Annotated in this window: 50 protein-coding genes and 2 pseudogenes (2 of these 52 only partly in view); 28 read left to right on the plus strand and 24 right to left on the minus strand. The window is 71.9% G+C overall.

Annotated features, from left to right (window positions below; translation table 11 throughout):
- Positions 1–492, plus strand: the 3' portion of a protein-coding gene (locus NQO67_RS05125) for a DNA polymerase ligase N-terminal domain-containing protein (protein ID WP_255947122.1). The gene continues 189 nt to the left of window position 1, outside the view; the window shows 492 of its 681 coding nt (coding positions 190–681); the start codon falls outside the window, past its left edge; the stop codon is at positions 490–492.
- Positions 489–1,565 carry a non-homologous end-joining DNA ligase gene (gene ligD, locus NQO67_RS05130; protein ID WP_255947134.1) on the plus strand — a complete coding sequence of 359 codons (1,077 nt, stop codon included), beginning with the start codon at positions 489–491 and terminating at the stop codon, positions 1,563–1,565. Before NQO67_RS05125 ends, ligD begins: the two co-directional genes overlap by 4 nt.
- A gap of 49 nt (positions 1,566–1,614) precedes the next feature.
- On the opposite strand, the gene NQO67_RS05135 is transcribed toward ligD, so the two are convergent.
- From NQO67_RS05135 to fdh, 4 genes are all read right to left on the minus strand, one after another.
- Positions 1,615–2,010, minus strand: a complete 396-nt coding sequence (locus NQO67_RS05135; RefSeq protein WP_255947136.1) for a hypothetical protein — start codon at positions 2,008–2,010, stop codon at positions 1,615–1,617.
- A 206-nt stretch (positions 2,011–2,216) separates the two neighbouring features.
- A complete protein-coding gene (gene nrfD / locus NQO67_RS05140; protein ID WP_255947141.1) occupies positions 2,217–3,329 on the minus strand; it encodes an NrfD/PsrC family molybdoenzyme membrane anchor subunit in 1,113 nt (370 codons plus the stop codon).
- Positions 3,326–4,255, minus strand: coding sequence for a 4Fe-4S dicluster domain-containing protein (locus NQO67_RS05145; protein ID WP_255948417.1), 930 nt, complete (start codon positions 4,253–4,255; stop codon positions 3,326–3,328). The genes nrfD and NQO67_RS05145 overlap by 4 nt, the downstream gene beginning before the upstream one ends.
- A gap of 50 nt (positions 4,256–4,305) precedes the next feature.
- Positions 4,306–7,629 (minus strand): formate dehydrogenase, encoded by a 3,324-nt coding sequence (fdh, locus tag NQO67_RS05150; protein WP_255947153.1) that lies wholly within the window; start codon positions 7,627–7,629, stop codon positions 4,306–4,308.
- A gap of 439 nt (positions 7,630–8,068) precedes the next feature.
- Here fdh and NQO67_RS05155 point away from each other — a divergent pair, with 439 nt between their 5' ends.
- Positions 8,069–9,304 (plus strand): FUSC family protein, encoded by a 1,236-nt coding sequence (locus NQO67_RS05155; protein WP_255947155.1) that lies wholly within the window; start codon positions 8,069–8,071, stop codon positions 9,302–9,304.
- Positions 9,305–9,388: 84 nt separating this feature from the next.
- On the opposite strand, the gene NQO67_RS05160 is transcribed toward NQO67_RS05155, so the two are convergent.
- The 4 genes from NQO67_RS05160 to NQO67_RS05175 form a co-directional block, all read right to left on the minus strand.
- A complete protein-coding gene (locus tag NQO67_RS05160) occupies positions 9,389–10,582 on the minus strand; it encodes an alcohol dehydrogenase catalytic domain-containing protein (protein WP_255947169.1) in 1,194 nt (397 codons plus the stop codon).
- Positions 10,583–10,797: 215 nt separating this feature from the next.
- Entirely contained in the window at positions 10,798–11,001 is a 204-nt protein-coding gene (locus NQO67_RS05165) for a hypothetical protein (RefSeq protein ID WP_255947171.1), read from the minus strand.
- 297 nt (positions 11,002–11,298) lie between these two features.
- Positions 11,299–11,667 carry a VOC family protein gene (locus NQO67_RS05170; RefSeq protein WP_255947173.1) on the minus strand — a complete coding sequence of 123 codons (369 nt, stop codon included), beginning with the start codon at positions 11,665–11,667 and terminating at the stop codon, positions 11,299–11,301.
- Positions 11,668–11,758: 91 nt separating this feature from the next.
- Entirely contained in the window at positions 11,759–12,724 is a 966-nt protein-coding gene (locus tag NQO67_RS05175) for an LLM class F420-dependent oxidoreductase (protein ID WP_255947175.1), read from the minus strand.
- A gap of 158 nt (positions 12,725–12,882) precedes the next feature.
- Here NQO67_RS05175 and NQO67_RS05180 point away from each other — a divergent pair, with 158 nt between their 5' ends.
- Together NQO67_RS05180 and NQO67_RS05185 are read left to right on the plus strand one after the other, a co-directional pair.
- Positions 12,883–13,053 (plus strand): hydrophobic protein, encoded by a 171-nt coding sequence (locus NQO67_RS05180; RefSeq protein WP_255948421.1) that lies wholly within the window; start codon positions 12,883–12,885, stop codon positions 13,051–13,053.
- 351 nt (positions 13,054–13,404) lie between these two features.
- The gene (locus tag NQO67_RS05185) at positions 13,405–14,901 is read left to right on the plus strand and encodes a protein kinase domain-containing protein (RefSeq protein WP_255947177.1); all 1,497 of its coding nucleotides are present in this window, start codon (positions 13,405–13,407) and stop codon (positions 14,899–14,901) included.
- Positions 14,902–14,949: 48 nt separating this feature from the next.
- Here the strand turns inward: NQO67_RS05185 and NQO67_RS05190 are convergent, their stop codons facing one another.
- Positions 14,950–15,342: a DUF6479 family protein gene (locus NQO67_RS05190; protein ID WP_255947179.1), complete on the minus strand. Its 393-nt coding sequence runs from the start codon at positions 15,340–15,342 to the stop codon at positions 14,950–14,952.
- A 217-nt stretch (positions 15,343–15,559) separates the two neighbouring features.
- Here NQO67_RS05190 and NQO67_RS05195 point away from each other — a divergent pair, with 217 nt between their 5' ends.
- Positions 15,560–16,654, plus strand: a complete 1,095-nt coding sequence (locus tag NQO67_RS05195) for a glutathione S-transferase family protein (RefSeq protein WP_255947181.1) — start codon at positions 15,560–15,562, stop codon at positions 16,652–16,654.
- Between the two features lie 4 nt (positions 16,655–16,658).
- On the opposite strand, the gene NQO67_RS05200 is transcribed toward NQO67_RS05195, so the two are convergent.
- Positions 16,659–17,813 (minus strand): MFS transporter, encoded by a 1,155-nt coding sequence (locus tag NQO67_RS05200; protein WP_255948423.1) that lies wholly within the window; start codon positions 17,811–17,813, stop codon positions 16,659–16,661.
- A gap of 275 nt (positions 17,814–18,088) precedes the next feature.
- Between NQO67_RS05200 and NQO67_RS05205 the strand changes: the two genes are divergently transcribed.
- The 4 genes from NQO67_RS05205 (at position 18,089) to NQO67_RS05220 (ending at position 22,606) form a co-directional block, all read left to right on the plus strand.
- Positions 18,089–19,057, plus strand: coding sequence for a cation diffusion facilitator family transporter (locus tag NQO67_RS05205; protein WP_255947183.1), 969 nt, complete (start codon positions 18,089–18,091; stop codon positions 19,055–19,057).
- Between the two features lie 426 nt (positions 19,058–19,483).
- Complete coding sequence (locus NQO67_RS05210; RefSeq protein ID WP_255947185.1) at positions 19,484–20,854, plus strand: hypothetical protein; 1,371 nt, start codon at positions 19,484–19,486, stop codon at positions 20,852–20,854.
- A gap of 90 nt (positions 20,855–20,944) precedes the next feature.
- Positions 20,945–21,979, plus strand: coding sequence for a PHP domain-containing protein (locus tag NQO67_RS05215; protein WP_255947187.1), 1,035 nt, complete (start codon positions 20,945–20,947; stop codon positions 21,977–21,979).
- A gap of 180 nt (positions 21,980–22,159) precedes the next feature.
- The gene (locus NQO67_RS05220; protein ID WP_255947189.1) at positions 22,160–22,606 is read left to right on the plus strand and encodes a nitroreductase family deazaflavin-dependent oxidoreductase; all 447 of its coding nucleotides are present in this window, start codon (positions 22,160–22,162) and stop codon (positions 22,604–22,606) included.
- 72 nt (positions 22,607–22,678) lie between these two features.
- On the opposite strand, the gene NQO67_RS05225 is transcribed toward NQO67_RS05220, so the two are convergent.
- The 4 genes from NQO67_RS05225 to NQO67_RS05240 all read right to left on the minus strand — a co-directional run bounded on the left by NQO67_RS05225 (position 22,679) and on the right by NQO67_RS05240 (position 27,122).
- Positions 22,679–24,847 carry a xanthine dehydrogenase family protein molybdopterin-binding subunit gene (locus NQO67_RS05225; RefSeq protein WP_255947191.1) on the minus strand — a complete coding sequence of 723 codons (2,169 nt, stop codon included), beginning with the start codon at positions 24,845–24,847 and terminating at the stop codon, positions 22,679–22,681.
- Positions 24,848–24,918: 71 nt separating this feature from the next.
- Complete coding sequence (locus NQO67_RS05230; protein ID WP_255947193.1) at positions 24,919–25,935, minus strand: FAD binding domain-containing protein; 1,017 nt, start codon at positions 25,933–25,935, stop codon at positions 24,919–24,921.
- Complete coding sequence (locus NQO67_RS05235; protein ID WP_255948425.1) at positions 25,932–26,432, minus strand: (2Fe-2S)-binding protein; 501 nt, start codon at positions 26,430–26,432, stop codon at positions 25,932–25,934. The genes NQO67_RS05230 and NQO67_RS05235 overlap by 4 nt, the downstream gene beginning before the upstream one ends.
- A 135-nt stretch (positions 26,433–26,567) precedes the next feature.
- Complete coding sequence (locus NQO67_RS05240) at positions 26,568–27,122, minus strand: DUF5709 domain-containing protein (RefSeq protein ID WP_255947195.1); 555 nt, start codon at positions 27,120–27,122, stop codon at positions 26,568–26,570.
- Between the two features lie 484 nt (positions 27,123–27,606).
- Between NQO67_RS05240 and NQO67_RS05245 the strand changes: the two genes are divergently transcribed.
- The 4 genes from NQO67_RS05245 (at position 27,607) to NQO67_RS05260 (ending at position 30,693) form a co-directional block, all read left to right on the plus strand.
- Entirely contained in the window at positions 27,607–28,026 is a 420-nt protein-coding gene (locus NQO67_RS05245) for a hypothetical protein (RefSeq protein WP_255947197.1), read from the plus strand.
- Positions 28,027–28,311: 285 nt separating this feature from the next.
- Complete coding sequence (htpX, locus tag NQO67_RS05250) at positions 28,312–29,220, plus strand: zinc metalloprotease HtpX (protein WP_255948428.1); 909 nt, start codon at positions 28,312–28,314, stop codon at positions 29,218–29,220.
- A 5-nt stretch (positions 29,221–29,225) separates the two neighbouring features.
- On the plus strand, positions 29,226–29,804 hold the full coding sequence (gene pspAB / locus NQO67_RS05255) for a PspA-associated protein PspAB (protein ID WP_255947199.1): 579 nt from the start codon (positions 29,226–29,228) through the stop codon (positions 29,802–29,804).
- Positions 29,805–29,907: 103 nt separating this feature from the next.
- Positions 29,908–30,693: a PIG-L deacetylase family protein gene (locus NQO67_RS05260; protein WP_255947201.1), complete on the plus strand. Its 786-nt coding sequence runs from the start codon at positions 29,908–29,910 to the stop codon at positions 30,691–30,693.
- 35 nt (positions 30,694–30,728) lie between these two features.
- Here the strand turns inward: NQO67_RS05260 and NQO67_RS05265 are convergent, their stop codons facing one another.
- Both NQO67_RS05265 and NQO67_RS05270 read right to left on the minus strand, forming a co-directional pair.
- Positions 30,729–31,103: a toxin Doc gene (locus NQO67_RS05265; protein WP_255947202.1), complete on the minus strand. Its 375-nt coding sequence runs from the start codon at positions 31,101–31,103 to the stop codon at positions 30,729–30,731.
- Positions 31,100–31,351, minus strand: a complete 252-nt coding sequence (locus NQO67_RS05270) for a hypothetical protein (RefSeq protein WP_255947204.1) — start codon at positions 31,349–31,351, stop codon at positions 31,100–31,102. The genes NQO67_RS05265 and NQO67_RS05270 overlap by 4 nt, the downstream gene beginning before the upstream one ends.
- 149 nt (positions 31,352–31,500) lie before the next feature.
- Between NQO67_RS05270 and NQO67_RS05275 the strand changes: the two genes are divergently transcribed.
- From NQO67_RS05275 to NQO67_RS05310, 8 genes are all read left to right on the plus strand, one after another.
- On the plus strand, positions 31,501–32,004 hold the full coding sequence (locus tag NQO67_RS05275) for a MarR family winged helix-turn-helix transcriptional regulator (RefSeq protein ID WP_255947206.1): 504 nt from the start codon (positions 31,501–31,503) through the stop codon (positions 32,002–32,004).
- Entirely contained in the window at positions 32,001–33,032 is a 1,032-nt protein-coding gene (locus tag NQO67_RS05280) for an ATP-binding cassette domain-containing protein (protein WP_255947227.1), read from the plus strand. The genes NQO67_RS05275 and NQO67_RS05280 overlap by 4 nt, the downstream gene beginning before the upstream one ends.
- Positions 32,992–33,876 (plus strand): ABC transporter permease, encoded by an 885-nt coding sequence (locus NQO67_RS05285; RefSeq protein ID WP_255947229.1) that lies wholly within the window; start codon positions 32,992–32,994, stop codon positions 33,874–33,876. Before NQO67_RS05280 ends, NQO67_RS05285 begins: the two co-directional genes overlap by 41 nt.
- Positions 33,877–34,201: 325 nt before the next feature.
- Positions 34,202–34,660 (plus strand): SPW repeat protein, encoded by a 459-nt coding sequence (locus NQO67_RS05290; protein WP_255948430.1) that lies wholly within the window; start codon positions 34,202–34,204, stop codon positions 34,658–34,660.
- A 260-nt stretch (positions 34,661–34,920) separates the two neighbouring features.
- A complete protein-coding gene (locus NQO67_RS05295) occupies positions 34,921–35,454 on the plus strand; it encodes a DinB family protein (protein WP_255947231.1) in 534 nt (177 codons plus the stop codon).
- A gap of 328 nt (positions 35,455–35,782) precedes the next feature.
- Complete coding sequence (locus tag NQO67_RS05300; RefSeq protein WP_255947233.1) at positions 35,783–36,298, plus strand: lytic polysaccharide monooxygenase auxiliary activity family 9 protein; 516 nt, start codon at positions 35,783–35,785, stop codon at positions 36,296–36,298.
- 132 nt (positions 36,299–36,430) lie between these two features.
- Positions 36,431–37,153 (plus strand): chitinase, encoded by a 723-nt coding sequence (locus NQO67_RS05305; protein ID WP_255947235.1) that lies wholly within the window; start codon positions 36,431–36,433, stop codon positions 37,151–37,153.
- Between the two features lie 415 nt (positions 37,154–37,568).
- Entirely contained in the window at positions 37,569–38,258 is a 690-nt protein-coding gene (locus tag NQO67_RS05310) for a helix-turn-helix domain-containing protein (RefSeq protein ID WP_255947237.1), read from the plus strand.
- Positions 38,259–38,372: 114 nt separating this feature from the next.
- Here the strand turns inward: NQO67_RS05310 and NQO67_RS05315 are convergent, their stop codons facing one another.
- Together NQO67_RS05315 and NQO67_RS05320 are read right to left on the minus strand one after the other, a co-directional pair.
- Entirely contained in the window at positions 38,373–39,452 is a 1,080-nt protein-coding gene (locus tag NQO67_RS05315; protein ID WP_374118905.1) for a polysaccharide deacetylase family protein, read from the minus strand.
- A gap of 486 nt (positions 39,453–39,938) precedes the next feature.
- Complete coding sequence (locus NQO67_RS05320) at positions 39,939–41,750, minus strand: pectate lyase-like domain-containing protein (protein ID WP_255947241.1); 1,812 nt, start codon at positions 41,748–41,750, stop codon at positions 39,939–39,941.
- A gap of 612 nt (positions 41,751–42,362) precedes the next feature.
- On the opposite strand from NQO67_RS05320, the pseudogene NQO67_RS05325 reads away from it, so the two are divergent.
- A pseudogene (locus tag NQO67_RS05325) lies at positions 42,363–43,244 on the plus strand (glycoside hydrolase family 16 protein); the annotation flags it as partial.
- Positions 43,245–43,628: 384 nt separating this feature from the next.
- The gene (gene trpS, locus NQO67_RS05330; RefSeq protein WP_255947251.1) at positions 43,629–44,804 is read left to right on the plus strand and encodes a tryptophan--tRNA ligase; all 1,176 of its coding nucleotides are present in this window, start codon (positions 43,629–43,631) and stop codon (positions 44,802–44,804) included.
- Between the two features lie 48 nt (positions 44,805–44,852).
- On the opposite strand, the gene NQO67_RS05335 is transcribed toward trpS, so the two are convergent.
- From NQO67_RS05335 to NQO67_RS05360, 6 genes are all read right to left on the minus strand, one after another.
- Positions 44,853–45,440, minus strand: coding sequence for a universal stress protein (locus tag NQO67_RS05335; protein ID WP_255947253.1), 588 nt, complete (start codon positions 45,438–45,440; stop codon positions 44,853–44,855).
- 67 nt (positions 45,441–45,507) lie between these two features.
- On the minus strand, positions 45,508–46,770 hold the full coding sequence (locus NQO67_RS05340) for an SLC13 family permease (RefSeq protein ID WP_255947263.1): 1,263 nt from the start codon (positions 46,768–46,770) through the stop codon (positions 45,508–45,510).
- Positions 46,771–47,058: 288 nt separating this feature from the next.
- On the minus strand, positions 47,059–48,519 hold the full coding sequence (locus NQO67_RS05345) for a GH1 family beta-glucosidase (protein ID WP_255947269.1): 1,461 nt from the start codon (positions 48,517–48,519) through the stop codon (positions 47,059–47,061).
- 81 nt (positions 48,520–48,600) lie between these two features.
- Positions 48,601–49,512, minus strand: coding sequence for a carbohydrate ABC transporter permease (locus tag NQO67_RS05350; RefSeq protein WP_255947270.1), 912 nt, complete (start codon positions 49,510–49,512; stop codon positions 48,601–48,603).
- The gene (locus tag NQO67_RS05355) at positions 49,509–50,522 is read right to left on the minus strand and encodes a carbohydrate ABC transporter permease (protein ID WP_374118906.1); all 1,014 of its coding nucleotides are present in this window, start codon (positions 50,520–50,522) and stop codon (positions 49,509–49,511) included. The genes NQO67_RS05350 and NQO67_RS05355 overlap by 4 nt, the downstream gene beginning before the upstream one ends.
- A gap of 273 nt (positions 50,523–50,795) precedes the next feature.
- Positions 50,796–52,064, minus strand: coding sequence for an ABC transporter substrate-binding protein (locus NQO67_RS05360; protein ID WP_374118928.1), 1,269 nt, complete (start codon positions 52,062–52,064; stop codon positions 50,796–50,798).
- 340 nt (positions 52,065–52,404) lie between these two features.
- On the opposite strand from NQO67_RS05360, the gene NQO67_RS05365 reads away from it, so the two are divergent.
- The 4 genes and pseudogenes from NQO67_RS05365 to NQO67_RS05380 form a co-directional block, all read left to right on the plus strand.
- On the plus strand, positions 52,405–53,421 hold the full coding sequence (locus NQO67_RS05365; protein ID WP_255947272.1) for a LacI family DNA-binding transcriptional regulator: 1,017 nt from the start codon (positions 52,405–52,407) through the stop codon (positions 53,419–53,421).
- 163 nt (positions 53,422–53,584) lie between these two features.
- A pseudogene (locus NQO67_RS05370) lies at positions 53,585–54,778 on the plus strand (substrate-binding domain-containing protein); the annotation flags it as partial.
- A 442-nt stretch (positions 54,779–55,220) separates the two neighbouring features.
- Complete coding sequence (locus NQO67_RS05375) at positions 55,221–56,522, plus strand: ABC transporter substrate-binding protein (protein WP_255947281.1); 1,302 nt, start codon at positions 55,221–55,223, stop codon at positions 56,520–56,522.
- 70 nt (positions 56,523–56,592) lie between these two features.
- Positions 56,593–56,746, plus strand: the 5' end (the start) of a protein-coding gene (locus tag NQO67_RS05380; RefSeq protein ID WP_255947283.1) for a carbohydrate ABC transporter permease. 827 nt of this gene lie beyond the right edge of the window; 154 of the gene's 981 nt are visible here — the first part of the coding sequence; it begins with the start codon at positions 56,593–56,595; its stop codon lies off the right edge, out of view.

The following is a 56,746-nucleotide window of genomic DNA, read 5'->3' on the forward strand; positions in this document are numbered from 1 at the left end:
CGGCTGGAGGTGGACGGCGTCCTGAAGTCCTGGTCGGTGCCGAAGGGCCCGTCGGCCGACCCGCACGACAAGCGTCTGGCGATGCCCACGGAGGACCACCCGCTGGAGTACCGGGAGTTCGAGGGCGTGATCCCCCGGGGCGAGTACGGCGGCGGCACCGTCATCGTCTGGGACGAGGGCACCTACCGCCCCGCCGCACACGACCGACGCGGCAGGTCCGTACCGTTCGACGAGGCTCTGGAGCGGGGGCACGCCAGCTTCCGGCTCGACGGCAGGAAACTGCACGGCGAGTACGCACTCACCCGGTTCCGCGGCGGCGACGGCTCCGAACGCGAGGCCTGGCTGCTGGTGAAGGCCGATGACGCGCAGGCCCGGCAGGGCGCCACCGGCACCCCGGATCCGCACCGGGCCCGCTCGGCGCTGAGCGGGCGCACCCTGCGGCAGGTGGCGGAGGATCCCGATGCCGCCACCTGGCAGAGCAACCGGTCATGAGCACGTCCCCGGACCGGGCCGGTCCGGACGGCAGCGGGTCGGGCGGCGACAGCCTGCTGGAGCGGCTGCCCGCGGACCAGCGCGCGCTGCTGCGCCGCGCACGGCCCGGCGCGGTACTGGCCGCGTCCCCCATGCTCGCCACGCTCAGCGACCGGCGGGACTTCCCGTCCGGCTGGCTCCTCGAGCGCAAGCTGGACGGCATCCGGGTGCTCGCGGTCCGCGAGGCGGGCCGCGTGCGGCTCTTCTCCCGCTCCGGCCGCCGGCTGAACGCCACGTACCCGGAGGTGGTGGCGGCGTACGAGGCACAGGAGTGCACGGACTTCACCGTCGACGGCGAGATCGTCGCCTTCTCCGACGGCCGTACCGACTTCGCCCGGCTCCAGCAGCGCATGGGCCTCACCAAACCCCGGGAGGTCCAGGCCAGCCCGGTGCAGGTCTTCCACTACCTGTTCGACCTGCTGCGCCTGGACGGCATGGACACCGGGCAGCTGCCGCTGCGGACCCGTAAGTCACTGCTGCGTGACGCGCTCGACTACGCGCCGCCCCTGCGCTACACCACCCACCGCAACGCCGCCCCCGACCGCGACGCCCCCGCCGCCGATCTGCTCGACGACGCCTGCGCCCGAGGCTGGGAGGGGCTGATCGCGAAGCGGGCGGACGGCCGCTACCGGCCGCGCCGCACCCCGGACTGGCTCAAGCTCAAGTGCGCCCGTAGCCAGGAGTTCGTGATCGGCGGATTCACGGAGCCGTCCGGCAGCCGGGTCGGCTTCGGGGCGCTGTTGCTCGGCTACTACGACCAGGGGAGGCTGCGCTACGCGGGCAAGGTCGGCACCGGCTACGACCACCGCACGCTGGTGGACATCCGCCGCCGCCTCGACGACCTGGCCCGGGCCACGTCGCCCTTCCACGACCAGGTGCGCGAGCGCCGGCCGCACTGGGCCGAGCCCCGCCTCGTCGGCCAGATCGCGTTCACCGAGTGGACCCGTGACGGCCTACTGCGCCATCCGCGCTTCCTGGGCCTGCGCGACGACAAGGCGCCGACGGACGTGGTCAGGGAGGAGCCGGAGCGTTAGCCCGGCGGAGCGTTGGCCGGAGGAGCCGGCGCCGCGGGCGCGGCACGGATCACCCGTGGTCCGGCCGGTTCTCCAGGCGCAGTTGCATCTCGTTCTCCTGGTCTCCGGAGGCGGTGCCGACGACGCGGACCCGGAAGGTCGAGGCCAAGGTGGTGCGCAGCCGGTCCACCGCGTGGTAGCCGCCCTGGACGTCCAGGGTGACCGGTGCGGTCAGCCGGGGTGGGCGTGCCGTGCCGGAGATCGCTCCGACGTCGAAGGTGGCCGCCCACACGGTGGGATGGTCGGGGGCGGCCTCGTGGGGCACGTCTCCGGGCCGCCGATCGGAGGCGAACGAGGCGCGCAGGGCCTCGAAGACCGCCTGTGCGTCCCTCTCGTCGGTGCCGCTCACCTCGACCAGGACCTGCGTGCCCGGTTGCTGTGCGTCGTTCGTGGGGGTCTCCGTCACCGTTGCCACTCCCGCCATGTGCTGGTGCGCGGCGTGCGCGTGCCGGCGCCGCCGCCACCGTCTCGTCGCTTCGTGCTGGTGTCCTGTCGCCGTGGTGCACGGCCGCCGGTGCACGGTCCGTAGGCCGCGCCGAGCGGCGTGCGCGGGGCGCGGGGCGCGGCCTACGACCGCCGTCTGATGTCACTGTCCCCGCTGTCGCCGTCGTCTCACGGCTGTCCCTCCTCCTTGGGCGTGTCGTGCCGGGTCGGTCCTTCGGCGCCGGACGGGTGGCCGGTCTCGTGCCGTGCCGAGCCCAGCCGGGCGCGCTGCGGTCCCACCGTGTAGCGCGGGTCTTCGGCGGAGGCCATCCCGGCGGCGAAGACGCCGAAGCGGGTGCAGGCCGAGCCGGCCAGCAGGGCCAGGCCACCGAGCGCGGCAGCGCTCCGGCTGCGGCCGCCGAACAGCACGGACGTCGCGGCGCCGGCCGCGGTGAGCGCACCCGCACAGCGCATCAGGGTGCCGGCGCGGCCGGTCCGGTAGGTCTCGGCGACCATGCCGAGCCGTCGCTCCATGGCCCGGGTGAGGGCCTGCTCGGCGCCGGCCGCGAGGGCGGCGGCGCACCGTGCGGGACCGTTCTGGGCCGTGGGGGCGAGGACCAGGGCCATGCCGGACGCGGCGGCCGTGGCGGACGCGGTGAACAGGTAGGGAAGTTCGCGGTGGGCGTCGTGCCAGGCGGGCACGGCGGTGTCGGCGGCCAGCACCCCGGTGTAGGCGGCGACGGCCGGGCCGAGGGTGGCGGCGGCCGCGGTCGCCGTCGCACCGGTACGCGGCAGCCGCCCCGTGACGGCGCTCAGCGCGGCGGCTCCGGCTGCCGGCCCGTAGCCGCCGAGCAGCCAGGAACCCACGCTCATCGGCGAGGTGGGCTTGAAGACGCGCAGCATGTTCGCGAACCGTTCGGGCCGGCCCAGGTCGTGGACGAGTGCGGCGGCCGACAACGAGACGGAGACCAGGGAGGAGACCTTCAGACCGGTGGCCATCGTGCGCCGCCCCGTCAGCTGCGCCCCGGCGGCGAATACGGAGCCGGCCCCGGCGAGCCCGCCGAGGAAGAAGTAGCCGGCGATGTCCCTGGCCTGCCAGGCGGGCGCCTTGATCACGGGGCGCCCGTAGTACGAGTCGAACTCGGCGCGCGGCACCATGAGGTCCTCCCCGCGCCGCCCGCGGCCCCGGCGCCGGGCACCGTCCTGCCGCGCCCCGCCTCCGCCGCGCAGTGCGCCGGGGGAAGCCTCGCGTCCGGGGCGCTCGCCTCGGATGCCGCGCCGGGTCACGTCGGACTCGCTCATGACCGGCCTCCCCTGCGGTGTGCCCGGCCGGTGAGTGCGTCGAGCGCGAAGGACACCGCGACGCCGCCGAGCAGGGTCAGCGCCGCGCCCGCCGCGTGCCGCCACATGGCGGGCAGGTCCCTGGTGGTGACCACCGGGTCGGGCGGCAGGCCGTAGACCTCGGGCTCGTCCAGCAGCAGGAAGAACGCGCCGTCGCCGCCGACGCCGTCCTCGGGGTCGTGTCCGTAGAGCCGGGCGTCGCCGACGCCGGCCGCGTGCAGCTGCCCGACCCGCTGCTCGGCGCGTGCCCGCAACTCGTCGAGGGGCCCGAACTGGATCGAGTCGGTCGGGCAGGCCTTCGCGCAGGCCGGCTCCTGCCCGGCGGAGAGCCGGTCGTAGCAGAGCGTGCACTTGAAGGCGCGCCCGTCGGCGGGGCGCTGCTCGATGACGCCGTAGGGGCAGGCGGGCACGCAGTACCCGCAGCCGTTGCAGATGTCCTCCTGGACGACGACCGTGCCGAACTCGGTACGGAACAGCGAGCCGGTGGGGCAGACGTCCAGGCAGGCCGCGTGCGTGCAGTGCTTGCACACGTCGGACGACATCAGCCAGCGCATCCCGCCGTCGGCCTCGGCTGCACCGGCGCCATCGGAGTCGCCCGCCGTGCCGGCGCCGGCGAGCGGCAGCTCGGTGCGCCCCTCGGGGGCGGGTGGGCCCTGCTCGATGAAGGCGACATGACGCCATGTCGATGCACCGAGGCCACCGGTGTTGTCGTACGACATGCCGGTCAGGGAGAGCCCGTCCTCGGGGACGGCGTTCCACTCCTTGCAGGCCACCTCGCACGCCTTGCAGCCGATGCAGACGGACGTGTCGGTGAAGAAGCCGACGCGCTCGGGCGGATCGGGGTGGCCGGCGTCACGGGCCGGATCGGGCTCGGGGCCGCTGAACAGCTGGCGCGCAGCGCGCAGGGCGTCCACCGCCTGCGGTGTGGGGGTGTCGGTCACGGGTGATCTCCTTGGGCCGTGGACGTCCCCGTGGTCTCCGTGATGCCGGCGCGGCGCCGGTAGTCGGCCACCAGCGCGGGCAGGCCCGGGCCGCGGGGGCGCCGGCCGGGGCGTATGTCGGCGGAGAGCGCCTTGTCCTCCTGGATGTGCGCGTTGGGGTCGAGGGTGATCGCCACCAGCTCGTTGGCGGCGTCACCGGTCACCGTGCCGTTGGGCCCCCAGTGGAAGGGCAGCCCGATCTGGTGGACGGTGCGGCCGTGCACCGTCAGCGGTGGGATGCGCTCGGTCACCAGCACCCGTGCCTCGACGGCGTTGCGGGCGGTGACGACGGTGGCCCAGTCACCGTGCGTCAGACCGCGTTCCGCGGCCAGCTGTGGCGAGACCTCGCAGAAGAACTCGGGCTGGAGTTCCGAGAGGTACGACGACCAGCGGCTCATGCCGCCCGCGGTGAAGTGCTCGGTGAGCCGGTAGGTGGTGACGACGTACGGGAAGACGCCGGCGCCCGGCTCGTCGTCGCTCGGGTGGTAGCGGTTGCCCTCACGGGGCATCAGCTGACGCACCGGGTTGCGCGGCCGGTCGGGGTAGAGGGCGTTGGGGAACGGCGAGTCCTGCGGCTCGTAGTGCGTGGGAAGCGGGCCGTCCTCGAGACCGGCCGGCGTGTAGAGCCAGCCCTTGCCGTCGGCCTGCATGATGAACGGGTCGTCACCGCGCAGCGCGTCGGGGCCTCTCGCACCGGCCTCCGGTACGAAGTCGGGGGCGCGGTCGGGTAGGAAGTCCGGAGTGTCGTGCCCGGTCCACCGCCCGGCGTCGGCGTCCCACCAGACCAGGGCCTTGCGTTCGCTCCACGGGGTGCCGTCGGGGGCGGCGGAGGCGCGGTTGTAGAGGATGCGCCGGTTGGCAGGCCACGCCCAGGCCCAGTCGGCGGCGATCCAGTCCTGTTCGGTGTGCGGCGTGCGGCGGTTGGCGTGGTTGACGCCGTCGGCGAAGACACCGCAGTAGATCCAGCAGCCGCAGCGGGTCGAGCCGTCGTCCTTGAGTTCGGTGTACGAGGAGAGCGGGGCGCCGGTGGGGCCGTGCCCGTTGATCTCGGCGAGCACATAGGCGGCAACGGGTTCCTCGAGCTCGCCGTCGACCGGGTAGTCCCAGGTCAGGTCCTGGATGGGGCGGTCCATGGGGTCGGTGGAGGCGGCGAGCCGGTCCTTGATGCGTCGGCCGAGGTGGTACATGAACCACAGGTCGCTGCGGGCGTCACCGTCGGGTTCGACGGCGGCCTCGCGCCACTGGAGCCAGCGGTTGGTGTTGGTGAAGGAGCCGGACTTCTCGGTGTGCGCGGCGGCCGGGAAGAAGAACACCTCGGTCCCGATGTCCTCGGTGCGCAGCTCGCCCGTCTCGATCTCGGGGCCGTCCTGCCACCAGGTCGCGGACTCGATCAGGGAGAAGTCGCGGACCACCAGCCATTCGAGGTTGGCCATGCCGAGCCGCTGGAGCCGGGTGTTGGCGGAGCCGACGGCCGGGTTCTCGCCCATCAGGAAGTAGCCCTTGCAGACCCCGTCGAGCTGTGCCATGACCGTGTCGTACGTGGAGTGGGAGCCGGTCAGGCGCGGCAGGTGGTCGAAGCAGTAGTCGTTGTCCGCGGTGGCGGCGTCCCCGTAGTAGGACTTGAGCAGGCTGACGAAATAGGCCCGCATGTCGCCCCAGAAGCCCTTGTCGGTCCGGCTGGCCTCGATGAACCGGTCCAGCGTCTCGTGCGCGTGTGCGTGCGGCATCGGCAGGTAGCCGGGCAGCAGGTTGAACAGGGTGGGGATGTCGCTGGAGCCCTGGATGGACGCGTGCCCGCGCAGCGCCTGGATGCCGCCGCCGGGGCGGCCGATGTTGCCCAGCAGCAGCTGGAGCACGCTGGCGGCGCGGATGTACTGGGAGCCGACGGTGTGTTGCGTCCAGCCCACCGCGTAGGCGAACGCGCTGGTGCGTTCGGGACCGGAGTTGGCGGTGAGCGCGTCGCACACCCGGCGGAAGGCGGTGCGCGGGATGCCGCACACCTCCTCGACCATCTCGGGGGTGTAGCGGGCGTAGTGCCGCTTGAGGATCTGGAAGACGCAGCGGGGGTGGGCGAGGGTGGGGTCGGTCGGTGCCTCGGCTGCGGCGCGTGCCCCGCCGGAGCCGTGCGTCTCGGAGCCGCCGGCCTCGGCGATCAGGGCGTGCCGGCCGTTGCGCACCTTCTCGTCCTGCTCCCGCTCGCGCCGTCGGAGCTGCGCGTCGTGCTGCTCGTCGACCTCCCCGGTCGGCTGCTGGACCTGACTGCCCGCGTACTGCCAGCTGCGCGGGTCGTAGTGGTGGCGGTCCTCGTCCAGACCGGAGAAGACGCCGACGCCGCCCTCGGGGTCCTCGGTGTCGCGGAAGTCCTCGCTGACCAGGGTGGCGGCGTTGGTGTAGGCGAGGACGTAGTCGCGGAAGTACTTCTCCTCGGTGAGGACGTGGTTGATGAGGCCGCCCAGGAAGGCGATGTCGGTGCCGGCGCGGATCGGCACGTGCAGGTCGGCCAGGGCGCTGGTACGGGTGTAGCGCGGGTCGACGTGGATGATGGTGGCGCCGCGCGCCTTGGCCTCCATCACCCACTGGAAGCCGACGGGGTGCGCCTCGGCGAAGTTGGAGCCCTCGATGACGATGCAGTCGCTGTTCTGGAGGTCCTGCATGAACGTGGTGGCGCCGCCGCGGCCGAAGGAGGTGCCGAGGCCGGCGACGGTGGCGCTGTGGCAGACCCGGGCCTGGTTCTCCACCTGGACCACGCCGAGGCCGGTCAACAGCTTCTTGATGAGGTAGTTCTCCTCGTTGTCGAGGGTCGCGCCGCCGAGGCTGGCGATGCCGAGGGTACGAGCGGTGCGCACGCCGTCGCGTTCCCACTCCCAGGTCTCGCGGCGGGTGGCGACGACCCGGTCGGCGACCATGTCCATCGCCGTCTGAAGATCGAGCGGCTCCCAGTCGGTGCCGCCCGGGCGGCGGTAGAGCACCTGGTGGCCGCGGGCCGGTCCGGTGGTGAGCTCCAGGGTGGCCGAGCCCTTGGGGCAGAGCCGGCCGCGGCTGACCGGCGAGTCGGGGTCGCCCTCGATCTGCACCACCTTGTCGTCCTTGACGTACACCTGCTGGCCACAGCCCACCGCGCAGTACGGGCAGACCGACTTCACCACCCGGTCCGCGGTGTCGGTGCGCGGGCGCAGGCCGCGGGTGTGCGCGGACATCGCCGCACGCCCCCGGCCGAGCGGGTCCGCGCCGGTGAGCTGACGGACCAGGGGCCAGTCACGGACCCGCCTGTGGACACCCATCGCGTACCTCCCGCCCGTGGGCTGGTTGTGGCTCGGTCGCGGCACCACCCGGTGACGCAGGACAGTGCGGCGGCGAGTACCACGAAGCGCGTGCCGGAAACCGGTCGGGTGGCGGTGCGGCAGCGGGCCGTCCGTGCGCCGCCTCGCCGGCGTTCGTCACTCTCCGTGATCGGGGTCTCGTGCCGCGTCGACCTGCCGATGCGGCCCGCCGGCACCCCGCGGCGGCGCACCGGCCGGTGTGCCGCGTATGGCTGGCGCCCCTGTGCCGGTCAGAATTGGTGCGCCGGGTCGCGCCGGCGTCCGCCGGGTCCCCGGGTGCCCTTCGAACGGCGACGACGGCCGGCCGGCCGCGGGTGGCCGGTGCGCCGCTGTTGACCGGCCGTCACCACATGGTCGGCGCAGAGGTGTCCGGGTGACGGCGAAAGGGAAGTGACCGAGGATGCGTGTGGTACCGGATCGCTTCGTCGTCGCCTGGAAATGGATCAACAAGCGGACTCTCCACGACCCCGAGGTCGCCCAGGCGCTGCGGTCGACCGCGGCGGCGACGATCGCGTACGTCATCGCCCGGTACCTCACCCGCCAGCCGGCCCCGCTCACCGCACCGTTGACGGCGCTGCTGGTGGTACAGGTCACCTTGTACGCCACCATCAAGACCGGGGTGCGCCGGGTGAACTCGGTGGTGTCCGGCGTCGTCATCGCCATCGGTTTCAGCGCCATCGTCGGCCTGAGCTGGTGGAGCCTGGCGCTCATCATCATCGCCTCGCTGTACGCGGGCCGTTTTGTGGGCGCCCATGAGTTCGTTCCCGAGGTGGCGATCAGCGCCATGCTGGTCCTGGGGGTCACCCAGGTCGGGCCGAACGCCTGGGAGCGGGTGCTGGAGACCCTCATCGGCGCGGTGACCGGGCTCTTCTTCAACCTCGTCTTCGCGCCGCCGGTCTGGGTGGAGACGGCCGGCGACTCGGTCAGGGAACTGGCCCGCCGCATGCGCCGGTTGCTGCTGCGCCTCGCCGACCAGCTGGAGGAGCCCACACCGGTGGCTGACGCCGCGGCCCGGCTGGCGGAGGCACGCCAGCTCGACCACGACATCTCCGAGGTGGACATCTCGCTGCGGCAGGCCGAGGACAGCCTGCGGCTGAACCCCAGGGTCCGGGAGGGGCGGCTGCACCGTGTGGTGCTGCGCACCGGCCTGGACACGCTGGAGATCTGCACGGTGGTGCTGCGGGTCATCGCCCGCACCCTCACCGACCTGGCACGGCAGCGCCCGCAGCAGTGGCTGATGGAGCCACGCGTGTCACTGGCCGTGCGGGAGCTGCTCGGGTACGTCGCCGACGCCGTCGTCAGCTTCGCGGTGCTGGTCACCTCGCGCACCAGCGAGGAGTCGGAAACCGCGGAAGAACGGCTGCGGCACGAGCTGGAGGCGGCGACGGCCTCCCGGGACCGGGTGGCGGACATGCTGCTCGAACTGATGCAGCGGGACCCGGACCAGTGGCATCTGCACGGTGCACTGCTCACCGAGGTGAACCGCATCCTGGACGAGCTGGACATGGAGCACCGCTCTCGGCGCCTCATGGAGGAACTGGACCGCAGCTCGCGGTTGCTGCACGAACGGCACCCGCGGTTGATGCGGTGGCGGCGCAAGGGCCTGCGGTACGCACGCCGTTGGTTCAAGCGCTGACCAGGATGTCCGGCGGGGACGGGGCCCCGACGGCGGAGGGGGCGCTCCGCTGCCCGGGAGCGCCCCCTTCCGGAGCACGTCGCCTCAAGGGTGCATGAGGATTTTGACGGCGCCGTCCTTCTTCTGCTGGAAGATCTCGTAGGCGTTCGGCGCGTCCTCCAGCGGCACGTGGTGGGTGGCGAAGTCGTCCACGCCGAGCGGGTCGTCGTCGGTGAGCAGCGGCAGGATGTCGTCGACCCAGCGGCGGACGTTCGCCTGGCCCATACGCAGCTGGATCTGCTTGTCGAACAGGGTCAGCAGCGGCAGCGGCGAGGCCATGCCGCCGTAGATGCCGCTGAGCGAGACGGTGCCGCCCCGGCGCACCAGTGCGATCGCCAGCTTCAGCGCGGCGAGCCGGTCGGCGCCGCCGGTCTTCTCGGCCAGCCGCTGGGACCACGCCTTCGGCAGCAGGCTGGCCGCCTGCTGGGCGGTGCGGCCCACCGGGCTGCCGTGCGCCTCGGTGCCGACGGCGTCGATGACGGCGTCCGGGCCGCGTCCACCGGTGCGGGAGCGTATGGCGTCGACGAGGTCACTCTGATGGTCGTATGCCGACAGGTCGTGCACCTCCACGCCACGGGCGCGGGCCCGCTCCAGCCGCTCCGGAACCAGGTCCACGCCGATCACGGTGCCGGTGCCCTGGAGCAACGCGATCCGGCAGGCCATGTCGCCGATGGGTCCGAGGCCGAGCACGACCAGGCTGCCGTCCTTGGGCACGTCCGCGTAGCGCACCGCCTGCCAGGCGGTCGGCAGGACGTCGGACAGGTAGACGAACCGGTCGTCGGCCGGCCCTTCCGGCACCTTGATCGGGCCGTACTGGGCCTGCGGAACCCGCAGGTACTCGGCCTGGGCGCCGGGCACCCGGCCGTACAGCTCGGTGTAGCCGAACAGCGCGGCGCCCATGCCGTGCTCCTTGACCTGGGTGTTCTCGCACTGGGTCGGCAGGCCTGTGGTGCACATGAAGCAGTGGCCGCAGGCGATCTGGAAGGGCATCACGACGCGGTCACCGGCCTTCAGGCCCGGCACCTGGGAGCCGGTCTCCTCGACGATCCCCATCGGCTCGTGCCCGAGGATGTCGCCGGGTGTCATGAACGGCGTCAGCACCTCGTACAGGTGCAGGTCGGATCCGCACAGCCCGCTCGAGGTGATGCGTACGACGGCGTCCGTCGGCTCCTTGATGGTCGGGTCGGGCACCGTTTCCACGCGTACGTCGCGCCGCCCCTGCCAGGTCACAGCCTTCATCACGGGATTCCCCTCTTGATTCCCCCCTTGGCCTGCCGGCCTCGTGGTTCATCGGACCCGCCGGGTACCCCGGCCCGCCCGGCTCACGCGGGTCGCCACAGCCCGGGCGCGGGCCCGCGCCCGGGCAGGTCGCGGGCGTGCGCAGCGCGCAGGCGTGCGCACGTCACGGTCGTCCGGCGGGGTTGCTGCCGCCCGTCGGGGGCGCGCCGGCCCGGTCAGGCCGGGGGTTCGTCCGGGACGGGTTGGTCGGGGTGCACCCCGCCGGAGTGCGCCCGGCCGCGCTTGCCGGTACCGGACTCGTCCGTGTCCGGCAGCTCCTCGTCCGGCAGCTCCTCGTCGGGCCGCTCGTCGTCGCGGGCAGAGCGCTCGGCGGCCGTGTCCCATCGGTCGGGGCCACCCTGCCACTGCTGGTTCGGCATGTCCCGCGGGATGGGTTTGCGCTCACCCTGCCTCTTGTCCCGACGCCCTTGGGCGCCTTCCGCGCCGGTTCGGCGTTGGTCGGCCACGGTGATTCGTCCCCTTCTCGGTCGCTCTTGATCGTTGTTGGACGTTCTCGGTCGTTGCGTGCTGGTGCGATGGTGCGGGTAACCGTCGTCGGCGCCGGCGAAACCGCCTCGCCGAGCAGGTTCTCGAATGCGTCGGGGCCCGCTGCGTCCGCCCGGCCGACCGCCCTGACCAGCAGCGGCGGGCCGCGGCCGGGGCGCGCAGGCGGGTGGTCACCAGCAGAGGCAGAAGGGGTGGCCCGCCGGGTCCGCGTACACCCGGAACCTGCGCCGGCCGCCCTGGTCGTCCAGGTCCAGCGGTGCGGCCCCCAGGTCGAGCAGGGCCTGCTGGGCGGTGTCGATGTCGGCCACGTCGAAGTCGAGGTGGAGCTGCTGGGAGTTCTGCTCGGCCTGCGGCCAGTCGGGCGGGCGGTGCCCCTCGGCGCGCTGGAAGGCGATACGGGCGCCGGACGGCGCCCTGAGGTCGTACCAGTCGTCGGAGTCCTTCGTCACCTCCCCGCCGATCACGCCCTGGTAGAACCCGGCGAGCGCGGCCGGATCGGGGCAGTCGAGGGCGACGAGCGTGTAGGACGCGATGGGCATGGGGACGGACCTCCCGGGGTCGGGTGCGGAGCTTGCCGGGTCGTGGGGTGGTCGGTGGTGCGGTCCGGCGGCCTGGGCTCCGGACCGTCCGTCACAGGCTCTTCAGCGCAGGCAGCAGTTCCGCACGGGCCCATGCGAGGAACGGCATCTGCTGGTCACCGCCGATCTGGACGAGCGCGATCTCGGTGAATCCCGCGTCGACGTAGGACCTGACGGCTTCGACGAAGGCGACGACGTCGTCGCCGCAGGGCACGGCCGCGGCCATGTCGTCGCGCGTGACGTGCGCGGTGGCGGTGGCGAAGCCGGTCGGCCCGGGCAGCTCGGCGTTGACCGGCCAGCCGCCCAACGCCCAGCGGAACTGCTCGTGCGCCCGGTCGACCGCCGCGTCGCGGTCCGGGTCGTACGCGACCGGCAGCTGGGCCACGCGGGGCTTGCCGGTGCCGCCGTGCCGGTCGAAGGCGTCGAGCAGTTCCCGCTTCGGCTCGGTGGCGATCACCAGGTCGGCCAGCCGGCCGGCGACCTCGCAGGAGCGCTCGCCCGAGACGGCGACACCGATCGGCGGCGGCTGCTCGGGCAGGTCCCAGAGCTTGGCCGACGTGACGTCGAAGTGGTCACCGTGGTGGGTGACGTAGCCACCGGAGAAGAGGGAGCGGATGATGCCCACCGCCTCATCGAGCATGGCGATGCGCACGTGGGCGGCCGGCCAGCCGCGCCCCACCACGTGCTCGTTGAGGTTCTCCCCCGAGCCGAGGCCGAGCCGGAAGCGGCCCTCGGACAGCAGCTGGAGGGTGGCCGCCTGCTGTGCGACGACGGCCGGGTGGTAGCGCGTGGTCGGGCAGGTCACGTAGGTCATCAGGGGGATGCGGGAGGTGGCCTGGGCCGCGGCGCCGAGCACGCTCCAGGCGTACGGGGAGTGCCCCTGGGACGCCAGCCACGGGAAGTAGTGGTCCGACGTCACGGAGAAGTCGAAGCCGACCTGCTCGGCGGCCACGACGTGCTCGACGAGCGCGCGGGGCCCCGCCTGCTCCGTCATCATCGTGTATCCGATGCGCACCATTGCGTCCGTGTTGCCCGCGGCGCCCGAGCGAAACCCCCGTCTCGACCGCCACGCGGAAGCCCGTCAGCGGATGGTGGAGCCGGCCGGGAACGGTGGCCGACGGGTCGTCACGTATGACCGGGCCGCGGCGGGGCATCAGCAACCCCGAGGTGATATTCATGCTTCCGCTTATTTTGGTACTGCTTCTGGCCCTTCTGCTCTTTGGTGCTGGTTTCGCACTGAAGGCGCTCTGGTGGATCGCCGTGATCGTCCTCGTCGTGTGGCTGCTCGGGTTCGTGGTTCGCCCCGGTGCCGGCAGTGGGCGTCGGGGTCGCTGGTACCGGTGGTAGCGCGGCCGGCCGCCATGGCAAGGGTGCCGTATCGGACAACTCCGATGTCCGATACGGCACCTGCCTTTCGAGCCGGGACGGGGCCATGTCCCGCTCCCTTCTCCGCATAAGTTGCACGTCACCTGCTGGCCGGGCGAAGAGATCAGGGGCAGGATGGGCCGTGGCCGTCGTCAGTGGATCATCGGACGGGCCGGCAACACTTGGCCGAAGACGCACCCCACGAGCGGCACCGGCAACGTGGTGGGGGCACCTCCCCCACTGCCCTGAACAGGCGTGGGAGGTGCCCCCACCCACGCCCTTCAGGCAGTGGGTGAGCGTGCCCGGGCCGGCATGGACCTCTTGGGGAGCAACATGAAGCAGACCGCCGAGTCGAGGGTCACCCTGTCCGTGCTGAAGGGACCGGCGCAGGGCAGCGAGTTCGTCTACGGGGAGCGCACCACCTGCGTGGTGGGGCGGGCCGCCGAGTGCCGGCCCCGGCTGACCCGGGACGACCCGCACGTGTCGCGGCACCACTGCCTGTTGGACATCAATCCGCCCGACGTCCGGGTGCGTGACTTCGGCGGCCCGCACGGCACGTTCGTCAACGGCGAGGAACTCGGCGGCCCGGCCGGTTCCGGCACGGGGCCCGGCTTTCTCGAGCGGGACCTGGTCGACGGTGACGAGCTGCGCCTGGGTTCCACGCTGCTGCGGGTCGGCATCCCGTCCGCGCACCGCACGGCGACGGTCGTCGGCTGTGCCCACTGCGGCCAGAAAACGCCCGGGGCAGCCGGCCGGTTCGGTGACCGGATCTGCGGCACCTGCCGGGCTCGGCCCCTGGATGTGGTGCGCGGGCTGCTGTTACGCGCTGCTGCGGACGACGGCCTCGCGCAGCTGCGCGACTACGAGGTGGTGCGCGCCCTGCGCCGCTCCGGGCCGGCCCTGGTGTGCCTGGCCCGGCACCGTGGCACGGGCGCGCACGCCGTGCTCACCGTGCTGCTGGCCGAGGTCGCCGTGGACGGGCGGGCGCGCGCGGCCTTCCTGCGCGAGATGGCACGGGTCCGCGGCCTGCGCCACGCCAACGTGGTCGGCTGGCACCATGCCGGGGCGTTCGGCGCAGCGCTCTGCCTGACCTGCGACTACCACCCGGGACACACGCTGGAGGAGCTGCTGGCGGCACGGGGTGGCACGCTGCCGCCGGCGCAGGCGGTCGGCATCGCCGTGCAGATCCTGGACGGACTCGGCCACGCCCACGCGATGCGGCTGCCGCCCGGCGACGGCGACGACGCTCCCGACGGTGTGCCCGGTGTCCTGGTGCACGGCGCGATCAGACCGTCGAACATCCTGCTCACGTGGGACCGGGCCGGCGACCCTCAGCGCCTCCCCCCGACCGAACCGGACCTTCCGGCAGCGGGGCACGCCCTTGCGGGCCCGGGCGATGCTTCCCTGGCGGCGAAGGCGCATCCAGGTGCGGCACCCGCGGTCAGGATCGCCGGTTTCGGGCTCGCCCGGGCCTTCGACCGGTCGGGGCTCTCGGGGCTGACCCGCACCGGCGCCGTCGCACGCGGCCTCGCCTACGCGCCCCGCACCCAGCTGGCCGACCACTCCTACGCCCGCCCCGAGGCGGATGTGTGGGCGACCGCCGCCACCCTGTACCGCATGCTCACCGGCACCCCACCACGGGAGTTCCCACCCTTCTCGGACCCCCTCGTGGTGCTGCTGAGGGAGCCGCCCGTCCCGGTCCGGCGGCGGTGTGCCGCGGTGCCCAAGCGGCTGGCGCAGGTGGTCGACGCGGCGCTGATCGACAGCCCGCGCATCGTCACCACCCGGGCCGACGAGTTCAGGGCCGCCCTGCTGGCGGCACTCGGCTGACAGCTGACACCCGCCGGGCACGAAGTGGCCCGCCGAACTCCCCCGGCGTCACCGTGTCGTGCCGGACCCACCGCTACCGAAGGACCCGCTGGAACCGGGGCTCCACTTCCTGCTCCGCTGGTCGCTGCTGCGCCTGCTGGGGGCGTTCCCGAAGCCCGGGATCTCGTGCGGGGTGAGCCGGTCCCGCTCCTCGTAACGCGGCATCTCGTCGTACTCGCGGTGTTCACTGGACTCGTGGACGGGTCCCTCGTCGGGGAGGTGTCCGTGCTCCTGCGGACCCGGCACGGGTGGCTCCCGCACCATCCACCGCCTGCCGAGCCAGAACCCCCACAGCAGCAGGCCGGCCACGATCAGCGCCCCGAAGAAGGCCCCCAGGATGGCCAGGACCTTCGGAAAGGCCACGACCATCGCTGCGCCCAGTTCCGTGTTCCATGCAGTCATGGGCGTCGAGTACCCGGGAACCCTGCGGTCAGACAGACCGGTGGGACCGTCGCCGCCGGCGGAGATCAGCCGGACAAGACGCGCCGGGCTGAGGACGTCGGTGCGCGCACCGACGTACGCTCAACAGGGAGCGCACGCCCGGCACCGCCATGACCTGGTCGAAGGCGGCACCTGGCCGCACGGTGGTGTGCGGCGCCTTCGGGGAAGGAGTCCGGACATGAGCAACCCCGTCACGGAACAGACCGGCACCGACACGGCCGGCACGGACACGGCCGGCACAGCCGCAGCCGCAGCCGGCGCGGAGAAGACCGGCAACGAGGCGTACGGGAAGAAGCCGTTCAAGCGGTCGAAGAGCCATTTCGCGGACCGGATCACGGCCGACGGCAGGGACGGCTGGCCGGTGGAGGCCGGGCGGTACCGGCTGGTGGTGAGCCGGGCCTGCCCCTGGGCGAGCCGGGCGGTGATCTCCCGACGGCTGCTCGGCCTGGAGGACGCCCTGTCGCTGGCCGTCACCGACCCCATCCAGGACGACCGCAGCTGGCGTTTCACGCTGGATCCCGACGACCGGGACCCGGTGCTCGGCATCCGCTTCCTCAGCGAGGCCTACGACGCGCGCGAAACGGGCTACCCGGGCGGTGTCAGCGTGCCCGCGGTCGTCGACGTCCCCAGCGGCCGGCTGGTCACCAACGACTTCCAGCAGATCACCCTGGACCTCGCCACCGAGTGGCGCGCCCTGCACCGGTCGGGCGCCCCCGACCTGTACCCCGAGCCGCTGCGCGACGAGATCGACGAGGTCATGGACGGCATCTACCGCGACGTCAACAACGGCGTGTACCGGTCCGGCTTCGCCACCACGCAGGCCGGCTACGAGGAGGCGTGCCTGGCGCTCTTCCGGCGGCTCGAGGAGGTCTCGCAGCGGCTCGCGAACCGCCGCTACCTGGTGGGTGACACCATCACGGAAGCGGACATCCGGTTGTTCACGACACTGGTGCGGTTCGACGTCGTGTACCACGGCCACTTCAAGTGCAACCGCTGGAAGCTGGCCGAGGACCCGGTGCTGTGGGCCTACTCCCGTGACCTGTTCCAGACGCCCGGTTTCGGCGACACCGTCGACTTCGACCACGTCAAGCGGCACTACTACCAGGTCCACACCGGCATCAACCCCACCGGCATCGTCGCCCTCGGCCCGGACCTGTCGGCCTGGCTCACGCCGCACCACCGCGAGCAGTTGGGCGGGCGCCCGTTCGGCGACGGCACACCGCCGGGTCCGGTGGCCGCCGGCGAGGAGGTGCCGGCCGCGGGGCGGCCCTGACCGGTCAGCGGGCAGTCCCGCCGGCCGGCGCGGACTCGCCCGGTACCGGGGGCCGGCGCAGCACGTACAGCCCGACCGATGCCACCACCGCCATCACGCAGGCCGTGAAGACCAGGCCGGCGGCGCGCAGCCCGAGCTCCACGGCCAGCGCGCCGACGCCGACCACCGGCAGGGAGATGCCCAGGTAGGCGACGACGAAGAAGGACGAGATGGTGCCGGCCCTGCGGTCCGCGGGTGCGGCCTGGCCCACCGCGGTGAGTGCGGCCCGGAATCCGAGCCCCTGGCCGAGCCCTCCGCACACCGCCCCGGCGACCAGCAGGTCCAGGGTGCGCAGCGCGAGCGACGCGGCCACCAGCAGCAGGCCGGCGATCAGCACCAGGCATCCGACGGGCAGCGCGCGATGGGAGCCCACCCGGACGGTCAGCGCCTGGCCGACGGTCGAACCCAGGAAGACGCTGAAGACCACGGTGCCGGAGACCGCCAGGTTCGTGACGCCCAGGGTCTGCGCCACGAAGCTCGGAGCGACCGCGGTGAACAGGCCCAGCAGGGCGAACCCGGCGAACGCCGCCAACGCGGTCGCCGTGAACACCCCCCGCACCTCGGCGGGCACCTTGAGCCCCGGCGGCCGGGGCGGCCACGCCGGCCCGGCGCGCCGCACCGGCTCCGGCAGCCACAGGACGACCAGGCACGAGACGGCCAGCAGCGCGAGGTGCACGAGATACGGCAGGCGCAGCGGCCAGGGCCCGTACTGGGCGAGCACCCCGGCCAGGGGCGGGCCGCAGCCGAGGCCGCCCATGTTGGCCGCGGTCGCGGCGAGTGAGGCACGGGACTCATGGCCGGGGGGCGCGAGCTCCATCACGGTGGCGGTGGCGGCCCCGCTCAACAGCCCGGCCGCGAAGCCGGACAGTAGCCGGCCGGCGAAGAGGGACGGCAGCCCGCTCTCGAAGACGAAGCACAGCGCGCTGGCCGCGGACAGCGCCAGCGCGACCAGCAGCACCGGCCGCCGCCCCACCCGGTCGGAGAAGTCACCCACCGTGAGCAGGACCCCGATCACTCCGACGGCGTACGCGGCGAAGACCACCGTCACCACCAGCTCGGAGAAGCCGATCTCGGCGCGGTAGAGCCCGTAGAGCGGGGTGGGCAGGGTCATGCCCGCCATGCCGACCGCGAATACTGCCGCCGCCGCGAGGTAACCGGACCTGTAGCCCGTACGCTCACTGCCCCGCTGACGGTACCTCACGCGCTCCACGGTACGAGCGACGTCGCGGACCCTCGCAAGAGGCGGGGCGGAGATCACCGGGCCGGCCCAGCGCAGCGGCGGCCACCGGACGGACGGCCCGGCGCTGGCGGAGCCCACGACGGGCTCCGGTGGGCCACGTTCGCAGCCCCGCACCGGGCGCGGGCTGCCGGCACCAGGGGAGGCAGGGGTAACGGATGACCTCGGACAGCAGGACACGGCTGACCGTGCTGGTGGCACTCGGCGCGAACCTGGTGATCGCCGTGGCGAAGGCGGTGGGCGGGCTGATCTCCTCCTCGCCCGCGCTGCTGTCGGAGGCGGCGCACTCGGTCGCCGACAGCCTCAACGAGGTGTTCCTGCTGGCCGCACTGGCCCGCAGCCGCCGACCCGCCGACCACCGGCATCCCTTCGGCTACGGCAAGGAGCGCTACTTCTGGTCGCTGCTCGCGGCGGTCGGCATCTTCGTGATGGGGGGTTGCTTCTCGTTCCTCCAGGGCTTCGACGCGCTGCGTACCGGCGCCCAGGAGTCGCACGGCGGATATGTGGCCGGGCTGGTCGTGCTCGGTGTGGCGCTGGTCTTCGAGGCCGGTTCGCTCCTTCGGGCGCTGCTCCAGGTGCGCCAGGAGCCCGGCTCGACGGCGTTGCACGATCCGGCGCTGCGGACGGTGATCGCGGAGGACGGCACCGCGGTACTGGGTGTGACGCTGGCACTGGTGGGGATGGGCCTGCACATGATCACCGGGCAGGTCGTCTGGGAGGCGGCCGCGTCCTTCGCCATCGGCGCGCTGCTCGTGTACGTCGCCTACCGGCTCGGCCGGGACGCGCGGGAGCAGTTGATCGGTCAGGCGGTCGATCCCGAGTTGCGCGGGAAGATCCGCGCGCTGCTGGCGGACCAGCCGGAGATCGACCGGGTGGACGAGCTGCTGACCATGCGGCTCGGCCTCGATTCGACCCTGGTGGCCGCCCGTATCGACCTCGCGCCCAACATCGACAGCGAGGTCGTCGAACTCGCCTCGGAACGCATCAAGAAATCAATTGCGGATTCCGTATCGGAAGCCGATCAGATCTTCCTCGACGTGACCGAAGCCCCGCCCCCGCGCCGCACCGGGCCCGAAGATCGAAACGCACCGGTCCGGGTGAACGAGACGCAGGAACAGGCGAACTGACATGGCGTCATCGCCTTTGCGGAGCCGCTTCGGCCGAATGCACGGCGCCGGCGGTGGATATCGGCAGGGTGATTGCCCTTGAAAGGCATGTCCTCTTTTCGCATTCACGTACGACCGGACGGGCCCGGGGCCGTCGCACCCCTCACTCTTGGACGGTAGCCCTTGCCCACCTCACTTGTTTGCCCCGCGCGGGCTGTGTCAGGGTGAACCGCGTTCACGCAACGCGGGTCAGGGCCGGACCTGCTCGCCCGCTCGCTACTCCCACCGCTCTGCACCGTGCATTCGGGGTGCCGAGCCGGCCTGCTTTCGCCCCGCGGACTGGTTTTCCCCGCCACCGGAACAGAAATGACAGCCACACCATCGGGGATCGTGCGTCTTTGTCGGCCTGAACCCTGCGCTTTGCTTCGCCTCGTAAGGAAAGCCTCTGTGCTCACCCCCCACTCGCCGCTCCCGCCCTACCCTCCCGGACCGCGGCCCGATCCGAGCGAGTCCGACCCGTGGCTCGCCGCCTCGCTCCGGTCGCCTTCCTGGGCCGCGGACCCCTATCCGCTGGCGGCGCTGCTGGAGCGCCACTGGGAGCCGGTGTACGACTTCGCCGTGCTGTGCGCGCCCACCACGGGCCACCCGGCGGCGGCACTGGCGGCGGCTGCCGTGCACCAGGTGCTCAAGGCCCTGGAACGCTCGGGTCCTGTTGCGGCGCTGCGTCCCCTCCTGCTCATGGCGGTACGGGACACGGCCGCCGAGTGGGCCACGGAACGGCAGCCGTCGGCCGGGTCATCGCCGCTCGGGTCCGCGTGCCCGTTGCCCGCGGGTAACGGCACCTCCAAGGCCGCGGACACCCGTGCCACCGCCGGTGCGGCGCAGCAGGCCGGCGCCCCGGCGGGGCTGCCCACCGACCCCGGTGACCGGCGGATCGCACGGCACGCCTTCGACTCCCTGCCGCCGGTGGGGCAGTGCCTGCTGTGGCACACCGCCGTCGAGGGCGAGCCCGTCTGGGTACCGGCCACGTTGCTGGCTCTGGACATCGGGACGGCGTTGACCGAACTCGAAAAGGCCCGGGGACAGTTCAAGGCGGGGCTGTTGCACTGGCACACGGACCTCGCCGAGCACGCTGCCTGCCGCTTCTACAACCGGCTGCTCGACACCCAGCCGCGCGGCCGGGCCTTCCTGCCGGACGTGCGACACCACGTGTTCGGCTGCACGCACTGCGCGGGCGTCGTGACGCAGCTGGAGCTGTACCGCCGCCGGCCCGGGGCACTGCTGGCCCAGGCCGTGCTCGGCCCGCCGGCTGCCGACTACCTCGCCTCGCGGCCCGGCCGGCGCCCGCACCACGCCGACGGAGCGGGCGCAGCCGAGGAGTCCGGGGCGCCCGCCGTGCCGGTGGCCGCGCAGCCGGCGCGCACGGGCCGCGGCAGGCGCTCCGGGCGGCACCGCCTGATGCCGGCGGTCACCGCACCCCGGCAGCTGCCGCCCGCCCGACCCGCGTCGAGGGTGCTGCGCACCGGCGCAGGGCTCGCTTCGGCCTGTGCGCTGGGCGCGATGCTGGCGGCCGCGCTGTGGCCGTCGGGCGGCGCCGGTGGGGCGGTGCCGCCGGGGGACGCGGGCGGCGCGCCCACCGAGTCCGGCACGCCCGACGCGGAGGCACCGCCCGCGGACGCGGTGCCCGTGTCCACCCCGGACGGAGCCGGCTCGGACGCCACGACGCGACCGGTCGCCGGGGCGCGATCGCCGTTCGGGGCGGGCCGGTCACTGCGCGGGGAGCCGGACGACCCCGCCCTGCGGTCGGGCGACAGCTGAGCCACGCTGGACACGGCGGCAGCCGATGCCCGGCCGGGCCGGACCGGCGCAAGGGGGCGGGCGCCGGAGGTACGGACACTGGAGGTGGTGATGCTCCCCGTCGAGGCGCTGGAACGGATCGCGTTCCTCCTGGAGCGGGCCCAGGCGCCCACCTACCGGGTGCGGGCCTTCAGGACGGCGGCCGGCGTGGTCGCGGCCATGTCCGAGGGGGAGCTCGCCGAGCGCGTCGCCGCCGGGTCGCTGGAGTCGGTCAGGGGCATCGGGCCGAAGACGGCACAGGTCGTGCGGGAGGCGCTGGCGGACCAGGTGCCCGGATATCTGGACCGTCTCGAACATGAGGCCGAAACGCCCCTGGTGGACGGCGGCGAGCGGCTGCGGCGGCTGATGCGTGGCGACTGTCACCTGCACTCCGACTGGTCGGACGGCGGCAGCCCCATCGAGGAGATGGGCCGGGCCGCGGCAGCGCTCGGCCATGCGTGGGTGGTGCTCACCGACCACTCTCCGCGGCTGACGGTGGCCCGTGGCCTGTCCGCGGAGCGGCTGCGCGAGCAGCTCGCGGTGGTGGCCGAGCTGAATGCGCGCTGGGCACCGTTTCGGATGCTCACCGGCATCGAGTGCGACATCCTGCCGGACGGCTCGCTCGACCAGGATCCAGAGCTGCTGGCGCGCCTTGACGTGGTGGTGGTCTCCGTCCACTCGCAGCTGCGCATGGCGGCGGATGCGATGACGCGCCGGATGGTCACCGCCGTGCGCAATCCGCACGCGGACATCCTGGGACACTGCACCGGCCGGTTGGTCGGGGGCGGCCGGGAGCGGCCGGAGTCCACGTTCGACGCCGAGGAGGTCTTCGCGGCGTGCGCCGCCGCGGACACCGCCGTGGAGATCAACAGCCGTCCGGAGCGCCGCGATCCGCCACGTCGGCTGCTGCGCCGGGCGGTTGCGGCCGGCGCACTGGTCGCGGTGGACACCGACGCGCACGCCCCCGGACAGCTCGACTGGCAGATCATCGGCTGTGCCCGTGCCGAGGAGTGCGAGGTGCCGCAGGAGCAGATCGTGACCACCTGGACCGTGGATCGGGTCCTGGCGTGGACGGGCGGTGCCGCGGGCTCCGCGCCAGGCGCATGACGCGGCCGCGCGGCGCCCCGTGGGTGCCCCCGCGCGGATGCCGCGGCGCACCAGGATGTTTGGGGAGCCGCTCGGCGTTGAACCCGAGGAGTGACCGGCAGGGGACCGACGGTCCGTCGGCCGGCCCCGTATCCAGCAGGGTTCTGACGAGCAGAGCAGTAGGACGAGGTGACGTGAACGATGCCATTGGACGGTGAGTACGAGCCCAGCCCCAGCCAGCGGGCCCGCGAACAGGTCGAGTTGTTCGAGGGCTCGGGCGGCAGGGAGGGGACGACGATGCGGGGCATGCCCGTCGTCATCCTGACCATGTACGGCGCGAAGAGCGGCAAGATCCGCAAGACACCGCTGATGCGGGTGGAGTACGAGGGTGCCTATGCGGTGGTCGCCTCCATGGGAGGCGCCCCGCAGCATCCGACGTGGTACCACAACCTCGTCGCCGATCCGCGGGTGGAACTCCAGGACGGCCCGGTGCGCCAGGACATGATCGCGCGTGAGGTCACCGGGGACGAGAAGGCACTCTGGTGGAGCCGCTCGGTCGAGGCGTTCCCGGACTACGCCGACTACCAGACGAAGACGGACCGCGAGATCCCGGTCTTCGTGCTGGAGCGCGCGGAGAAGCCGCACTGATCGACCGGTCCGGCGACCCGGCCGGACCGCGCACCGTCCGCACCCGCGCAAGGGGGCGGGCGGTGCGCGGCGTCAGGCCGGCACTCCCGCGTGCCGGGCGAGACCGTTGAGGATCCGGTCCGGTGTCAGCGGCAGCTCGCGGAACCGTACGCCGGTGGCGTGGTGCACCGCGTTGCCGATCGCCGCGGCGGCGCCGACGATGCCGATCTCACCGATGCCTTTGCTTCCCATCGGGTTGAGGTGCTCGTCGTCCTCGTCGATCCAGTGGGCCTCGATGTCCGTGACGTCGGCGTGCACGGGCAGGTGGTAGGCGGCGAGGTCCTTCTCGGTGAAGTCGCCGAAGACCGGTTCCATGGTGGACCCCTCCATGAGGGCCATGCCCAGGCCCATCGTCATGGCGCCGATGAACTGGGAGCGTGCGGTGCGCGGGTTGAGGATGTGCCCGGCGGCGAAGACGCCCAGCTGACGACGGACCCGCACCTCGCCGCTGTCGGTGTCGACGTGCACCTCGGCGAAGTGGGCGCCGAAGGCGTCGCGCGCCCAGTCGGCCTCGCGGCCCACGGTCTCGGCGGTGTCGGCCTCGGCGCCGATCCCTTCGGCGGGCAGGGGTCCCGTGTGCTCTTTCAGTCGCGCGACCAGTGCCGTGCAGGCGGCATGCACCGCCGCCCCCCAGGAGGAGGTGCCGGACGAGCCGCCGGCCACCGATGCCGCTGGCAGGGCGCTGCTGCCGATCTCCATCCGCACCGCGGCGAGCGGCACGCCCAGCGCGTCGGCCGCCACCTGGCTGAGGACGGTGCGCGCCCCGGTGCCGATGTCGGCCGCGTTGGTCCGCACGGTGTACGTGCCGTCGGGGTGGGCGTGCGCGCCGGCTCGGGACGGCATCTGGTAGACGGGATAGAGGGATGCTGCGACGCCGGTGCCGACCAGGTCCGCTCCCCTGCGGTCGTGTCCGGGCCGTGCGGGGCGGCCGGCCCAGCCGAACCGCTCGGCGCCCTCGCGTAGGCAGGCGACGAGGTTCCGGCTGCTGAACGGGCGGCCGGTGTCCGGCTCACGGTCGGGTTCGTTGCGTACCCGTAGCTCGACGGGGTCCATGTCCAGGGTGCCGGCGAGTTCGTCCATGGCCGTCTCCAGCGCGAACATCCCCGGTGCCTCGCCGGGGGCGCGCATCCAGGACGGGGTGGGGACGTCGAGCGGGACGGCGCGGTGTTCGGTGCGGCTGTGCCCGGAGGCGTACATGACGCGGGCGGGCACCGCGGCCTGCTCCACGAACTCCTTGACGCGCGAGGTGTAGGTGGTGATCTCGTGAATGACGGACGTCAGCCGGCCGCCGTCGTCGGCGCCGAGTCGTACCCGGTGCAGGGTCTCGGCACGGTGGCCCACCACTGCGGGCATCTGACGGCGCGGCAGGGCGAGGGTGACCGGCCGGCCGACGTGCCGGGCGGCCATGGCGGCCAGCACCACGTGCGGCCGCGGTGTGCCCTTGCTGCCGAAGCCGCCGCCGACGTGCTCGCTGACGGCGGTGACGTGGTCCTCGGGCAGCTCGAAGAGGGCGGCGAGGGCCGTGGCGACCGCGGTGGAGCCCTGGCTGGAGTCGTGCACGGTGAGCCGGTCGCCGTGCCACTCGGCGGTGGCGGCGTGCGGCTCCATCGGGTGGTTGTGCTCCGGCGGCACCCGGTAGGCGGCGTCCAGGCGCACCGGTGCCGCCGCGAACGCGGCGTCGGGTTCGCCGCGCTCCCGCAGCCCCGGGTGGCCGCCGTTGGCCGTCTCGGGCAGGTAGCCGTCGGGGTGGTCGACGGTCAGGGTGACGTCGTGCGGCTCGGTGTCGTAGTCGACGTGGACCGCGGCGGCGCCGGCGCGGGCGGCTTCCAGGGTCTCGGCCACCACCAGCGCCACGTACCAGCCGTAGTGCGGCACCCGTTCGTCCTGGAGCACCGACAGGGTGGGGTCGCCGGCGTCGCCGAGCCGGGGTGCCGTGGCGGGCGTGAGCACGGCCAGCACCCCGGGCTGGTCGAGGGCGGCCCGGTCGTCCACCGCGAGGACGCGGCCCCGGCTCACGGCAGCGGGCACCGGCCAGGCGTAGGCCCGGGCCGGGGGGTGGTGCTCGGCGGCGTAGCGGGCCGCGCCGGTGACCTTGTCCCGGCCTTCGCGGCGTTCGAGCGGGCTGCCGAGGAGGGCCGTGGTCCCGCGCGTGCCGGTGCGGCCCGGGCGGGACCCGCTGGCTGCCGCCGTGGTGTGGGGCATCGCCGGTTCCTTCCGTGGGGCGGTTCGCGGGGTGCGCTGCCGCGGCCGTGGGCCGGTGGCCGCCTGAGCGGTCAGCCGGCGCCGTGTCCGCCGGCTCCGGGTGGCCGGGCTCCGGTCAGCCGGGTCAGCAGGTCGCGTGCGAGGCCACGGGCGAGGTCGACCTTGAAGGCGTTGTCGCCCAGCGGCTCGGCCCGGGCGAGTTCGGCGTCGACGGCCCGTGCGATGGCGTCGGCCGTGGGGGGCGCGCCGATCAGCCAGTTCTCGGCGTGCCGGGCCCGCCACGGCCGGTGCGCGACGCCGCCGAAGGCGAGTGCGGCATGGTGCACCCGGCCGCCTTGGACGTCGACGACCGCTGCCGCCGACGCCAGCGCGAACGCGTACGAGGCACGGTCGCGTGCCTTGCGGTAGGCCGAGGGCAGCCCGGCGCTGTGCGCCGGCAGCGTCACCGCGGTGATCAGCTCGCCGGGCCGGATGATCGTGTCCTGCTCGGGCCGCTCCCCCGGCAGCCGGTAGAACTCCTCGACCGGCACGGTGCGCACACCGTCCCCGCCGTGCAACTCCACCGTGGCGTCGACGGCGACCAGCGCGACGGCCAGGTCGGACGGGTGGGTGGCGATGCAGCGCCGGGAGTGGCCGAAGATGGCGTGGTCGCGGTGCACGCCGTCGAGGGCGGCGCAGCCGCTGCCGGGTTGCCGTTTGTTGCAGGGTTTGGTGAGGTCCTGGAAGTACGGGCAGCGGGTGCGCTGGAGCAGGTTGCCGCCGGTGGTGGCGACATTGCGGAGCTGGCCGGAGGCCCCGGCGAGGAGCGCCTGGGAGACCACCGGCCAGCGGGCCCGGACCAGGGGGTGGGCGGCCAGGTCGCTGTTGCGCACGGTGGCCCCGATCCGCAGCGCGCCGTCGTCGCATTCGGCGACGCCGTCCAACGGCAGACGGCTGATGTCCACGAGCGTGTCGGGTGTGGAGACGCCGAGCTTCATCAGGTCGACGAGGTTGGTGCCGCCGCCGAGGTACTGCGCGCCGGAGTGCCCGGCGTAGGCGGCGGTGGCCTCCTCGACGGTGCTGGCCCGCACATAGGCGCAGGGCTTCATGTGACCACGTCCTGTACGGCGGCGACGATGTTCGGGTACGCACCACAGCGGCAGATGTTGCCGCTGAGCCGGGCACGAACCTCCGCGGAGGTCAGGGGCACCGGCCGATCCGCCGGATGGTCGAGGGCGGTGACGTCGGAGGGCCGGCCCGCGGTGGCCTCCTCGAGGACGCCGGCCGCGGAGCAGATCTGTCCGGGCGTGCAGTAACCGCACTGGAAGGCGTCCCGGTCGAGGAAGGCGCGCTGCAAGGGGTGCAGCTGCTCGCCGTCGGCGAGTCCTTCGACGGTGGTGACGGCATAGCCGTCCTGTGCGACCGCGGGCAGCAGGCAGCTGTTGGCCCGGCGCCCCTCGACGAGGACCGTGCAGGCGCCGCACTGTCCGTGGTCGCAGCCCTTCTTGGCCCCGGTGAGCCCGAGCCGCTCGCGCAGCAGGTCCAGCAGGGCCGTGCGGTTGTCGACGACGAGGGTGCACGGCTCCCCGTTGACCTGGAGCGTGATGCGGGTGTGCGTGACGTCCGCCCCGCCGTCCGGGCTGCCCGTATCGGGCCCGGAGGGCTGGTACGGCGGGTACGGGGCGTGGGTGCCCGGGTGCAGGGTCACGGTCCTCACCTCTTCGGGGGCGGCTCGCCGGACTCAGGGGTTCTCGGGCGTGTCGGAGGTTCCGGGGGGCTTGGAGGTCTCCGAGACCTCCGTGGCCTCGGGGGTCTCGGGGATCTCCTCCTCGATACCGGGAACCACGTGGACGGCGGCTTCTTCGGCCGACGCCGCGGCGCCGGCGATGCCGACGTCGTCGGCCACCAGGGCCTTCTCCTCGTCCTCGTGCGCTCCTTCGTCGGGGGCGACCAGTCGCCCGGCGCGGCCTTCGCCGACCTCGTCGTCGCGTGGTTCGCCCTCTCCGCCGGGGAGGTCGCCGATGCCGTTGCCGGACGCCCAGGCAGCGGTGTCCGGCTCCTCCTGCGCCAGGCGCCGGTCCAGGGACTCGCCCGTGCTCTGCTCCAGCGGCGTGGTGCCGTCCTTCTCGACGGCCAACGGCCGCTCGGGCGGGGACGCGCCCTCGTCGTAGGGGTCGGCACCCCGGTCGATCAGGGTGTCCTCGGATTCGCGGATGCCCTCGTACTCCGGTACTTCGCTGTCGTCGGGAGCGTCCGGCTGGTAGACCTCGTCTCCTCTGGGCTCCTCGGTGCGCATGATCGCAGCGCCCTCCATCCGTCGTACGGCTGACTCGTGCCGCGTATCCAGACGAGGACGGGCCACACCTCCCAGGCCGGCCGCGGCAACGATCCGGTGGCGTGCCGGAACCTCGGCCGTCCGTTCCGAAGCAGGAAAAGCCCGCTGGGAGGGGGCGAAATCCAGCAGGCTTCGAACCCTCGTCCGAACAATTGATCAATATTCGCCCTGGGTTACGCAGCACGATTTTCGGACCATTTCCCCGCACCGCAGAAATATGATCCTTTTCGCAGACCGCGACACGCTCGACACTCTTCGTTGCACCGGGCACGCAAGTAGCACCTTTCGGCCAACCGACGCGGGACATCCACCCGTCGCAGTCGGGTTGGCCGGAACCTGCGGTGACAGCAGACCCCGAAAATCGATATTCGTCGTGTGATCACAACAAGTTCAACAGGCGTGACGCTCCGCTCACCTGGCAGTGGCGCACGCGATGGGGGCTGCAGTGCACGACGAGATCTTGTGCCAGGTCACCGCCTACGGGGTCTGCGGCGGCATGCGCGTGGGGGTGCCGCTCGGCACCTACCGGGCACCCACGCTCCCGCTGGCCCTGTGGTGGCTGCGGGACCGTGCCGCCTGGATTGCCGACCGGCTCGATCCCAATCCGGCTGCCCCCTTCATTCCGGCGACGGCTCTTGTTCAGGTGGCGGATACCGTACCGGACGTGTCGCACGCGTTTCGCACCTGGTGCTCCGATGCGGCAGGCCAGGAAAATGTCGCCGATCAACTCGCCGCCGGCCAACTGATGCGGTTCGCCACGCAGGACGACACGACGGAATACGAATTACTGGCGGAATCCGTGGATGCGCTGCGGATGCGTCGAGCCATGCCACTCCTGGCCGGCAGGGTGCCACTCCGGGACTGACCCGCCGAGACGGCGCCGACGACCGCCACCCAGGGCGGACACCGCCGGGCAAGGCGAGGGCGGACCCGTCACACGAGGGCGGGACCTCCAGCGCATCCGGGCATCCGGGCATCCGGGGCCAGCCCGTACCGGAATGATCCGCCCCGGTATATCCGTTTCTCCCTCAGTTGACCTAACGTGTTATTGACCCGTGATGACGGACCATGGAAGGGACACGGCCGGGCGTGCCGGCAGGCACGGCGCGGTCGGGGCCGACCCGAAAACATTCACTCCGGGGTGATGGCGATGCGCAGCCGCTTCCAGCCCGACCGGCGCCTGACGGCTCGGATGCTGGTGACACTCTTCCTCCTGGGCCTGCTGTACGTGGCCTTCGTCGCGGCGCTGATCGTGCTGCTGAAGTCGGTGGTGCTGGTCGTCGTGGTGGCGGCACTGCTGCTGGGTGCGCAGTACTGGTTCTCCGACCGGATCGCGCTGTACGCCATGCACGGCCGGATCGTCTCCCGTGAGGAGGCACCCCGGCTGCACGGCATCGTGGACCGGCTGTGCGCCACCGCCGACATGCCCAAGCCGGAGGTCGCCGTCTCCCGGCTGGACCTCCCCAACGCCTTCGCGACCGGGCGCAACCCCAATCACGCCGTGATCTGCGTGACCGACGGGCTACAGCGACGCCTGGAGGCCGAGGAGCTGGAAGGTGTCCTGGCGCACGAGTTGTCGCACGTCGCGCATCGCGACGTCGCGGTGATCACCGTCGCCTCGTTCCTGGGGGTGATCGCCGGGCTCGTCATCCGGTTCGCGTTCTACTCGCAGCTGTTCAGCCGGCGCGACCAGAACACGGTCCTCGTCCTGGCAGTGGTGACCGGTGTGTCGGTGGCGGTGTACGCGATCAGCTTCGTGCTGATCCGCGCCCTGTCCCGGTACCGGGAGCTGGCCGCGGACCGGGCCGGCGCGCTGCTCACCGGGCGACCGTCCGCGCTGGCTTCCGCGCTGACCAAGCTGACCGGCGACATCGCCCGGATCCCCACCCGCGACCTGCGTACCGCGAAGGCGTTCAACGCCTTCTACTTCACGCCCGCCGTCGGGACCATGGACACCTTCGGCCGGATGTTCTCCACCCACCCCAGCCTGGAGCAGCGCTTGGACCAGCTGTCCAAGATCTCCGCCCAGCTGGGTCCGGCACCCGACACGCGGAGCTGAGGCCGGTGGGACTGCTCGACACCCTGCTCGGCCGCAGCAAGCCGGCCCCGCCCGATCTGGACCAGCTCTTCGCGCTGCCGTCCGCGGCGGTGACGCTCCAGGCGGCGACCTCCTTCACTCCGACCGGACTCGGCTCGGTCTGCTTCTCCAGCGTGGAGGGAGCCGAGTTCGCGCAGGTCCACGACGGGGTGCGGGAGCTGCTGGACGCGGACACGGCACGCAGCGGGCCGCCGGTCACGTTCGAGCGTGACGACTACGGCTATTCGTGGCTCGTCTCCCGCCGCGCGCCCGACGACCTGCCGTCCCTCGTCAGCGATCTGCACGCGGTCAACTCGGCGCTCCAGGACAACGGGTTCGGTCCCCAGCTGCTCTGCTCCCTCGCCGGCTTCGAGGACCGGGAGGGCAGGCGGCTCGCCCTGGTGTACCTGTACAAGCGCGGCACCTTCTACCCGTTCGCGCCGCTGGCCGGGGAGCGCCGTGACAATTCCCTGGAGCTCCAGATCCGCGCCACCCTGACCGACGACCTGCGGATCGAGCAGGACCTCACGCGCTGGTTCCCGGTCTGGGGCGCGCCGGGGATCTGATGGCACCCGGGACGGCATCCGGTCCTGCACGGCCCTCGTCCGCCGCCACAGGGCGCACAAGGGCGAGTGGTGATCGCCGGTGGCCGGGGCGACGATGGCGAGTATGAGTGCCACGAACGAGCCGGGCGGCGCCGGGGCGAAGCCGCTGCCCGCGCTGCCCGAGGACTGGGAACGCTGCCTGGTGCTGGTGGCGCACCCCGACGACATCGAGTACGGCACATCGGCCGCGGTCGCCCGCTGGACCGCCCAGGGCAAACAGGTGAGCTATGCGCTGGCCACCCGCGGGGAGGCCGGGATCGACGGCGTGCACCCCGATCAGGCGGGACCGGTGCGCGAGCGGGAGCAGCGCACGGCGGCCCGTGCCGTGGGCGTCGACGACGTGGAGTTCCTGGGCCATCGGGACGGCTGCGTCGAGTACGGGTTGCCGTTGCGCCGCGATCTCGTACGGGCCGTGCGGCGCCATCGCCCCGAGGTCGTGGTGAGCGGTGCCTTCACGGTGCGGATGGTGCTCGGGCTCACCAACCAGGCCGACCATCGCGCGGTGGGCCTCGCGGCCCTGGACGCCGCCCGCGACGCGGGCAACCGCTGGATCTTCCCCGAACTGGCCGACGAGGGCCTCGCCCCGTGGGACGGCGTACGGTTCGCGGCCTTCGCAGCGCCCGAGCATCCCACGCACGGCGTGGAGGTGGCGGGCGATCCGCTGGAGCGGGGCATCGCCTCCCTCGCCGCCCATGCGGCCTACGCCGCGGGGCTCGGCGAGCGGTCCGTCGACCCGCGCACCTTCCTCACCTGGGCCACCGGCATGGCCGGCCGCGCCATGGGCGTCGACGCCGCCGTCCTCTTCGAGGTGCACCAGCTGGTCCCGGAGGGCCCACCGCCGTGGGAGTAGCGGCGGCTCCCGTGGCCGGCCGGTCGCCGGACGGCTTATATCCGCCAGTCGCGCAGCTGGCCGGCCGCCGTGTAGACGTCGGCCTCACCCTCGCGGACCTTGCGCACCAGGCTGGACAGGGCACCGTAGGGCGGATCGATGCCCTCGCCGGACTGGCCCATGTACTGGGCGGCGACCAGGGCTGCGTACAGGGAGTTCATGTGGGGCAGCGGCTCCAGGCGCACTATGGCGTGCAGCAGCGCTGCGGCGCGCCAGGCCGCGTCCGGATCGGAGGCGGCCAGCGTCGGCATCTTCGTCCGGTGGCGGGCGGCCGCCGCGACGAGGGCGGAGTAGTCGGCGACCGACACGTCCTCGGGCATGGCACGCTCCTGGACGTCCAGGAGCCATGACACGTCGACGTAGAGGATCATCTGGCGACCGCGGTCCCTCGACCGCCGCCGCGGCGCCGTGAGGGCGGCAGCTCGTCGGGGAACGCCTCGTCGAACTCGGCGCTCAGCTTCTCGCTCCAGGCCAGGGCGCCCGCCACGAACTGCTTGCGCTGGTGCTCGCGCACCCCGAGATCGTGCAGGTACTGCTTGAGGCTCTTCCCCTCGGCCGCGGCCGCCGCCCGGACCCCCTCGAGTTCCTCGTCGGTGAACGACACATTCAGGGATGGCATGAGCTCACGGTACCAATCAGGTGCCACCCGAAGCACATCCCACCTGCCCACGGCGCGCCGCAACCTCGCCCCCGGCACCGCAGCCGCCTCTCCCCCGGTACCGCAGACCCTCTGGCGAATACCTCTTTGTCAGAGCTAACCTTCTTGGTATGACCACCGACGACACCCCGCCGGAAGAGTTCGCCGACGCCCTGGCCGGACTCCTTCGGCTGATCCGGCGGCGGGTGCGGAGCACCATGCCCGCGCCACCGCTGCGCGGCGCACAGGCCGAGCTGCTCCGGCTGGTGGTCGCGCGGCCCGGCATCCGCGTCTCGGACGCGGCGAAGGAGCTCTACCTCGCGGGCAACTCGGTCTCCACCCTGGTCAACCAGCTCAGCCGGGCCGGCTACCTGGTGCGCGAGACCGACCCGGACGACCGCCGATCCACCCTGCTGCGGCCCACCCCCGCCGCGGTCTCCCGGTTGCGGGACTGGCAGGCGCGGCGCAGTGCACTCGTACGGGAGCAGGTGGCCCGGCTGAGCGAGGCGGACCAGGCCGCGATCGCCGCGGCGGTCCCCGCGCTGCACCGGCTCGCCCGGCGGCTGCACGAGGACCGGGCGGACGGCAGGGCCGGACCACAGGCCACTGAGGGAGCGGAGGGAACGGGCCCATGAGCGACACGCCGGAGGCGGACATGAGCAAGCAGGCCGACACGCCGGGACCGGGCCCTTCCGGCCCACCCCCGGACACGCCCGGGGCAACGACGCCCACGGCCGCGGACGCCGACCGGAACACCACACCGGAACCGGACCGCGCCACCCCGGCGCAGCACCACGCGCCCACGACACCTTCCCCCGCCACTCCGCAGGCCAGCACCCCGCAGGCCGTCACCTGCACCGGGCTCACCTACGCCTTCGGCGAGACGAAGGCGGTGGACGGGCTCGACCTGACGGTCGCCGCCGGTGAGGTGTTCGGCCTGCTCGGGCCGAACGGCGCGGGCAAGACCACCGCGATCCGCTGCCTCACCACCCTGCTGCCGGTGCCGGCCGGCATCGTGCGGGTCTTCGGGCACGACGCGGCGCGCGAGCGCATGTCCGTGCGCCGCCTGCTGGGCTACGTACCGCAGCAGCTGTCCGCCGACGCAGGGCTCACCGGGCGGGAGAACGTGGCGCTGTTCGCCCGGGTCTTCGACGTGTCGCGGCGGGAGCGGGCGGCCCGGGTCGACCAGGCGCTGGCCGCCGTCGACCTCGGCGACGCGGCCGACCGGCTCGCCAAGACGTACTCGGGCGGCATGATCCGCCGTCTCGAACTCGCCCAGGCCCTGGTCAGCGCGCCGCGGCTGCTGATCCTCGACGAACCCACGATCGGGCTCGACCCCATCGCCCGTACCAGCGTGTGGGAGCACATCAACGCGGTACGGGCCGCCACCGGCATGACCGTGCTGGTGACCACGCACTACATGGACGAGGCCGACCAGTACTGCGACCGGGTGGCGCTGATGCACCGGGGGCGGATACGGGCCCTCGGCACCCCGGACGAACTCAGGGACGAGCTGCGCAGCCGGCGCCGTGCGGCCGGGGAGACCCCCAAGGAGCCGACGCTGGAGGACGTCTTCCGGGACGTCGCCGGCAGCGGCCTGGACGAGTCAGGAGACTTCCGCGATGTCCGACGCACCCGCCGCACCGCCACCCGTGTCGGCTGAGCCTCGCCCCGGCGCCCCCGGGAACAGCGCGCCGGCCACCGGTCTCGACCTGCTGGTGACCCCGCCGGCGGTGCGCGCCGGCTGGCGGGTGCTGCTGGCCCGGATCGGCGCGATGTGCGCGGTCGAGTTGCAGAAGCTGCGCCATGACCGCACCGAGCTGTACACCCGGGCGATCCAGCCCGCGCTGTGGCTGCTGATCTTCGGTGAGACGTTCACCCGGATCCGGGCCATCCCGACCGGCAAGGTGCCGTACCTCGACTATCTCGCGCCCGGCATCATCGCCCAGTCCGCGATGTTCATCGCGATCTTCTACGGAATCATGATCATCTGGGAGCGGGACGCCGGCATCCTCACCAAGCTGCTGGTGACACCGACGCCACGCGCCGCGCTGATCACCGGGAAGGCCTTCGCGGCCGGGGTGAAGGCACTGATCCAGGCGGTCGTGGTGGTGGTGATCGCGGCGCTGCTCGGCGTGGCGATGACCTGGAACCCGCTGCGGCTGCTGGGGGTGGCCGCCGCGGTGGTGCTCGGCTCGGCGTTCTTCTCCTGCCTGTCGATGACCATCGCCGGGATCGTGCTGACCCGGGACCGCCTGATGGGCATCGGCCAGGCCATCACGATGCCGCTGTTCTTCGGCTCCAACGCGCTGTACCCGGTGTCCGTGATGCCTGGCTGGCTGGGCGTCGTCAGCAAGATCAATCCGCTGAGCTACCAGGTCGACGCGTTGCGCGGGCTGCTGCTCGGCACCCCGTCGCACGTGGGTCTCGACTTCGCGGTCCTGCTCGTCGCCGCGCTGCTCGGCATCACCGCCGCGTCGTCCCTGCTGGCCCGCCTGGCCCGCTGAGGTGCGGTGCGCCGCCCCGTGAGCGCACGCTTGCCGGGGCGGCGCCGGTTGGCCGGCGCGCCCGAATTCCGTTCCAATCCATCCCACCCACGGCTACCCATAAAGGAGAGATAAGCGCAGAATGGGATAAAAGGTCACACACCACGGCCGTAAGCACGGTCGGACTTCGCAAGCGAAGGAGTCGAGTCCCATGGCCGACCTTTTTCACCGCAGGCGGGCTAAGCGGTCGAGCCCCCCGGAGCAGGCGTCCTACCGCAGGGAGCCGGGGCGACCCGGCGCCGGCGAAGACACGTCCTACCGGAGGGAAACGACCCAGCGCAGCTCCGTGGCAGAGGCCTCCCACCCCAGGGAGGACCTGTCGACCCACCCCGACGTCGGGGAAATGAGGGAGCGGTACAACCGCGTGCTGGGCGGACACGACGTCGCGATCATGGACGCGCCGGTCTTCCTGATCGGCCTGTTCTGCGCCGTCTCTCCCTGGATCGTGCACTTCACCACGACCCAGAACCAGTTGCTGGTGCACAACGTGATCATCGGCATCGCGATCGCCCTGCTGGGTTGGGGCTTCGCCCTGACGCCGCACCGGATGTACGGCCTGAGCTGGGCCATGTGCGCCATCGGCACCTGGCTCGTCATCTCGCCCTGGATAGTCGGCACCCATCCCGACAAGGGTGTCATCGCCACCAATGCCTCCATCGGCGGCCTGACCATTTTGATGGGACTGTTGTGCGCGGCCGTGGCTGCGAAAGCCCGTAGCCGCCGCGCTCGCGCACGATCCGCTTAGCCGGATCGCGCGCCCGCACGGCACGCATACGTGCGCACGTAGGGAAGCGCAGACGTAAGGAGCGTGATCGGGCCCGCGCAACGCCGAACTCCGCCACAGGAGGGCGCAGGGCCCTGAACCAGCGAACGACCGACGCCCGACCGCGGACAACGCGGCCGGGCGTTCCCATGGCGCGACGCCCCGGCACCCATCCCACCCCACACCCCCCCGTCAGGCACCCTTGTCCGACAGCAGCCGGGACTTCGTATATGTTTTCGACCATGAGCACAGCGGAGAACGACACGCAGCAGGCGACGGAGCGGATCGGCCCACCCCTGGCCGCCGACGAGCGGGAGACGCTGCGGACGTTCCTGGACTACCACCGTGCGACGCTCGCCATGAAGTGCGACGGACTCGGTGACGAGGATCTGCGTCGGCAGTCGATGCCGCCGTCCACGCTGTCGCTGCTCGGCCTGGTGCGACACATGGCCGAGGTGGAACGCGCCTGGTTCCGCAGGGTGGTCGACCAGGAGGACATCCCGCTGGTCTGGTCCGATGACGGCGACTTCCAGGTGGCGTACGACGCGCGCGACTCCACCCGGGACGAGGCGTTCACGGCCTGGCAGGCGGAGGTCGAGCGGGCTCGCCGGATCGAACGGGCCGCCACCTCGCTCGACGCGACGTTCCCCTGCCCCAAGTGGGGCGGCGATGTGTCGCTGCGGATGGTGATGCTGCACCTCATCCACGAGTACGCCCGGCACAACGGCCATGCCGACTTCCTGCGTGAGGCGATAGACGGCACCGTGGGGGCCTGAGCCCACACTCGCGCCGTCGTACCACCCTCTCCTTTCGGCGCACGACCTCCTTCCTGCTCACCGGCACCGCCCAGGCCCCAAGTCCAGAGCCCGCGACGGCAGTACGCGCCGTCCGGGCTCTGTTGACGTGTACGCATTCAGCTGTATGGTCTAGTCCAAGGAAATGCGGCCCCAGCCGTTCCGCTCCTGCCTTCCTGCGGTCGGTGACGGGTTCATTTCGTCGTCCCTTCGCGCCTCTTGGCCCCACAACTCGAAGCGGCCGACCCGCCGAATTCCGGGTTCCCCCACGGCTCATTCGCGCGGGAAGACCTGATGTGAAGGAGAACGCATGCACGCGAAAAGAAAGCTGGCCGCCGTCATCGGCGCCGCAGTCGCCCCACTCATCGCGGTAAGCCTCCCGTCGGGTGCCGCAAGCGCCCACGGCTATATCTCCAGCCCGCCCAGCAGGCAGGCGCAGTGTGCCGCGGGAACGGTCAGCTGCGGTGACATCAAGTACGAACCGCAGAGCGTGGAAGGCCCCAAGGGGCTGTCCAGTTGCAGCGCCGGCATCTCACGCTTCTCCGACCTGGACGACGACTCCAAGGGCTGGACCGTGACGAACGTGGGCAGCACGGCCACCTTCACGTGGACGTACACCGCCCGGCACGCCACCAGCGACTGGACCTACTACGTGGGCGGCCAGAAGATCGGCAGCTTCAGCGGTGGCGGCGTCCAGCCCGGCCAGACCACCTCTCACCAGCTGAACTTCGGCAGCCTGCGCGGTCACCAGAAGGTCCTCGCGGTCTGGAACATCTCGGACACCGCGAACGCCTTCTACAGCTGCGTCGACGTGAACATCGGCTGACGCACCACCCCATGCGCCGGACCGGGTGGTGCGCCCGGTCCGGCCGTCAAGCACCACCCAACCCCCCCACGCTCACCCCCCACCACCCCCCACACATGCCGTCCGCAGCACGACGGCAGGCAGGAGCGATCCATGCGCAGGCGCACCCTCGGGCTGCTGAGCGCGGCCGCATCCGCGGCGGCGCTCTCGGCGTTGACGCTGGTACCGGCGGCATCGGCGCAGCAGACCGGCGCGGATGCCTTCGTCGTCAGCGAAGCGCAGTTCAACAGCATGTTCCCGAGCCGGAACTCGTTTTACACCTACAGCGGTCTGACCGCGGCACTCAGCGCCTATCCGGATTTCACCCACGCCGGAAGCGAGACCGTCCAGAAGCAGGAAGCAGCGGCATTTCTGGCCAATGTCGGCCATGAAACGGGCGGCCTGGTCTATATCGTCGAGCAGAACACCGCGAATTACCCGCACTACTGTGACGCCAGCCAGCCGTACGGCTGTCCCGCCGGCGTCGACAAGTACTACGGCCGCGGCCCCATCCAGATCAGCTGGAACTTCAACTACAAGGCCGCCGGCGATGCCTTGGGGATCGATCTGCTGAACAATCCGGACCTGGTGCAGAACGACTCCGCCGTGGCCTGGAAGACCGGGCTGTGGTACTGGAACACCCAGACGGGGCCCGGCACCATGACCGCCCACAACGCCATGGTGAACGGAGCCGGGTTCGGCGAGACCATCCGCAGCATCAACGGCAGCATCGAGTGCAACGGCGGCAACCCCGGCCAGGTCCAGGACCGGATCGACAACTACACGCGGTTCGCGCAGATCCTGGGCGTCGACCCCGGCGGCAACCTCAGCTGCTGACACCGCCGGCGCGCGCAGCCTCCCACGCCTGCCTGCGCCGTGCATGCCACAGCCCCGCGAGCACCCACGGGCTCGCGGGGCTTTCGCCGCGCATCCGTCCCGGTCACCCCGGGCCGCGGCACAGCGGTATGTCCGCTCACCCGTCTCCCCCGCCTCGTCAGGCCATGGTGTGCCACGTCCTGGCGCGCCGGTGTGTCGCGCTCCCACCGGTGTGTCACGCCGTCACGTCAAGCGTGCGACACCACTCTTTAGGTGCAACAGCGACCAGTCGTCGGTGGTGCCTTCTGCGCCGCTACGGCCGCGTCCCGGTGTCACGGGCAGTACCGGAGACACGACGACGGCGCCGTGCCGCCCTCCCGATATGGGTACCATCCGGCACCAACACACCTACGTACCAACAGAGAGCGGGGACGGCATGCCGGACAGCGTTTCGGATCCCACCAACCTCAAGGCCCAGTACGCCGCTCAGGTCGCCACAGACCTGGAGAACAACGCCAAGGAGCAGGAACGTATCGGCTCGGACATCGCCGCGCTGCAACGCCAGCTGGAGGAGCTGGAGCGCGATCATGCCCTGCTCCTGAGCATGCAACAGGCCCTCGCCACCGAGCCGCCGGTGGCCCCGGACGCCCCCGCGGGCGACGGCCCGGTCTCGAAGGCCCGGCTGCCGCGGGCGCGCCGCCCCAAGGACGCCTCGCCCGAGCGGGGCGGACGCCCCACCAAGAGCGCACGTCGGGCCCCGGAGAGCCGCCAGGTCAAGGGGGCGGCCACGGCACGTCCCGCACGGGGGCGCGGCGCACGCGGCAGGGCCGGCGGTCCCACCCTGCGGGAGGTCGTCAGCCAACTGCTCTCCGGCCACCACGAACCGCGTTCCGCCGCCGAAGTCACCAGCGCACTCGCCCAGTCCCACCCCGAGCGCAAGGTCAGCCCCACCGTCGTCCGCAACACCCTCGAAGCGCTGGTCGCCAAGGGGCAGGCGCACCGTTCCAAGCAGCAGAACTCGGTGTTCTACACGGCGACGGAGGCCACGCCGGTCGGGCCGGAAGGGGACACCGACCGGGGCACCGGCGAGCAGGCCGGGGCGCCGGGCGAGGCGTCCGGGGCCTGACCGCCCCGGCGTGCACGTGGGGCGTGCACGCCGGGCGCACCGGCAGGAGTCGGCGGCCGAACGGGACCGTAGGCGGTTCCGCGGTGGTGCGGTCGGTGGCCGTGGTCCCCAGCGCTACGCAGGAGCCAGGAAGGCGGCCCAGCCGCCCTCCGGCTTCTCGCCGACGTCTAGGGAGCACAGCCGGGCGAGGACAGCGGGCTCCTGGACGTCGAGCCAGTCGCAGAACTGCCGGAAGGAGACCATCCGCACCTCTGCCTGATCGGCCATCCGCTTGAGGGCCTCCTCGACGGCGTCCATGTAGATGCCGCCGTTCCACTCTTCGAAATGATTGCCGATGAAGTACGGGGCGCGGTTGGTCCGGTAGGCACGTTCGAAGCCGGCGAGATAGGCCTGGGTGGCCTGCTCGCGCCAGTCGGGGTAGTTGGCCGCGGGGGCGTTCGTGGAGTTGACGGACTGGTTGGCGAGCATGTTGTAGTCCATGGACAGCACCTCGAAGGTGTGCCCCGGGAAGGGGATGGATTGCAGGGGCAGGTCCCACAGCCCCTGCTTGCGGACCGGCCAGCGCTGCTCGCCGCCGGGCGAGGAGGCGTCGTAGCGCCAGCCCAGCTCGCGTGCCGTGGGCAGCAGGTTCTCCTGACCCAGCAGGCACGGTGTGCGGCCTCCGACGAGTTCCCGGGTGTAGTCGAAGGGCAGCGGCTCCTCGGCCTTCCAGCCGGTGGCGGTGCGCCAGGACGTGACGAAGGTGTGCGCCTGCTCGATCTCGCTGCGCCACTGCTCGGGCGTCCACAGCTCCACGGAGCCGGGCCCCGAGCAGAAGTGCCCGTTGAAGTGGGTGCCGATCTCGTGCCCCTCGAGCCAGGCCCGTCGCACGCACTGCAAGGTCTGGCGCAGATGGGCGTCGGTGAGGAAGTCGATGTCGGAGGAGCCGACCGGGTTGTTCGGCGGCCGGTAGTGCGTTCTGTGCGCCTCGGGCAGCAGGTAGAGGCCCGACAGGAAGAACGTCATACGGGCGTCGTGGTCGCGGGCGAGCTTGAGGAACCGGGCGAAGAGGCCGGTGCCGACCTCGCCGGCACCGTCCCAGGAGAACACCACGAACTGCGGCGGCCGCTGCCCCGGTTCCAGGGCGACGGGCGTGGCCGGCTGCCGCGGCTGGGTGCCGGTGTACGCGGTGGAGCCGTCGCCGATCGGCCGCATGACGTTCTTCTGCGGCGCGTCCGCACCGGGTGCCGCCGTGCGATGCGGCCGCCGGGCCCGCGGCCGCTGCGGTGCACCACACGCGGAGAGCCCCACTGCCCCCAGTCCCCACCCCACCGCCTGTCTCCGGCTGATCTCGCTCACTGGCATCACAATCCATGGCCTGAACGGACACGTTGCATGTCGGTTACACCGACAGATACACATTATGTCCGATAAGCACATAAATAGGACATCCAGCACGGAGCGCCGGGCAAAGAGCACACCAAAGAGGTCCGGCTCCGATGCGGCGGACACCCGAGGGGTCGACGGGTCGCTCGACGGCCGAGGAACGCGGACATGCGTAGGCGCCACGGCTCTGCGGGCCGTGGCGCCTACGGACTTACGAGGTGTCAGGACGCTTGGCGCCTCCCGACGGACGGGGTCCCCGAACGGGCACTCCCCTGGCGGATACGGGCGCCCCCTTCGGGGGACACACGCACCGCCTTACGGGTACGACGTCACGTTCGACGGCACGGTGTCCGTTCCGGACGTCGCCGCACCGGTGTCGTTGATGACATGGGCGTACTGGCCCTTGCCGCCGAGCGAGATCACCATGATGTCGTGGAACTTCACCCCGGACTTGTTCGGTGCCTCGAAACCATGGTCCTGGATGATGGACGGGTCAGCGGTGTAGTTGCAGTAGCTGCCCATCCCCCAGCCCTCGTGGCTGTTGACCGAGTCGGCGACCTTGTAGGCGGCGAAGCCCCTGATGGAGCCGTTCTGGATGGCTGCCTGGTTGGGGGCGTCGTAGGCCTTCTCGTTCTGGAAGAAGATCGTCCGACCGCTCTCGCCGTTCCACTGCACGTCGTACTTGTTGAAGTGTTCGACGAACAGCCCGGTGGCGAGGACGTCGTCGCCGTTGACCACCAGGCCGTAGTCGGCACGGTTGGTGTCCCAGCCGACACCGTCACCGTGGTCGGCGCGCCACAGCCAGGTGTGGTCGATGATGGTGTCATCGCTGTTGATCGTCATCGCGGTGGTGACCTGACCGGCGCCGGCACCGCCCACCCGGGCGAAGACGTCCTGGACCGACGTCGGGTTGGCCGAGTGGTCGGCGGAGGAACCGGGCGGGCCCACCTCCAGCAGCTCGTCGGACCTGGTCGAGCCCGCGTCCAGCAGGAAGCCGGCGAGCTTCACCCCGTCGACGTCCGCCACCTTCATGGCGGTCACACCGTTGTCCGGCTCCAGGGTGGCGTAGCCGAGCCCGAGCACCACCGTGTTGGCACGGTTGACGTCGATCGTCTGGTCCAGGTGGTAGACGCCCGGCGTGAACAGCAGGTTCAGGCCCTGGCTGAGCGCCTGGTTGATGGTCGCCGCAGAGTCACCCGGGTGGGCGACGTAGAACTGGTCCAGCCCGATCGAGTCTCCCGCCGGGTTCCCGTTCGCCCAGGTCACGCCCTGTGCGTTGGTGCGCTTCGCGGGCACGAACACCTTGTAGGTGCTGCCGTCGAGGTACAGGAACGGCTTCTCGCGCGAGACGGGGGTGGTGCCGAGGGTGGTGTACGGCGGGTTGGGGAAGCTCTGGCCCGGGGCGCCCTGCACCCCGGAGAAGACCATGTTCCACACGGCGTTCTTCCAGCCGCCGACCGAGCTGTCCCGCGTGTACCACTGCTGCTGCGAGTACGGACCCACGTCACCGTCGATCTTGCTGTCGGCGATGTAGCCACCGCTCGCCCAGCCGTACCCGTTCGGGGCGAGGTTCAGCCCGCCCTTGATGTGCATCCGGCGGAACGGAGCGGCCTGCGCGACCGCCCACCGGTCCTCGCCGCTGACCGGGGTGAGCGCGAGGTTCTCGGCGCTGCGCCAGAAGTTCTGCGTCGCATTGCCGTTGAACCATCCGGCGTCGACCGTCACATCGCCGTTGATCTGGGTGGAGTCCGGCGACAGGCCGAGGCCCGAGATGGAGGTGTAGAAACCGAGCTGCGCGTTGAGGCCGTTGTAGGTGCCCGGCTTGAAGAGCAGCTGGTAGCGCCCCTCGCCGAACTGGGCCGACTCCTGCTTGTGGAAGATGTCGTCCAGGGTGCCCTGGATGTTCGACGTCGACGGGTCGAAGACGATGACGTTGGGGCCGAGGTCGCCACCGCCCGCCAGCGGGGCCGCCTGCGCGGTGCCCGGCACCAGGCTCGGGACCAGCGCCAGCAGGCCGGCGGCCAGCGCCCCCGTGACCACGGCGGTCACCGAGGCACGCCGGCGGCGATGCGTCTTCGGACGTGCTTCGCCCGGTTCTTGGGCCGGGTTGCGTGGGGGAGAAAGCATGTCGGAGGTCTCCTGGAAGTAGACAGCTGCGGGCTGCCGCCCGAACCTGAGAGAGAGCGCTCTCAGGCGGCCAGGGGGATCGTGCGCCCGCTTCGGGTATCGCGTCAAGAGTTGTGCACGGACCACTACTCAACCCGCCATCTCCCCACCTCGAAGGCCCACGCGGGCGAACAACAGCACCGCCGTATACGCCGTTTGACACCCATGCGACTGTTGCCCGAATTCGAGAATTCATGACATCGGGAGTCGATCACGCATGATGCGATCAAGAGGTGAAGTGTCGAGGTGGGCGGGCTCGGCGACGTTCCAGATCGCCCTCACTCGTCCCGGTGTGCGCCACCGAGCCACGCGCCAAGCCTTGACAGTGGCTTACTTCACTCCTTAAATCAAGGCCACATCCGCACCCGGCCGCCGCACCCGGCCGGACGCGGACCTCTGCCAGCTGCTCATCGCCAGTTGCACCTGCCCGTCGCACACCTGTCACTTGCGCACCTGCCACGTGTACAACTGCCAGGTAGCCCCTTGACGGATGAGTTGTGTCAGATACATGACAGCAGCAGCTTTCCGGCTGCTGTGGCTGTGTAATTTCCCCCCACATCGGAAGGCAGAGTCATGGACTCTCCGCACGTCGCCCGGCGCCTACGCCTTCTCGTCGCCGGCCTCACCGCCCTCCTCGCCGTTCCCGCGCTCGCCCTCCCGGCGGCTGCTGGGACGGCCATCCCGGACAGCGGCTCGTCGGCGTCCGCTGCGCCGCTGGCCGCGTCGTTCTCGGACACCTTCGACGGAGCGGCGGGGTCGGCCGTCGACGCATCCAAGTGGGTGCAGGAGACCGGTGACAACAGCGGCAACAACCACGAGCGGCAGTACTACACCGCAGGCAACGCCAACGCCGCGCTGGACGGCCAGGGCCACCTGGTCATCACCGCGCGCAAGGAGAACCCGAACAACTACCAGTGCTGGTACGGCAGCTGCCAGTACACCTCGGCCCGGATGAACACCTCCGGCAAGTTCAGCGCCCAGTACGGGCACGTCGAGGCCCGGATGAAGATTCCGCGGGGCCAGGGCATGTGGCCGGCGTTCTGGATGCTCGGCACCGACATCGGCAGCGCCGGATGGCCCAACTGCGGCGAGATCGACATCATGGAGAACATCGGCAAGGAGCCGTCCACGGTGCACGGCACCATCCACGGCCCCGGCTACTCCGGCGCCAACGGCATCGGCGCCGCGTACAACCTGCCCGGTGGCGGAGCCTTCGCCGACGACTTCCACACCTTCGCGGTCGACTGGGCACCGGACTCGATCAAGTGGTCGGTGGACGGCAACGTCTACGAGACCCGCACCCCCGCGGACGTCGGCGGCAACCAGTGGGCGTTCAACAAGCCGTTCTTCATCATCCTCAACCTCGCGGTCGGCGGTGACTGGCCCGGCGACCCGGACGGCAGCACCTCCTTCCCGCAGCAACTCGTCGTCGACGAGGTGAAGGTCGAGACCAGCTGAATCCCGGCCCCGGGCACCTCGATCTGCCACCGTCCGGCGATCTCTCCGTCATCGCCGGACGGTCGGGGCCCGGATGCGGGGCACGCAGGCGCGTGGCACGGCCGTCGGCCGTGGTGCGCGCCTGCGTGCCGCTGTGGACGTGAGGCGGGGCCGGGTGGAACCCGACGCCGGGTGGAACCCGACCGATCATCGGCGGGTGGTGGCGGCTCCACGCTACGATGGGCGTATGCATCGTTCCTCGTGTCTGAGCTGGTGGCGCTCCTCTTAGGAGCGGCCACCCCTCGTGCACGAACCGGGCCGTTCGGACGGACGGCCCTTGTTTGGTGCCCTGGGTTCCGGGGCCGTGTCGTCCTGACGGCGACACGACCACCAGGAGACCCCATGACCACCGATCTTCCGTCGGCAGGCCCCGGCACCCGTATCGACGGCCTCCCCCTCGACCGGCCCGGCTCCGCCACGGACCCGCTCACGGATCCCACCGGAGCGCTGGCCACCCCCGCGGACCCGCTCGGGACGGCCACCGCACAGGCCCGCAGCGCGGTACTGGACACGCTGATCCACCAGGACCCGGGACGGTTCCGGGTGCTGACCGGCGACCGCCCCACGGGACGGCTGCACCTGGGCCACTACTTCGGCACCCTGCACAACCGGGTGCGTCTCCAGGACCTCGGGGTGGAGATGTTCGTACTCATCGCGGACTACCAGGTGCTGACCGATCGCGATGTGGCGGAGAACCTGACGCACCATGTCGAGGAACTCGTACTGGACTACCTGGCCATCGGTGTGGATCCGGAGCGCAGCACGATCTTCACGCACAGCGCCGTGCCCGCCCTCAACCAGTTGCTGCTGCCCTTCCTCAGTCTGGTCTCCGTGTCCGAACTGAGCCGTAACCCCACCGTCAAGGACGAGATCGCCCACGCACGGCAGTCGTCCGTCAGCGGGCTGATGTTCACCTACCCGGTCCACCAGGCAGCCGACATCCTCTTCTGCCGGGCCAACCTGGTACCGGTCGGTCAGGACCAGCTCCCCCACCTGGAACTCACCCGGACCGTCGCGCGCCGTTTCAACGACCGCTACGGCGCCGCAGCGCCGGTGTTCCCCGAGCCCGATGCGCTGCTGTCGCGGGCGCCGCTGCTGCTCGGCACGGACGGCACCAAGATGAGCAAGAGCCGGCGCAACGCCATCGCCCTGGCCGCCGACGCCGACGAGACGGCCCGGCTGCTCAAGGGCGCCAAGACGGACGCCGACCGGCACATCACCTATGACCCGGCCACCCGCCCCGAGGTGTCCTCCCTGCTGCTGCTCGCGGCCCTCTGCCTGGACCGGACCCCTGAGGAGGTCGCCGCCGACATCGGCTCCGCGGGGGCCGCAGCGCTGAAGCGGACCGTGACGGAGGCGGTCAACACGTACCTGGCCCCGATCCGGGCCCGCCGTGCCCGGTACGCACAGGACCGCGGCTACCTGAAACGGATCCTGCGGGAGGGCAACGAGCGGGCCAGAGCGGTGGCGGACGCCACCCTCGCGGAGGTGCGTGCCGCCATGAACAGCCGGTACTGAGGACACCGTGCCGCTCTGAACAGCCGCTGCCGAGGGCACCCCGGCCGCTCAGCCCCGGGGTTCCGGCGGATGCGGCGGAGGGGGCGGGGGCTTCGGGGGGTGGTGGGGGGCGTGCGGACCGGCCTCCGGCCCCGGTGGCGGCGGGGGCGGAGGTGCCGGTGGATGGGGCGGCAGGGTGGTGAGGTCGGGGGTGGTCTCGGGCCAGACCAGCAGGACCGGGCACGGGGCGTGGTCGACGACGAACCGGCCGGCCGGTCCCAGGCTGTGCGGCCCGAGCCGGGCGCGCTCCCCGTCGCGCGCCGCCACCAGCAGTCCGGCGCCCTCGGCCGCGGCCACCACCTCGCGCTCCACCCGGCCGTGCCGCTCCACGAGTGAGCAGGCACGCCCCAGCCGCTGTGCGGCGGTCTCCAGCAGGTGCTGCCCGGCCGAGGCGCCCAGGTCCTCCAGCCGTGCCCCGGGGTCACGCTCCGGAGCGCCCCGGCCGAGCAGCCCGAAGAAGGCGCCGTGCGCGACGCCCGGCACCTCGTCCGGCCGCACGTGCACCAGCACGATCTCGGCGTCCTCGGGCGCATGGATGCCGGCCGCGTCCACGCAGGCCGGCCAGGTGCCTTCCACGATCCAGACGATCACACGCACAGGAGCACCCCCCGGCACCGCAGCAGCTTCCACATCACGATCACCTCCGGATACGAACGGGAACGCCTCAGACGACGAGTAGGGACAGCCACAACGCGGGCACGGCCATGGCGAGGGCCGCGGGCACGCTGAGGGCGGCGAGCCGGGTGAACTCCCCCAGGTCGACGTCGTGGGCGTGCCGGTGGGCGATGCGTCGCCACAGCAGCGTGGCGAGCGAGCCGGCGTAGGTGAGGTTCGGTCCGATGTTCACCCCGAGCAGCGTGGCGAGCACGGCGCCGCTGCCCGCCGGGGCGGTCAGGGGCAGCAGTACCAGCACCGCCGGCAGGTTGTTGATCACATTGGCCAGCACGGCGGCCAGGCCCGCCACGGCGAACAGTTCGGCCAACCCGGTGCCGCCCGGGACGATCCCGCTGAGCGCCTCTCCGAGCCCCCGGTCGACCACGGCCTTCACCACCATGCCGAGCGCGAGCACAAAGGCCAGGAACGGCACCGCAGCGGCGCCCACCAGACCCGCCGGGGTGATCCGGCCACGGAGCAGGGCACGGGCGGCGAGCAGCGCGGCGCCGGCGGCCGCGGCCCACGCCGGTGCGAGCCCCAGCACCGAAGCGAGGACGAACCCGGCGAGCGTGCAGACCACGGTGACCAGCGCGAACAGCGGCGGTCGCGGTACGTCCGGCAGGACGTCGAGCGTGCCGCCCGCGGCCAGGTCCGTCGCGAAGAAGCGCCGCAGCACCACGTACTCGGCGGCCACCGCCAGCACCCAGGGGAGCGCCATCAGCGCGGCGAACCGGGTGAAGCTCAGTCCGGCCGCCTGGAAGGCCAGCAGGTTCGTCAGATTGGAGACCGGCAGCAGGAGCGATGCCGTGTTCGACAGGTGGGTGCAGGCGTAGACGTGCGGTTTGGGCCGGGCGCCGAGTTGGGCGGCGGTGGCGAACACCACCGGTGTCAGCAGCACCACCGTGGCGTCCAGGCTGAGCACCGCCGTGATCACGGAGGCCAGGACGAACACCGCGGCCAGCAGCCGCCTGGGACCCGCCCCCGGCCCGCGCGCCACCGACCAGCGCGCCATCACCCGCCCGCACCAGGTGAACAGCCCCTCGTCGTCGCAGAGCCTGGCGAGCACCAGCACCGCGGCCAGGAACCCGACGACCGGGGCCAGCCGGGCCACCTCCGCCCGGGCGTCGTCGAGCGGCAGCGCCCCGGTGACGAGCACGATGACGGCGGCCGGGACGGCGACGGCCGCTTCCGGCAGGCCGAACGGCCGCAGCACGGCTCCCGCCAGCACGGCCAGCAACAGCACGACGGACAGCGCTTCCAGCGTTGCGTCCACCCCGCCCGGCCTTTCTCTGCGCGCCCGTTTCCCGTGCCGCCCATCATCGCGCGGGCGGGCCCGGTGCCCCCGATCCGCCGCGCCCGGGGCAGCACGACGCCCCGCAGGGTGCGGGGCGGTGGCGTGGGGGTGCCTCGGGGGGCGCCGCCCACGCCGTCGAGGTCACCGGGGTGATCCTCTCAGGCGCGGGCGGTCTCCGAAGCAGGCGGTGGGCGGCTTCCGCCGGGACCAGCTCGCTTCCTGACGTGCCGTTGTACGACCGTCGGCGGTCCGCCGGGCCCGCGGGGGTCAGCCCGCGGTGGGGTCCGTGACCGGGATGGTGCCGGTGCGGGCCACCTCGGAGTACCAGCCGGCACTCGCCTTGGGGGTGCGTTTGCCGGTCGGGTAGTCGACGTAGACGGCGCCGAACCGCTTGCTGTAGCCGTAGCCCCACTCGAAGTTGTCCAGCAGCGACCACAGGAAGTACCCGCGCACGTCGACGCCGGCCTCGATGGCGCGGTGCACGGCCGTCAGATGGCCGTGCAGGTAGCTGATGCGGTCCGGGTCGCGCACCTCGCCGCTCGGGTCGACGTAGTCGTCGAAGGCGGCACCGTTCTCCGTGATGATCAGCGGCAGGTCGGGGAAGTCGGTGTGCAGCCGGAGCAGCAGGTCGTACATGCCACTGGGGTCCACCGCCCAGCCCATCGCGGTGGTGGCGCCCGGCGGCTGGTGGAAGGCGACCTGGTCGGCGCCCGGCCACGGGCTGTAGGCGCTCTTGCCGTGGCCGTCGGAGTTGTGGCTGGCCTCTTCGGAGGCGGCCGAGACCAGCGTGGGCGAGTAGTAGTTGACGCCGAGGAAGTCCAGCGGCTGCTTGGCGAGCGCCGCGTCGCCGTCGCGCACGAAGGACCAGTCGGTCAGGTGGGCGGTGTCCCGCAGCAGGTCGGCCGGGTACTCGCCGTGCAGCAGGGGGCCGGTGAAGACCCGGTTGGCCACCGCGTCGATGCGGCGCGCGGCGTCCCGGTCGGCGGCGGAGTCGGTCAGGGGCCGCACGTGGTGGACGTTGAGGGTGATCGAGGTCCGGGCGTCCGAGGGCAGGGCGGCGCGCAGCGCCTGGACGGCCTTGCCGTGCGCGAGGTTGAGGTGGTGCGCGGCCCGCAGCGCGGCCACCTGGTCGGTGCGGCCGGGTGCGTGCACACCGGAGCCGTAGCCGAGGAAGGCGCTGCACCACGGTTCGTTGAGCGTCGTCCAGGTCTGCACCCGGTCCCCGAGTGCGTCGGCGGCCAGGGTCGCGTACTCGGCGAACCGGTCGGCGGTGCGGCGCTCCGGCCAACCGCCGGCGTCCTCGAGTTCCTGCGGCAGGTCCCAGTGGTAGAGGGTGGCGACCGGCTGGATGCCCTTCTCCAGCAGCTCGTCGACGAGCCGCCGGTAGAAGTCGAGGCCCTTCTGGACGGCCGGGCCGCGGCCGGTCGGCTGGATGCGCGGCCAGGACAGCGAGAACCGGTAGGCGCCGACCCCGAGGTCGGCCATGAGGGCGACGTCCTCGCGCCAGCGGTGGTAGTGGTCGCAGGCGACGTCGCCGGTGTCGCCGTTCCGCACCTTGCCGGGGGTGTGGGAGTAGGTGTCCCAGATGGACGGGGTGCGGCCGTCGAGCGTGGCCGCGCCCTCGATCTGGTAGGCGGCGGTCGCGGTACCCCACGTGAACCCCGTCGGGAAGACGCGGGCGGCGGAGGCGGCCGGCTCGGGCTCGGCTTGTCGGGTTGCGGTGGTCACAGGGGGTCCTTCCGGTGATTCGTCCGCCGTGCGGTGGACGGGTGGTTCTGGTCGCGGGCGGCGGTGACGGGGCGGGCTCGGTCAGCCCTTGACGGCACCCTGCATGATGCCGCCGACGATCTGCCGTCCGAAGACGACGAACAGCGCCAGCAGCGGCAGGGTTCCCAGCAGGGCACCCGCCATGATCAGCGAGTCGTCGCGGATGTAACCCTCGCTGAGCCGGGTGAGCGCGACAGGCACGGTGGGGTTCTGCATGTCCAGTGCAATGTACGGCCAGAAGAAATCGTTCCAGGCATGCACGAAGGTGATCATGAACAGCACGGCCATGGCAGGCCGCGCCACCGGCAGCACGATACTGACGAAGATCCGCAGCGAGTGCGCGCCGTCCACCCGGCCCGCCTCGACCAGTTCGTCCGGCAGCGCCTCGGCCAGGTACTGCCGCATGAAGAACACGCCGACCGCGCTGACCAGCGTGGGAAAGATGACGGCGGGCAGTTGCTGGCTCCAGCCGAGCTGGGTCATCAGCATGAACAGCGGGACGACACCCAGCTGCGGCGGCACCATCATGGTGCCGATGACCAGCATCAGCAGGATGTTGCGGCCCTTGAAGCGCAGTTTGGCGAAGGCGAACCCGGCGAGGGTGGCGAAGAGCACGGTGGACAGGGCGATGCAGCCGGCCACGATCAGGCTGTTGGCCATGGCCCTGCCGAGGGCGGCGTCACGCCACGCCTTGCCGAGGTTGTCCAGCAGGTGCGGTCCCGGCAGGAACGGCGGGGGCGTCCGGGTGACCCGGCTGTTGTCGCTGGAGGCGGCCACCATCGTCCAGTACAGCGGGAAGAGCGAGACGACGGTAGCCAGCCCGATCAGGACGTAGGCGAGCGGTCCGGCGTGGTGCTGGCGGCCGGCGCGCGGCCGCAGTCGCAGCCGCGTCCGGCGTCCGGCCGCGCCCTTCGTGTCCGGGCGGGAGCGCAGCGGCAGGCTGTCAGTGGTCATCGGGTGCGCTTCCTTCCGCGCCGGGCGAGCAGGAAGGCGATGAGGCGCTGCCCCGCGAAAACCACCACGAGCAGCAGGAACATCGCCCAGGCGATGGTGGCGGCCCGGCCCATCTGGTAGTTCTTCCAGCCCTCCTCGTACAGCAACAGGCCGAGCGTCTGGTACTGGTTGTCCTCGCCGCCGGTGATGCCGTTGGGGCCCTGGCCGAAGATCAGTGGTTCACCGAAGAGTTGGGTGGCGCCGATGGTGGAGAGCACGATCGTGAAGACGATGGTGGCGCGGATGCCGGGGATCGTCACCGTGCGGAACTGCGTCCAGCGGGAGGCGCCGTCGATGGCCGCGGCCTCGTAGCGCTCCAGCGGCACCGCCTGCATGGCGGCGAGGTACAGCAGGGCGTTGTAGCCGGTCCAGCGCCAGATCACGATCGACGAGACGGCCGCCTGCGCCGCCCACTTGTTGCTCTCCCAGTCCAGCGGGTCGATGCCGACCAGGCTCAACACCCAGTTGATCATCCCGAAGTCGCGGTTGAAGAGCATGGTGAACACCAGCGCCGCCGCACCCACCGAGGTGGCGTACGGCGTGAGCGCGGCCACCCGGAAGAAGGCGGCGCCGCGCATCCGGTAGTTGAGCAGGTGCGCCAGGCCGAGCGCCATCAGCAGCTGGGGAACGGTCGAGATCACACCGATGGTGAAGGTGTTGACCAGCGCGTTCCAGAACCGGTCGTCGTGCCACAGCTCCACGTAGTTGTGGAAGCCGACGAAGTCCATCATGGTCAGCGTGGACAGCTCGACGTGGTGCAGGGAGATCCAGCAGGTGTACAGCAGCGGGTAGAGGCTGAAGGCGGCGAAGACGATGAAGAACGGGGCGACGTACGCGTAGGGCGCGCCGCGTAGATCGAGACGGTGCAGCAGCACGCCACGGCGGGCCCGCAACGGTGCTCGGCCGCCGCCGGGCGGGGCGGCGGCCGGGGCCGGGGTGCCGGCCGGGGGTGCAGGGGTGGACGCAGCCACCTTCTGGCTCCTTCCGGGGCTTGGGCGTGTGATCAGCGGGGCGCCGCAGGACCGGCTCCGCGTCCGGCACTTTCGGTCCCGGTCGGCGCCCACCCGACCGAGGCCCGGGCCGGCTCCGGCGTGGAGCCGGCCCGGGGGCGGCCTGGCGTCGGCCTGGATCCGGTCCTGCGGATCCGGGCCGCCCCCGGCGTTTCGGACGCCGGAGGCGCCGGGGTGCGTGCGGTGGCCACGGGCCGGACCGCGGGGAAGCGGGCGGGCGCGGCGCCCGGGTGGCTAGCCGACGGCCTTCTGGATGCGCTCGTCGGTGTTGTCCCAGGCCTTGTCGGGGTCGGTGTGCTGCGACTCGATCTGCTGGATGCCCTGGGAGAAGATGTCCTTGATCGTGCCGTCCTTGCGGCCGAGCACCTGATGGTCCGGAATCGCCTCGGCCGCGGCGGAGAAGATCTTCCCGATGGGCGCGCCGGCGAAGTAGTCGGACGTGGCGTTCTTGACCTCGGGCGAGTCCAGGGCGGTCTGCGACGAGGGGAAGTTGCCCAGCTTCTTGAACAGGAACTGCTGCTGCTCGGGCGCCGTCAGCCAGGCGACCAGCTTCTTCGCCTCCTCCTTGACAGGGCTCGCCTCGGTCACGCCGAGGAAGGAACCGCCCCAGTTGGCGGTCTTCGGTGCCTTGGCGACATCCCACTTGCCCTTGTTCTGCGGGCCGGCCTTCTCGGTGATGTGGGCGAGCATCCAGGCGGGGCAGGTGGTGGCGGCGAAGGTGCCGTTGGCCAGGCCGGGGTCCCAGCCGGGCTGGTACTGCCGCAGCTTGGCGGTGAGCCCGCTGGTGGCCGTGCGCGCGGCGAGTTTCCAGGCGGCCTTGACGGTGGGGCTGGTCTTGTAGATCAGGTCGCCCTTGGCGTTGTAGAACTGCTCGGGATCGCCGTAGATCATCGCGTTGAACAGGGCGGTGGCGCTGTCCACGTAGGCCACCTTGGGGTTCTTGTTGTGGGCCTTGAAGTCGTCGCCGACGTCGACGAACTTCTTCCAGTCGCCCGCCCACAGCCGGCCCACCTCGTCGCGGTCGGTGGGCAGTCCGGCCGCCTTGAAGAGGTCCTTGCGGTAGCACACGGCGAGCGGGCCGATGTCCGTGCCGAGCCCGAGGACCTTGCCGTCCTTGGTGGTGATCTGGCCTTCCTTCCACGGCAGGAAGTGATCGATGTCCGCCCCGTGGGAGAGGTCGACGAACTTGTCCGCCTGGGTCTCGACGATCTCCTTGGCGCGGCCCACCTCGATGCCCTGGATGTCCTTCAGGCCGCTGCCGGCGGCCAGGTGGGTCTGTAGCGCGGTGTAGTACGTCTGCTCGTCACCGGCCACGTCTGCCTTGATCTTGATGTTCGGGTGCTCCTGCATGTACTTCTCGAGGAGCCCGGTCTCCTTGAAGCCCATCACGCCGAACAGGCCCATGGTGATGGTGGTCTTGCCGTCCTTCGTGCCGCCTCCGGTGCCGGAGCTGCTGCCGCTGCATCCCGCGACGAGTGTCAGGGTGGCCAGGGCCGCCACCATGGCGGCGAGTCTGCTGCTCAACGTGCGGCGGTGTATGCCCATCGGGTCCTCCTGAACGGCGACGCTGACGCGCTTCGGTTAGGGCCCGGCCAACCTGTGTCGGTTGGCTCGAACGGTGCAGTGGGTACGTTCCCAACGGAAACCGCGATAACGTTGGGAACGTTCCCAATGGATGCTGGAAGACTGACTTGCAAACGTCGGACCTGTCAAGGACGAGGGGCGCACTTCCGGCCGGGTACCGCTTGTGCCGGCACCGGCCGGCCCGGCGGGCGGCCCGCGCCTCTCTGGCACAATCGCAGGTGACATGGGGTCAAGTGGGACTGGCATGGAAGGGCAGGGCATGACGGACAGGCGGCGGCCGACCATCAAGACGGTGGCCGCGCGCGCCGGCGTCGGGCGCACCACGGTGTCCCGCGTGATCAATGGTTCGGATCTGGTCAGCGACACGGCCCGTGCAGCGGTCCTCGCGGCCATCGACGAGCTGGGCTACGTGCCGAACTCGGTGGCCCGTGGCCTGGTCACCAGCCGGACGGACGCCGTTGCGCTGGTCATCCCGGAGTCGGAGAGCCGGCTGGGCTCGGAGCCGTACTTCTCGGCCGTCATCCGCGGTGTCAGCACCGCGCTCGCCACCACCAGGACACAGCTCCAGCTGGTCCTCGTGCGCGACCAGGCCGAGTTGGACCAGCTGACCGCGTCCGTCGCGGCCCGCCGGGTGGACGGTGTCCTCCTGGTGTCCGTGCACGCCGACGATCCGTTGCCGGCCCTGCTGGAGGGCATGGGACTGCCGACCGTGCTGGCCGGGCGGCGCTCCTCGCACGAGTCGCTCAGCCATGTGCACTCCGACAACGCCGGGGGCGCCGCCGCCGCGGTGTCCCATCTGCTGGCGCGCGGGCGCCGCACGATCGCGACCATCGCGGGCCCGCAGGACATGGACGTCGGCCGCAGCAGGCTGAGCGGTTGGCGCGCCGCGCTGACCGCTGCCGGCCGCCCGCACACCGGCCCCCTGGTGGCCGTCTCCGACTTCACCGAGGAGGGCGGCGAGCGCGCCATGCGCACCCTGCTGGCCCAGGTGCCGGACCTGGACGCCGTGTTCGCCGCGTCCGACGTGATGGCGGCCGGCGCCCTGCTGGAGCTGCGGCGACAGGGGCGGCGGGTGCCGGACGACGTCGCGGTGGTCGGGTTCGAGGACTCGATCATCGCCCGGCACACCAACCCGTCGTTGACGAGCGTGCGTCAGCCCGTGGAGGAGATCGGTCGCACGATCGCCGAGGTGCTGCTGACGGAGATCGCGCACCCCGACGCGCCCCGCCGGCACCTGGTCCTGCCCACCGAACTGGTCGTGCGCGAGTCGTCCTGAGACCGGCGGGTGCCGCCGTCTGGGCCCCGCGGGCCCGCCCGAGGAGCCCCGAACCCTTGCCGCGGCGGTCCGGATGCGCTGGACAGGCGCGCAGGGGCGATCGTTATGCTGCCCGAAGCGTTCAAACGAACATGTGCCGGGTCGGGGCGAAGGGGCGTGCAGCATGCGGGAGACGGTCGATGTGCGGCGCCGGCGGATCCTCGCCGCCATCGAGTCCCGCGGCACGGCCCGGGTCAGCGAACTCGCCTCCGAGCTGGGCGTCTCGGTGGTCACGGTGCGGCGCGACGTCGAGGAGCTGCACCGCGCGGGCAAGATCGCCCGGGGGCACGGGGTGGCCCGTTCGATGGCGGCGGTCGACGCCCAGGCACCGGTGGCCGAGGAGCGGCCCGCGGACGGCGCCGTGGTCGCGGTGGTCGTCCCGGAGCGTCACGCCTACCTCTACGAGGCGTTGCACGGCGCGCGCTCCGTCCTGGAGGCGGCCGGCATGCGCATCGCGCTGCACATCGCGCCGCTTGCGCCTGGTGCGGAACGCCACCTGGTCGAACGGGCACTGGCGGCCGGCGCCCGCGGCCTGCTGATCGCCCCGCGGTGGCGCAGCGCCGTCGCGGAAGAGGCCGACTACGGCTGGCTCGCCGCGATGCGGGTGCCGGCCGTGCTCATGGAGCGCCGGCCGCGCCCCGGCAGCGCTCTGCACGCGCTCGACTCGGTCTGCTCCGACCACTGGTACGGCACCCATCTCGCCGTCGATCACCTGGTGTCGCTCGGGCACCGCCGGATCGTGCTGGCCGCCCGCAACGACAGCCCGACGGCCCGGGCGATCCGTGCCGCGTTCGCCCAGATCGCGGCCGCACGGCCGGAGGTGGTCGACTGGTCGGTGATGCTCAGCTCGCCCGACGCCACGCCCCGCGCGGCGGACGCGCCCGACGGGTACGGGGCGGCCGGGACGGCCGAGTGGACCGGGCCGGGCGGGGCGGCCCGGCCGTCCGCGGTGGCGGGCCCGGATGCCACGGAAAGGGTCGACGTCGGACCGGCCGGAGCGCTCGACCTCGCGGCGGTGCTGCGCGAACGGCGTGCGACCGCCGCGATCCTGCACGGTGACGTCGACGGGCTGATGTTGGTGCAGGGGCTCAGCGAGCAAGGCGTGCGGGTGCCCCGGGACTGCTCCGTGGTGACGTACGACGACGGGGTGGCCGCCCTGGGCAGTACACCGCTGACGGCCGTGGCACCGCCCAAGCCGGAGATCGGACGGGTGGCCGCCGAGCTGCTGCTGACCCGGCTCGCCGAGCAGCCGGGCCGTCCGGCACCGGTGCGCAGGATCGAGCTGCTGCCCGAGCTGAAGCAGCGCGGCTCCGCCGTCCCGCTGCGGCATGCGGTCCCTGCGGGGGCTGGAGGGAGTGGCGGGACCGAGGAGGCCGAGGGGCACGGAGACGCCGAGGGGCACGGAGAGGCCGACGCGGCGGAGGGAACCGGGCGGCGGGTCGAGGGAGCCGAGCGGGCTGGAAGTCCCGAGAGGCACCCTGCACCTGAGGGTCGGGAAGGTCACGCGGACCTGGCGGACGGCCAGACCCCCGAATGAGCGTTTGACCGTTTGAATTCTCTTCTGATCGATCTATTGACCCGGTCTGGTCAGGCGATCAGGATGCCCGTGTCCCACACCGGAGCCGCGGGAGGCCGCCATGCCCAGTCGACTGCCTGCACCGTCCGCAGTGTCCGCAGCGTCTTCTGAGGCTGCGTCCACCGCGTCCACCACATCCACCGGGCCCGCGGCGGCTCCGGATGCCGGCAGGAACCGCAGGTCGGTGCTGACCGCGTTCACCGCGTTGCCGTTGGCCGGCGCGCTGGGCGCGTGCAGCGGTGGCGGTTCGTGCGGGAGCGGGTCGGGCGGGCCCAAGCGGATCACGTTCTGGTCGGCGCTGCGCGGCAGCCAGGAGGTGGTGGACGAGTTCAACCGCACCCATCGCCATCTGAAGGTGGACTTCGAGCAGATCCCCAGCGGTGACCAGGGCGGTTACGCGAAGCTCAACAACGCGGCGCGCGCCGGCAACACCCCCGATGTGATCACCCTCGAATATCCGCAGGTGCCCGGCTTCGCCATCGACGGGGTGGCCACGGACATCAGCTCGATGGTCGACGACGCGCTGCGCGCCAAGCTGCTGCCGCAGGCGCTGGGGCTGACCACCTTCGACAAGAAGGTCTTCAGCATCCCGATCGACGTCGAGCCCATGGTGCTGTTCTACCGTCCGGACCTCTTCGAGCACTTCGGCATCGAGGTGCCGCGCACCTGGGAGGAGTTCGAGCAGGCGGCACGGGTGGTGCGGGACAAGGACCGCAACCGGCGCCTTGCGATCTTCCACACGGACGGCGGGGAGATCTTCGGCTCGTACTCCTGGCAGGCCGGCGCGCAGTGGTTCGACACCCGCGACGGCGCCTGGAACATCTCCCTTGCCGACGAGCCGACCCGCCGCGTCGCCGCGTACTGGCAGCGCCTGATCGACGAGGACCTGGTCTTCGCCAACCCCGGCAACGGCAAGCTGAGCGACGCGCAGTTGGCGAGCGGCAAGGTGCTCGCACGGCTCGCCGGCGCCTGGAACGCCGGCGCCTCGATGGCTGCCAGGCCCACCATGAAGAACCAGTGGCGCATCGCCCCGATGCCCCAGTGGGACCCGGACCACCCGGCCATCGGCACCCAGGGCGGTTCCACCTTCGCCGTCTCCAAGGACTGCCGGGACCCCGAGGCCGCGATGGAGTTCATCGTCTGGCAGGTCGCCGACCCGGGCGCGCTGCGCGCGCGGCTGACCAGCGGGGCCAGCAGCCAGTATCCGGCGATTCCCAGCCTGGTCCCGGTCGACAGGAAGGCCTTCGACCGGGCCTACTACGGCAACCAGGACATCTACCGCCTCTTCGACGACGAGGCGAAGAAGATCCGCGCCGGATGGCTCTGGGGGCCACGCATGCGGCCCACCGTCACGGTGATGCAGGACGGCTTCGCCCGCGCCGGCGGCGGCCGGGGAACCATCATCGACGCCGTGCGTGCGGCGCAGGAGGGCACGATGCCCGATCTCAGGGCGCTCGGGCTCGCCACCACCCAGCACAGCACCTGACGCCGCCCAGAGCCGGCGCAGCACGGCCGGCCACCGCACCCACAGCAGCAGAAAGGCAGGTGACACCGCCATGACCGCGACCGCTCCCCCGACCGCCGCCGACGAGCGCCCCACCCGGGCTCCGGCACGGGCCACGCACGCCACGCTCCGCACCACCCGGCGTCGCGAACTCGGCGCCTGCGGCGCCCTGATGACGCCCTTCTTCGCCCTGCTGGCGATCGTCT

Origin of the sequence: Streptomyces odontomachi, from assembly GCF_024435355.1 — a bacterium.
GTDB lineage: Bacteria > Actinomycetota > Actinomycetes > Streptomycetales > Streptomycetaceae > Streptomyces > Streptomyces odontomachi.

What these genes read in the sequence shown, in the direction of transcription:
- NQO67_RS05200 (WP_255948423.1), bottom strand. Translation starts at nt 17,813, where the DNA reads ATGGCGGGCATGACCCTGCCCACCCCGCTCTACGGGCTCTACCGCGCC.
- NQO67_RS05185 (WP_255947177.1), top strand. Translation starts at nt 13,405, where the DNA reads ATGAAGCAGACCGCCGAGTCGAGGGTCACCCTGTCCGTGCTGAAGGGA.
- nrfD (WP_255947141.1), bottom strand. Translation starts at nt 3,329, where the DNA reads ATGAGCGAGTCCGACGTGACCCGGCGCGGCATCCGAGGCGAGCGCCCC.
- NQO67_RS05270 (WP_255947204.1), bottom strand. Translation starts at nt 31,351, where the DNA reads ATGCCATCCCTGAATGTGTCGTTCACCGACGAGGAACTCGAGGGGGTC.
- NQO67_RS05180 (WP_255948421.1), top strand. Translation starts at nt 12,883, where the DNA reads ATGCTTCCGCTTATTTTGGTACTGCTTCTGGCCCTTCTGCTCTTTGGT.
- NQO67_RS05280 (WP_255947227.1), top strand. Translation starts at nt 32,001, where the DNA reads ATGAGCGACACGCCGGAGGCGGACATGAGCAAGCAGGCCGACACGCCG.
- NQO67_RS05240 (WP_255947195.1), bottom strand. Translation starts at nt 27,122, where the DNA reads ATGCGCACCGAGGAGCCCAGAGGAGACGAGGTCTACCAGCCGGACGCT.
- NQO67_RS05315 (WP_374118905.1), bottom strand. Translation starts at nt 39,452, where the DNA reads ATGCGGCCGATCGGCGACGGCTCCACCGCGTACACCGGCACCCAGCCG.
- NQO67_RS05305 (WP_255947235.1), top strand. Translation starts at nt 36,431, where the DNA reads ATGCGCAGGCGCACCCTCGGGCTGCTGAGCGCGGCCGCATCCGCGGCG.
- NQO67_RS05285 (WP_255947229.1), top strand. Translation starts at nt 32,992, where the DNA reads ATGTCCGACGCACCCGCCGCACCGCCACCCGTGTCGGCTGAGCCTCGC.
- NQO67_RS05190 (WP_255947179.1), bottom strand. Translation starts at nt 15,342, where the DNA reads ATGACTGCATGGAACACGGAACTGGGCGCAGCGATGGTCGTGGCCTTT.
- NQO67_RS05350 (WP_255947270.1), bottom strand. Translation starts at nt 49,512, where the DNA reads ATGACCACTGACAGCCTGCCGCTGCGCTCCCGCCCGGACACGAAGGGC.
- NQO67_RS05260 (WP_255947201.1), top strand. Translation starts at nt 29,908, where the DNA reads ATGAGTGCCACGAACGAGCCGGGCGGCGCCGGGGCGAAGCCGCTGCCC.
- NQO67_RS05265 (WP_255947202.1), bottom strand. Translation starts at nt 31,103, where the DNA reads ATGATCCTCTACGTCGACGTGTCATGGCTCCTGGACGTCCAGGAGCGT.
- NQO67_RS05220 (WP_255947189.1), top strand. Translation starts at nt 22,160, where the DNA reads ATGCCATTGGACGGTGAGTACGAGCCCAGCCCCAGCCAGCGGGCCCGC.
- NQO67_RS05215 (WP_255947187.1), top strand. Translation starts at nt 20,945, where the DNA reads ATGCTCCCCGTCGAGGCGCTGGAACGGATCGCGTTCCTCCTGGAGCGG.
- NQO67_RS05170 (WP_255947173.1), bottom strand. Translation starts at nt 11,667, where the DNA reads ATGCCCATCGCGTCCTACACGCTCGTCGCCCTCGACTGCCCCGATCCG.
- NQO67_RS05320 (WP_255947241.1), bottom strand. Translation starts at nt 41,750, where the DNA reads ATGCTTTCTCCCCCACGCAACCCGGCCCAAGAACCGGGCGAAGCACGT.
- NQO67_RS05295 (WP_255947231.1), top strand. Translation starts at nt 34,921, where the DNA reads ATGAGCACAGCGGAGAACGACACGCAGCAGGCGACGGAGCGGATCGGC.
- NQO67_RS05230 (WP_255947193.1), bottom strand. Translation starts at nt 25,935, where the DNA reads ATGAAGCCCTGCGCCTATGTGCGGGCCAGCACCGTCGAGGAGGCCACC.
- NQO67_RS05160 (WP_255947169.1), bottom strand. Translation starts at nt 10,582, where the DNA reads ATGAAGGCTGTGACCTGGCAGGGGCGGCGCGACGTACGCGTGGAAACG.
- NQO67_RS05165 (WP_255947171.1), bottom strand. Translation starts at nt 11,001, where the DNA reads ATGCCGAACCAGCAGTGGCAGGGTGGCCCCGACCGATGGGACACGGCC.
- NQO67_RS05175 (WP_255947175.1), bottom strand. Translation starts at nt 12,724, where the DNA reads ATGGTGCGCATCGGATACACGATGATGACGGAGCAGGCGGGGCCCCGC.
- ligD (WP_255947134.1), top strand. Translation starts at nt 489, where the DNA reads ATGAGCACGTCCCCGGACCGGGCCGGTCCGGACGGCAGCGGGTCGGGC.
- NQO67_RS05195 (WP_255947181.1), top strand. Translation starts at nt 15,560, where the DNA reads ATGAGCAACCCCGTCACGGAACAGACCGGCACCGACACGGCCGGCACG.
- trpS (WP_255947251.1), top strand. Translation starts at nt 43,629, where the DNA reads ATGACCACCGATCTTCCGTCGGCAGGCCCCGGCACCCGTATCGACGGC.
- NQO67_RS05205 (WP_255947183.1), top strand. Translation starts at nt 18,089, where the DNA reads ATGACCTCGGACAGCAGGACACGGCTGACCGTGCTGGTGGCACTCGGC.
- NQO67_RS05155 (WP_255947155.1), top strand. Translation starts at nt 8,069, where the DNA reads ATGCGTGTGGTACCGGATCGCTTCGTCGTCGCCTGGAAATGGATCAAC.
- NQO67_RS05365 (WP_255947272.1), top strand. Translation starts at nt 52,405, where the DNA reads ATGACGGACAGGCGGCGGCCGACCATCAAGACGGTGGCCGCGCGCGCC.
- htpX (WP_255948428.1), top strand. Translation starts at nt 28,312, where the DNA reads ATGCGCAGCCGCTTCCAGCCCGACCGGCGCCTGACGGCTCGGATGCTG.
- NQO67_RS05225 (WP_255947191.1), bottom strand. Translation starts at nt 24,847, where the DNA reads ATGCCCCACACCACGGCGGCAGCCAGCGGGTCCCGCCCGGGCCGCACC.
- NQO67_RS05310 (WP_255947237.1), top strand. Translation starts at nt 37,569, where the DNA reads ATGCCGGACAGCGTTTCGGATCCCACCAACCTCAAGGCCCAGTACGCC.
- NQO67_RS05360 (WP_374118928.1), bottom strand. Translation starts at nt 52,064, where the DNA reads ATGGTGGCGGCCCTGGCCACCCTGACACTCGTCGCGGGATGCAGCGGC.
- fdh (WP_255947153.1), bottom strand. Translation starts at nt 7,629, where the DNA reads ATGGGTGTCCACAGGCGGGTCCGTGACTGGCCCCTGGTCCGTCAGCTC.
- NQO67_RS05300 (WP_255947233.1), top strand. Translation starts at nt 35,783, where the DNA reads ATGCACGCGAAAAGAAAGCTGGCCGCCGTCATCGGCGCCGCAGTCGCC.
- NQO67_RS05275 (WP_255947206.1), top strand. Translation starts at nt 31,501, where the DNA reads ATGACCACCGACGACACCCCGCCGGAAGAGTTCGCCGACGCCCTGGCC.